The 57,671-nt window shown below is 65.1% G+C and carries 51 protein-coding genes, 2 tRNA genes and 1 pseudogene (2 of these 54 only partly in view); 31 read left to right on the forward strand and 23 right to left on the reverse strand.

The features are described 5' to 3' along the window. The 3 genes in view from RFA01S_RS20765 to RFA01S_RS20775 are tightly spaced (at most 42 nt apart) and all read left to right on the forward strand, a layout consistent with a single transcriptional unit that may run on beyond the window. Positions 1-1,799 carry the 3' portion of an NAD-glutamate dehydrogenase gene (locus tag RFA01S_RS20765; RefSeq protein WP_032370205.1) on the forward strand. It extends 3,034 nt beyond the left edge of the window, so 1,799 of the gene's 4,833 nt are visible here — the last part of the coding sequence; the start codon falls outside the window, past its left edge; the stop codon is at positions 1,797-1,799. Positions 1,800-1,841: 42 nt separating this feature from the next. Further along, positions 1,842-2,306 carry an acyl-CoA thioesterase gene (locus RFA01S_RS20770; RefSeq protein WP_045841282.1) on the forward strand — a complete coding sequence of 155 codons (465 nt, stop codon included), beginning with the start codon at positions 1,842-1,844 and terminating at the stop codon, positions 2,304-2,306. Beyond that, positions 2,299-2,988: a DUF8010 domain-containing protein gene (locus tag RFA01S_RS20775; RefSeq protein ID WP_027497593.1), complete on the forward strand. Its 690-nt coding sequence runs from the start codon at positions 2,299-2,301 to the stop codon at positions 2,986-2,988. Before RFA01S_RS20770 ends, RFA01S_RS20775 begins: the two co-directional genes overlap by 8 nt. 41 nt (positions 2,989-3,029) lie before the next feature. Here the strand turns inward: RFA01S_RS20775 and RFA01S_RS20780 are convergent, their stop codons facing one another. Beyond that, complete coding sequence (locus RFA01S_RS20780; RefSeq protein WP_371828003.1) at positions 3,030-4,637, reverse strand: glycoside hydrolase family 13 protein; 1,608 nt, start codon at positions 4,635-4,637, stop codon at positions 3,030-3,032. 189 nt (positions 4,638-4,826) lie between these two features. Here RFA01S_RS20780 and RFA01S_RS20785 point away from each other — a divergent pair, with 189 nt between their 5' ends. Further along, the gene (locus RFA01S_RS20785; protein WP_032370207.1) at positions 4,827-5,288 is read left to right on the forward strand and encodes a cupin domain-containing protein; all 462 of its coding nucleotides are present in this window, start codon (positions 4,827-4,829) and stop codon (positions 5,286-5,288) included. A gap of 48 nt (positions 5,289-5,336) precedes the next feature. Here the strand turns inward: RFA01S_RS20785 and RFA01S_RS20790 are convergent, their stop codons facing one another. Beyond that, positions 5,337-5,732 carry a globin gene (locus RFA01S_RS20790; RefSeq protein WP_027497590.1) on the reverse strand — a complete coding sequence of 132 codons (396 nt, stop codon included), beginning with the start codon at positions 5,730-5,732 and terminating at the stop codon, positions 5,337-5,339. Positions 5,733-5,782: 50 nt separating this feature from the next. Next, a complete protein-coding gene (locus RFA01S_RS20795; RefSeq protein WP_027497589.1) occupies positions 5,783-6,712 on the reverse strand; it encodes a mechanosensitive ion channel family protein in 930 nt (309 codons plus the stop codon). Positions 6,713-6,973: 261 nt separating this feature from the next. Here RFA01S_RS20795 and RFA01S_RS20800 point away from each other — a divergent pair, with 261 nt between their 5' ends. From RFA01S_RS20800 to RFA01S_RS20810, 3 genes are all read left to right on the forward strand, one after another. After that, positions 6,974-7,636 carry an HNH endonuclease gene (locus tag RFA01S_RS20800; RefSeq protein ID WP_174557300.1) on the forward strand — a complete coding sequence of 221 codons (663 nt, stop codon included), beginning with the start codon at positions 6,974-6,976 and terminating at the stop codon, positions 7,634-7,636. An 81-nt stretch (positions 7,637-7,717) separates the two neighbouring features. Next, positions 7,718-7,969 (forward strand): aa3-type cytochrome oxidase subunit CtaJ, encoded by a 252-nt coding sequence (ctaJ, locus tag RFA01S_RS20805; protein WP_027497587.1) that lies wholly within the window; start codon positions 7,718-7,720, stop codon positions 7,967-7,969. Continuing rightward, entirely contained in the window at positions 7,956-8,435 is a 480-nt protein-coding gene (locus RFA01S_RS20810) for a DUF5130 family protein (protein WP_032368213.1), read from the forward strand. The genes ctaJ and RFA01S_RS20810 overlap by 14 nt, the downstream gene beginning before the upstream one ends. A gap of 117 nt (positions 8,436-8,552) precedes the next feature. Here the strand turns inward: RFA01S_RS20810 and pepN are convergent, their stop codons facing one another. Further along, the gene (pepN, locus tag RFA01S_RS20815; protein WP_032406771.1) at positions 8,553-11,126 is read right to left on the reverse strand and encodes an aminopeptidase N; all 2,574 of its coding nucleotides are present in this window, start codon (positions 11,124-11,126) and stop codon (positions 8,553-8,555) included. Between the two features lie 157 nt (positions 11,127-11,283). Between pepN and RFA01S_RS20820 the strand changes: the two genes are divergently transcribed. Next, positions 11,284-11,901 (forward strand): mycothiol-dependent nitroreductase Rv2466c family protein, encoded by a 618-nt coding sequence (locus RFA01S_RS20820; RefSeq protein ID WP_032406770.1) that lies wholly within the window; start codon positions 11,284-11,286, stop codon positions 11,899-11,901. 78 nt (positions 11,902-11,979) lie between these two features. On the opposite strand, the gene RFA01S_RS20825 is transcribed toward RFA01S_RS20820, so the two are convergent. Next, on the reverse strand, positions 11,980-12,639 hold the full coding sequence (locus tag RFA01S_RS20825; RefSeq protein WP_052060600.1) for a DUF429 domain-containing protein: 660 nt from the start codon (positions 12,637-12,639) through the stop codon (positions 11,980-11,982). Positions 12,640-12,658: 19 nt separating this feature from the next. On the opposite strand from RFA01S_RS20825, the gene RFA01S_RS20830 reads away from it, so the two are divergent. After that, positions 12,659-13,138 (forward strand): ribose-5-phosphate isomerase, encoded by a 480-nt coding sequence (locus RFA01S_RS20830; RefSeq protein ID WP_032374451.1) that lies wholly within the window; start codon positions 12,659-12,661, stop codon positions 13,136-13,138. After that, positions 13,139-13,933, forward strand: coding sequence for an Fpg/Nei family DNA glycosylase (locus RFA01S_RS20835; RefSeq protein WP_032406769.1), 795 nt, complete (start codon positions 13,139-13,141; stop codon positions 13,931-13,933). Between the two features lie 10 nt (positions 13,934-13,943). Here the strand turns inward: RFA01S_RS20835 and RFA01S_RS20840 are convergent, their stop codons facing one another. Beyond that, a complete protein-coding gene (locus tag RFA01S_RS20840; protein ID WP_032406851.1) occupies positions 13,944-14,735 on the reverse strand; it encodes a hypothetical protein in 792 nt (263 codons plus the stop codon). Between the two features lie 111 nt (positions 14,736-14,846). Then, positions 14,847-14,920: transfer RNA gene (locus RFA01S_RS20845), tRNA-Gly, on the reverse strand. A gap of 170 nt (positions 14,921-15,090) precedes the next feature. Between RFA01S_RS20845 and RFA01S_RS20850 the strand changes: the two genes are divergently transcribed. The 5 genes from RFA01S_RS20850 (at position 15,091) to clpX (ending at position 19,645) form a co-directional block, all read left to right on the forward strand. Further along, a tRNA-Pro gene (locus RFA01S_RS20850) sits at positions 15,091-15,164 on the forward strand. Between the two features lie 101 nt (positions 15,165-15,265). Next, a complete protein-coding gene (tig, locus tag RFA01S_RS20855) occupies positions 15,266-16,645 on the forward strand; it encodes a trigger factor (protein WP_032406768.1) in 1,380 nt (459 codons plus the stop codon). An 83-nt stretch (positions 16,646-16,728) separates the two neighbouring features. After that, entirely contained in the window at positions 16,729-17,379 is a 651-nt protein-coding gene (locus RFA01S_RS20860) for an ATP-dependent Clp protease proteolytic subunit (RefSeq protein WP_072692168.1), read from the forward strand. A 47-nt stretch (positions 17,380-17,426) separates the two neighbouring features. After that, positions 17,427-18,068, forward strand: coding sequence for an ATP-dependent Clp protease proteolytic subunit (locus RFA01S_RS20865; RefSeq protein WP_008715342.1), 642 nt, complete (start codon positions 17,427-17,429; stop codon positions 18,066-18,068). 296 nt (positions 18,069-18,364) lie between these two features. Continuing rightward, positions 18,365-19,645 (forward strand): ATP-dependent Clp protease ATP-binding subunit ClpX, encoded by a 1,281-nt coding sequence (gene clpX, locus RFA01S_RS20870; protein ID WP_027497577.1) that lies wholly within the window; start codon positions 18,365-18,367, stop codon positions 19,643-19,645. 90 nt (positions 19,646-19,735) lie between these two features. Here the strand turns inward: clpX and RFA01S_RS20875 are convergent, their stop codons facing one another. The 3 genes from RFA01S_RS20875 to RFA01S_RS20885 all read right to left on the reverse strand — a co-directional run bounded on the left by RFA01S_RS20875 (position 19,736) and on the right by RFA01S_RS20885 (position 22,750). Beyond that, positions 19,736-20,539, reverse strand: coding sequence for an N-acyl homoserine lactonase family protein (locus RFA01S_RS20875; RefSeq protein WP_032406767.1), 804 nt, complete (start codon positions 20,537-20,539; stop codon positions 19,736-19,738). 6 nt (positions 20,540-20,545) lie between these two features. Beyond that, positions 20,546-21,907, reverse strand: a complete 1,362-nt coding sequence (locus RFA01S_RS20880) for an MFS transporter (RefSeq protein WP_032368463.1) — start codon at positions 21,905-21,907, stop codon at positions 20,546-20,548. A 168-nt stretch (positions 21,908-22,075) separates the two neighbouring features. Further along, positions 22,076-22,750, reverse strand: a complete 675-nt coding sequence (locus RFA01S_RS20885) for a TetR/AcrR family transcriptional regulator (RefSeq protein WP_027497575.1) — start codon at positions 22,748-22,750, stop codon at positions 22,076-22,078. A gap of 109 nt (positions 22,751-22,859) precedes the next feature. Between RFA01S_RS20885 and RFA01S_RS20890 the strand changes: the two genes are divergently transcribed. Together RFA01S_RS20890 and RFA01S_RS20895 are read left to right on the forward strand one after the other, a co-directional pair. Continuing rightward, a complete protein-coding gene (locus RFA01S_RS20890) occupies positions 22,860-23,750 on the forward strand; it encodes a shikimate dehydrogenase (RefSeq protein WP_032406766.1) in 891 nt (296 codons plus the stop codon). After that, positions 23,747-25,639 carry a sugar phosphate isomerase/epimerase and 4-hydroxyphenylpyruvate domain-containing protein gene (locus tag RFA01S_RS20895; RefSeq protein ID WP_032406765.1) on the forward strand — a complete coding sequence of 631 codons (1,893 nt, stop codon included), beginning with the start codon at positions 23,747-23,749 and terminating at the stop codon, positions 25,637-25,639. Before RFA01S_RS20890 ends, RFA01S_RS20895 begins: the two co-directional genes overlap by 4 nt. 7 nt (positions 25,640-25,646) lie before the next feature. Here the strand turns inward: RFA01S_RS20895 and RFA01S_RS20900 are convergent, their stop codons facing one another. From RFA01S_RS20900 to pcaH, 6 genes are read right to left on the reverse strand one after another with little or no spacing between them, the layout of a single operon-like run. Further along, positions 25,647-26,858 (reverse strand): acetyl-CoA C-acetyltransferase, encoded by a 1,212-nt coding sequence (locus tag RFA01S_RS20900; RefSeq protein ID WP_027497572.1) that lies wholly within the window; start codon positions 26,856-26,858, stop codon positions 25,647-25,649. Next, positions 26,851-27,669, reverse strand: a complete 819-nt coding sequence (locus RFA01S_RS20905) for an IclR family transcriptional regulator domain-containing protein (protein WP_027497571.1) — start codon at positions 27,667-27,669, stop codon at positions 26,851-26,853. The genes RFA01S_RS20900 and RFA01S_RS20905 overlap by 8 nt, the downstream gene beginning before the upstream one ends. Further along, on the reverse strand, positions 27,666-28,829 hold the full coding sequence (gene pcaDC, locus RFA01S_RS20910; RefSeq protein WP_032406764.1) for a bifunctional 3-oxoadipate enol-lactonase/4-carboxymuconolactone decarboxylase PcaDC: 1,164 nt from the start codon (positions 28,827-28,829) through the stop codon (positions 27,666-27,668). Before pcaDC ends, RFA01S_RS20905 begins: the two co-directional genes overlap by 4 nt. Continuing rightward, the gene (gene pcaB, locus RFA01S_RS20915) at positions 28,829-30,175 is read right to left on the reverse strand and encodes a 3-carboxy-cis,cis-muconate cycloisomerase (protein WP_032406763.1); all 1,347 of its coding nucleotides are present in this window, start codon (positions 30,173-30,175) and stop codon (positions 28,829-28,831) included. The genes pcaDC and pcaB overlap by 1 nt, the downstream gene beginning before the upstream one ends. A gap of 42 nt (positions 30,176-30,217) precedes the next feature. After that, entirely contained in the window at positions 30,218-30,856 is a 639-nt protein-coding gene (gene pcaG, locus RFA01S_RS20920; RefSeq protein ID WP_032406762.1) for a protocatechuate 3,4-dioxygenase subunit alpha, read from the reverse strand. Further along, positions 30,849-31,565 carry a protocatechuate 3,4-dioxygenase subunit beta gene (pcaH, locus tag RFA01S_RS20925; RefSeq protein ID WP_032406850.1) on the reverse strand — a complete coding sequence of 239 codons (717 nt, stop codon included), beginning with the start codon at positions 31,563-31,565 and terminating at the stop codon, positions 30,849-30,851. The genes pcaG and pcaH overlap by 8 nt, the downstream gene beginning before the upstream one ends. A 109-nt stretch (positions 31,566-31,674) precedes the next feature. Here pcaH and RFA01S_RS20930 point away from each other — a divergent pair, with 109 nt between their 5' ends. Beyond that, positions 31,675-32,424: a CoA transferase subunit A gene (locus tag RFA01S_RS20930; protein WP_179271310.1), complete on the forward strand. Its 750-nt coding sequence runs from the start codon at positions 31,675-31,677 to the stop codon at positions 32,422-32,424. Continuing rightward, complete coding sequence (locus RFA01S_RS20935; RefSeq protein WP_052060565.1) at positions 32,421-33,104, forward strand: CoA transferase subunit B; 684 nt, start codon at positions 32,421-32,423, stop codon at positions 33,102-33,104. Before RFA01S_RS20930 ends, RFA01S_RS20935 begins: the two co-directional genes overlap by 4 nt. On the opposite strand, the gene fdhD is transcribed toward RFA01S_RS20935, so the two are convergent. Together fdhD and malQ are read right to left on the reverse strand one after the other, a co-directional pair. Then, positions 33,087-33,926: a formate dehydrogenase accessory sulfurtransferase FdhD gene (gene fdhD / locus RFA01S_RS20940; protein WP_032406761.1), complete on the reverse strand. Its 840-nt coding sequence runs from the start codon at positions 33,924-33,926 to the stop codon at positions 33,087-33,089. The genes RFA01S_RS20935 and fdhD overlap by 18 nt on opposite strands. 60 nt (positions 33,927-33,986) lie before the next feature. Then, complete coding sequence (gene malQ, locus RFA01S_RS20945; protein WP_032406849.1) at positions 33,987-36,146, reverse strand: 4-alpha-glucanotransferase; 2,160 nt, start codon at positions 36,144-36,146, stop codon at positions 33,987-33,989. Positions 36,147-36,330: 184 nt separating this feature from the next. On the opposite strand from malQ, the gene RFA01S_RS20950 reads away from it, so the two are divergent. From RFA01S_RS20950 to proB, 12 genes are all read left to right on the forward strand, one after another. Then, positions 36,331-36,762, forward strand: a complete 432-nt coding sequence (locus RFA01S_RS20950) for an ATP-binding protein (RefSeq protein ID WP_032406760.1) — start codon at positions 36,331-36,333, stop codon at positions 36,760-36,762. Next, entirely contained in the window at positions 36,762-37,547 is a 786-nt protein-coding gene (locus RFA01S_RS20955; protein ID WP_032368200.1) for a SigB/SigF/SigG family RNA polymerase sigma factor, read from the forward strand. Before RFA01S_RS20950 ends, RFA01S_RS20955 begins: the two co-directional genes overlap by 1 nt. A 49-nt stretch (positions 37,548-37,596) precedes the next feature. Then, positions 37,597-39,597, forward strand: coding sequence for a S9 family peptidase (locus tag RFA01S_RS20960; protein WP_032406759.1), 2,001 nt, complete (start codon positions 37,597-37,599; stop codon positions 39,595-39,597). Positions 39,598-39,606: 9 nt separating this feature from the next. After that, the gene (locus RFA01S_RS20965; RefSeq protein ID WP_032374441.1) at positions 39,607-42,276 is read left to right on the forward strand and encodes a valine--tRNA ligase; all 2,670 of its coding nucleotides are present in this window, start codon (positions 39,607-39,609) and stop codon (positions 42,274-42,276) included. Further along, positions 42,277-43,707, forward strand: a complete 1,431-nt coding sequence (gene folC, locus RFA01S_RS20970; protein ID WP_052053192.1) for a bifunctional tetrahydrofolate synthase/dihydrofolate synthase — start codon at positions 42,277-42,279, stop codon at positions 43,705-43,707. Then, the gene (locus tag RFA01S_RS20975; protein ID WP_027497558.1) at positions 43,704-44,093 is read left to right on the forward strand and encodes a DUF4233 domain-containing protein; all 390 of its coding nucleotides are present in this window, start codon (positions 43,704-43,706) and stop codon (positions 44,091-44,093) included. Before folC ends, RFA01S_RS20975 begins: the two co-directional genes overlap by 4 nt. A 67-nt stretch (positions 44,094-44,160) precedes the next feature. Beyond that, positions 44,161-44,580 (forward strand): nucleoside-diphosphate kinase, encoded by a 420-nt coding sequence (gene ndk, locus RFA01S_RS20980; RefSeq protein ID WP_027497557.1) that lies wholly within the window; start codon positions 44,161-44,163, stop codon positions 44,578-44,580. A 487-nt stretch (positions 44,581-45,067) separates the two neighbouring features. Further along, positions 45,068-48,682 (forward strand): translation initiation factor IF-2 N-terminal domain-containing protein, encoded by a 3,615-nt coding sequence (locus RFA01S_RS20985; RefSeq protein WP_032406758.1) that lies wholly within the window; start codon positions 45,068-45,070, stop codon positions 48,680-48,682. Between the two features lie 233 nt (positions 48,683-48,915). Beyond that, entirely contained in the window at positions 48,916-49,227 is a 312-nt protein-coding gene (gene rplU / locus RFA01S_RS20990) for a 50S ribosomal protein L21 (protein ID WP_027497555.1), read from the forward strand. A 58-nt stretch (positions 49,228-49,285) separates the two neighbouring features. Continuing rightward, on the forward strand, positions 49,286-49,549 hold the full coding sequence (rpmA, locus tag RFA01S_RS20995; RefSeq protein ID WP_027497554.1) for a 50S ribosomal protein L27: 264 nt from the start codon (positions 49,286-49,288) through the stop codon (positions 49,547-49,549). A 171-nt stretch (positions 49,550-49,720) separates the two neighbouring features. Beyond that, positions 49,721-51,172 carry a GTPase ObgE gene (gene obgE, locus RFA01S_RS21000; protein ID WP_032368196.1) on the forward strand — a complete coding sequence of 484 codons (1,452 nt, stop codon included), beginning with the start codon at positions 49,721-49,723 and terminating at the stop codon, positions 51,170-51,172. A gap of 62 nt (positions 51,173-51,234) precedes the next feature. Next, a complete protein-coding gene (proB, locus tag RFA01S_RS21005; RefSeq protein WP_371829111.1) occupies positions 51,235-52,314 on the forward strand; it encodes a glutamate 5-kinase in 1,080 nt (359 codons plus the stop codon). On the opposite strand, the gene RFA01S_RS21010 is transcribed toward proB, so the two are convergent. From RFA01S_RS21010 to RFA01S_RS21025, 5 genes and pseudogenes are all read right to left on the reverse strand, one after another. Then, positions 52,287-53,105, reverse strand: a complete 819-nt coding sequence (locus RFA01S_RS21010) for a Sir2 family NAD-dependent protein deacetylase (RefSeq protein ID WP_032368456.1) — start codon at positions 53,103-53,105, stop codon at positions 52,287-52,289. The two genes, proB and RFA01S_RS21010, sit on opposite strands and share 28 nt — an antisense overlap. Before the next feature lie 154 nt (positions 53,106-53,259). Continuing rightward, positions 53,260-53,658 carry an ectoine synthase gene (locus tag RFA01S_RS21015; protein ID WP_027497550.1) on the reverse strand — a complete coding sequence of 133 codons (399 nt, stop codon included), beginning with the start codon at positions 53,656-53,658 and terminating at the stop codon, positions 53,260-53,262. 38 nt (positions 53,659-53,696) lie between these two features. After that, the gene (ectB, locus tag RFA01S_RS21020) at positions 53,697-54,974 is read right to left on the reverse strand and encodes a diaminobutyrate--2-oxoglutarate transaminase (RefSeq protein ID WP_045841368.1); all 1,278 of its coding nucleotides are present in this window, start codon (positions 54,972-54,974) and stop codon (positions 53,697-53,699) included. Positions 54,975-55,022: 48 nt separating this feature from the next. Then, positions 55,023-55,595 (reverse strand): annotated as a pseudogene (gene ectA, locus RFA01S_RS28225) (diaminobutyrate acetyltransferase); the annotation flags it as partial. A 126-nt stretch (positions 55,596-55,721) separates the two neighbouring features. Continuing rightward, positions 55,722-57,671, reverse strand: the 3' portion of a protein-coding gene (locus RFA01S_RS21025) for a RecQ family ATP-dependent DNA helicase (protein ID WP_032399928.1). The gene runs 168 nt beyond the window's last position; 1,950 of the gene's 2,118 nt are visible here — the last part of the coding sequence; the start codon falls outside the window, past its right edge; it ends in the stop codon at positions 55,722-55,724.

Below are 57,671 nucleotides of genomic sequence, written 5' to 3' on the forward strand. Positions count from 1 at the left end.
GGCACATCTTTCTCGACCCCGACCCCGATCGGGAGTCGTCGTTCGCCGAGCGGGAGCGCTTGTTCGCCCTGCCGCGGTCGTCGTGGGCGGACTACGACACCTCGCTCATCAGTGCCGGCGGAGGGGTGTGGGAGCGGACCCGCAAATCCGTACCCATCAGCGCCGCAGCACGTTCGGCCCTCGGGTTGGACGAATCGGTTGCTGCACTGTCACCACCCGAGTTGGTGAACGCGATCCTCAAGGCTCCCGCCGATCTGCTGTGGAACGGCGGAATCGGCACCTACATCAAGGCTTCCGGTGAGAGCAACGCCGAAGTCGGCGACAAGGCCAACGATGCTGTGCGGGTCGACGGCGTGGATGTGCGGGCGGCCGTGGTGGGGGAGGGCGGAAACCTCGGTGCCACCGCACTGGGCAGGATCGAGTACGCCGCAGCCGGCGGCAAGATCAATACCGACGCCGTCGACAACTCGGCGGGCGTCGACTGTTCCGATCACGAAGTCAACATCAAGATCCTGCTCGAGACTGCCATCACCAACGGAAACCTGGCGCGCGAAGACCGCGATGAGCTGCTTGCGTCCATGACCGACGAGGTCGGGCGATTGGTGTTGTGGGACAACATCATGCAGAACGAGTTGCTCGGTACGTCCAGATTCGACGCACCACATCTGGTGACAGTGCACAGCCGGGTCATCGAGGATCTGGAGACGCGTCGAGGGCTCGACCGGGAGCTCGAGGCTCTGCCCACCGAGGCCGATCTCCGTCGTCGCAAGCAAGACGGGCGTGGACTGACGTCGCCGGAACTCGCGACGTTGATGGCGCACGTGAAATTGGCACTGGAAGCGGATTTGCTCGACAGCGAGCTTCCCGACAGCGACGTCTTCGCCCCCCGGCTACCCAAGTATTTCCCCGAGCCACTGCGGGATCCGTACGCAGATGCCATCAAGGCGCATCCGCTCCGGCGTCAACTGGTGGCGACGACGCTCGCCAACGAGGCCATCGACTGTGGTGGAATCACCTACCCGTATCGGTTGACCGAGGACTCCGGTGCCGCAGGCACCGACGCCATTCGCGCGTTCGCCGCGGCCACCGAAATCTTCGGCCTCGACGAGGTGTGGGATTCGATTCGCGCGGCAGACGTACCCACCGCAGTGTCGGCCGAGCTGCTGCTCGAATCGCGTCGCATGCTCGATCGAGTATCCCGGTGGCTGTTGGCCAATCGGCCGCAGCCGTTGGCGGTCGGGGCCGAGATCAGTCGCTATGCCGGGCAGGTTCGCGCTCTGCAGCCGCGGGTCGCGTCGTGGATCTCCGGTCACCAGGCGGTTGATCTGGACCGGCGTTCGGGGGCCGCGATGGAACGAGGTGCTCCGGCCGAGCTTGCACGTCGGATCTACGGCTTGCTCGACGTGTACTGCCTGCTCGACATCATCGATATCGCCGACATCGTCGACCGGGACGGGGCGGAGGTGGCCGAGCTCTACTTCGCGCTCGACGCGCACATCGGCATCGACTGGTTGCTCACCGCGGTCTCGAAGCTTGCCCGCGGCGATCGATGGCATTCGTTGGCGCGCTTGGCTCTTCGTGACGATCTGTACGCCTCCCTTCGCGGAATCACCAAGGCCGTGTTGGCCGCGGGCGAACCGGACGAGTCGGTCACGGAGAAGATCGCCGAATGGGAATCGACCAATTCGTCGCGGTTGGCCCGCTCGCGTGCAGCGCTCACCGAGATCGCCGAGACGGGGACGCTGGACCTGGCGACACTCTCGGTTGCCGCCCGACAGGTGAGAAACATGGTTCCCTGACAGCATGGAACTTTCGTTCGATCGAGAAGAGGTAGTAACCGCGTGAGTGTGCCCGACGACCATCTGTCCGACAAGCGACCCGCCACCGAGCGGGTGGGCTTTCACGCCGCTGTGGATGTGCGGTGGTCGGATATGGATGTGTATCAACACATCAACCACGCGCGAATGGTGACGTTGCTCGAAGAGGCGCGGATCCCGTGGCTGCTGGTGGACGGCAGGCCGACTGCGAATCTGCGTCACGGTGCCGTCATTGCCGATCTGCACGTGAAGTATCGCGGGCAGCTGCGACACGAGGACGGACCCCTCGACGTCTTCATGTGGATCGATGCGGTCCGCGCGGTGGACTTCGTCGTGGGGTACGAGGTGCGGGCACGCGGGGCGTCGCTGGATACTCCGGCAGCGGTGGTGGCGTCGACGCAGATCGCGGCGTTCGACATCGACGCGCAGCGACTGCGTCGGCTCACTCCCGCCGAGCGCGAGTTCCTGGTGAGTTGGCAGCGTGTATGAGCGCGTTCTGACCGTTCCCGATGCGGTCGAGCGGGAGAACCTCCAGACGTTCTGCAGCAGGGCATTGCGCTTGGACGAGGCTGCTGTCGTTCGGTTGCGCACTCGGGCCGGCGGGGGCGTGTCGTGTTGGGCGGCAACCGGTTTCGATGCGCTCGCCGCGCGCGTGATAGCGGGAACCATCGTGCCCGACGACACCAGTGCGGGTGCCGATGTGTTGGTGTCCGCACTGCAGAACGCGGACGACGGCGTGATCGACCCGGGTTTCTCGATGGACTCCGCCTGGCGTGGCACCCTTCCTCCCGACAGCGGATTCGAGCATCTCGACGACGTCCCCGCGCGGGTGCTCATCGGACTCGCACAGCGCGGTGCCGCACTGGCGAAGGAACACGGCAGCAGTCACGGGCCGCCGAGCTCGTTGCTCGAACAGCAGGTGTTGCACGTGACCGGTGACGGCGACGACGTCTCGGTCACCATGCGCACCGTATTCGCTTTGACCGCAATGGGTTTCGTGCCACACGACGGTAACGATCCGTTGACGATCGACGTCGACCCGGAGAGGATCGCCGCCGCAGAGGTGGTACGAGTACGCGCCACCAAGGTGTGGTTGCGCCTCGATGCCAGGTTCGGGTCGGTGTTCGTTCGCCGCCCGGGCCAACAGTTGTCGCTCACCGTCGAACGCTGAGCGTGGCCGGTCGGCCGGTTCGGACGAGCCAGGCGGCCGGCTCAGACGAGCCAGGCGGCCGCGTTCGCGGGAAGCATCCCGTCGACCAGCGGAGTGCTGGTCAGCAACACTTCGCCGGGTGGGAGTGGGATCGACTCGTCGGAGGCGTTGAGGGCGCAGATCAAGCCCCCGCGGCGCCGGAAGGCCAGGCACCCGGGAGGGGCACCGTACCAATCGATTCCGCCGCCGGTGAACTCCGGCCGCAGGGTGCGCAATTCGAACGCCGTGCGGTACAGGCTGAGCATCGAATCGACCTCTTCGAGCTGCGCCTCGGCGGTCAGCCCCTTCCACTCCGGCGGCATCGGCAACCAGGTGCGATCGGTGGTGGAGAACCCGAACGGAGGGGCATCACCCTCCCACGGCATGGGGACTCGGCAGCCGTCGCGTCCGCGCTCGGTGTGCCCGGACCGCTCCCACACCGGGTCCTGCAGGGCGCTGTCGGGCAGCTGCACGTTCGGTAGCCCGAGCTCGGCACCGTTGTATACGAAAATTGTTCCAGGAAGGGCCAATTCGACGAGAATCATGGCCCGGGCCCGGTGGTAGCCCAGGTCTCCGTCGCCGTATCTGGTGACCTCGCGTTCGACGTCGTGGTTCGACAGTGTCCACGTCGGGGTGCCGCCGACCAGTTCGACGGCCGCGAGCGAGTTGGAGATCGCATCGCGGATGGTCTCGGCGTCGAAATCGACACTGGCCAAGCGGAAGTTGAAGGCCAGGTGCAGCTCGTCAGGGCGGATGTATTCGGAGAACCGGACGTTGTCCTGGACCCAGATCTCGCCGACCGTCACCGCGTGGGGGTATTCGTTCATGACGGCTCTGATGCGGCGGTGCAGTTCGTGGACTCGGGGGTTGTTGAACCGGGGATCGTCGTCGTCGTTCTTCATCAGTGCGTTGAACTCGAGGCTCATGTCGGCCAACTCGGCAGGTTTTGCCATGCCGTGGGCGACGTCAAGTCGAAATCCGTCGACGCCTCGGTCCAGCCAGAATCGAAGGGTGCGCGCGAAGTCGTCGAAGACCTCGGGGTTGTCCCAGTTCAGGTCCGGTTGTTCGGGCGCGAAGATGTGCAGGTACCACTGACCGGGGGAGCCATCCTTCTCGTCGACTCGCGTCCAGGCGGGACCCCCGAAGATGCTCGGCCAGTTGTTCGGCGGCTGCGAACCGTCGTCGCCGAGCCCGTCGCGAAAGATGTAGCGCGCTCGCTCGGCGCTGCCACGAGGGGCGTTCAGAGCCGCCTGGAACCACCGGTGTTGGTCACTGGTGTGATTGGGCACCAGATCCATCGTGACCTTGATGTCGCGGGCGTGCGCCTCGTCGAGCAACGCGTCGAAGATCTCGAGACTGCCGAACATGGGGTCGATGTCGCGGGGGTCGGAAACGTCATAGCCGTGATCGGCCATGGGCGACCGCGTGATCGGTCCGATCCAGATGGCGTCGATACCGAGCAATTCGAGGTAGCCGAGTTTGTCTCTGATGCCGTCGAGATCACCGATTCCGTCACCGTTCGCATCTGCGAACGACCGGGGATAGATCTGGTAGAAGACGGCGTCCTGCCACCACGACAACTCGGTGCTTTCGATCGGATCGGTCACAACTGGCAATAGTGCCAAACGAATGGGCTGCGAACGATTCGAGGGCGCTGGGGTGGACCCGGCACCCTGCAATGGCGGTCGATCCGAAGGTAAAGGATTGTGCTCATTCACATGACCGACACGTATCCGCACGTTTGGAAAGTGTTGTATGTTCTGCAACGTAAAACGTGCAGCGGCCGGCGCCGCGCCCGACGGTGAGGACGCGACGACACCATGAGAACCTCGACCATAGAAGCCGTGCGGCTGGAAGATGTTTCCCTCTCCGACAGTCCCATCGAACCCACGTGGATCCTCGAGGGAAACCCGCGGGCTCGAGTCGCGGAGTGGTCCAGGAGTACCGACGGCACCACGACCACCAATGTGTGGGATTGCACGGCCGGACGCTTTCGGTGGTACTTCGCGGTCGACGAGATCGTCCACATCATGGACGGGTCGGTCGTGGTGTCCAGCGAAGATCACGCGCCCCGGACTCTGGTCGCCGGCGACGCGGCGTTGTTCCGCGCCGGCACCTGGTCGGAATGGCGCGTCGACAACTACGTGCGTAAGCACGCCATCTTGCGGCAGCACCTGCCCGCGCCGCTGAGCTTCGTGCTCGGGGTAGCCGGCTCGCTCCGCCGCAGGCTCGGCCGCCTCAGAGGTGGCGCAGCGGGCCCGCGGCGAGGCGCATCGCTGTAGTTCGTGACGCTGTAGTTGGTAACGCTGTAGTACGTGACGCCGTAGCTCTCAGATTGCCGAGTTCATCATCGAATTGGCGGCCATTTCCATGTAGTCGACGAGTTGCGTTCGGTGCGCAGAATCCAGGACGGCCGGGTCGATCGAGGCGATCGCGATGTGCATGCATCGAAGCCAGGCGTCACGTTCGAGCGGCCCGATCCGGAACGGGTTGTGCCGCATCCGCAGTCGCGGATGACCACGTTCGTCGGAGTACGTACGAGGCCCGCCCCAGTACTGCTCGAGGAACATTCGCATCCGCCGTTCGGCCGGTGCCAGGTCCTCCTCGGGATACAGGGGCCGCACGATCTCGTCCTTGGCCACTTCCTCGTAGAACTTCGCCGTGAGCAACCGGAACGTCTCCGCACCGCCGACCGCGTCGTAGAACGTCTGTTGCGGTTCGGTCATCACACTCTCTCTGTTCGTTCCTCGTCGGCGTCGGTCACGCTCATTGTCCCTCAGCTGCTGCTCTCGACTGCAACCCCACCCGGACGGCCCAGCGCATACGGGGCTTTGATACCGGCATCGTCGAACGACTGCAGGATGTCGCGGTGGAGGCGACGCTGCACTGCCCATTGGCGGCCGGGTCGGGTCTTGATCGTGATCCGGATGGTCACGGTATCGGCGCTGACGGCATTGACGCCGAGCATCTCCGGGGGTTCGAGGATGTCACTGTCGAAGTCGCCGGAGTCCACGACCTCGTTGGTGGTTCTCTCGGCCACCGCGCAGGCCTCGTCGATGTTGGCCGTGTGGGAGACGGGGAGGTCGAGGACAGCGACCGCGAACCCTTGGCTCATGTTGCCCACCCGCAGAACTTCACCGTTTCGGCAGTACCACACGGTGCCGTTGACATCTCTGATCGTGGTGACGCGCAATCCCACGCTTTCGACCGTGCCGATCGCCTCGCCGAGATCGACGACGTCGCCGACCCCGTACTGATCCTCGAGAAGCATGAAGATTCCGGACAGGAAGTCGCGGACGAGGTTCTGCGCACCGAAACCGAGGGCGACACCGACGATCCCCGCCGACGCGATGAACGGGGCGACGTTCACACCCACGACGTCGAGCACCGACAGCACGAACCAGGTCAGGATCATGACCGACACCGCAGATCGGAGCACCGAACCGATCGTGTTGGCCCGCTGTCTGCGCCGTTCGTTGAGTATCTCGCCCTTCACCGTTCCCGAGGACCGGTCGCGTAACGGCCGGAGAAGTGCAGGTGATCGGCCGGCGTCGTGTCGAGTGAAGCGGTCGATCATTCGGTGCAACACGAGCCTGAGCACGATCGCCAGAACCAGATAGCCGAGGATCTGCAACGGACGGTCGACCAGCCAGTCGCGTCCGGTGTCGGTCAGTTCGAATGCTCGGGTGTCGAGCTCTCGCAGCAGCGAAGGTTCGGGTAACGGCGATACGGACAGAAGGGTTGATACAGCCACCCGAAAAGTCTACGGAGACACAGAAATCTTGCCAGTCACGCAGCGCATAGCGGTATCGATCCTCGAACTCGCCGATCGGAAACCGGAATGTTCACCGATCGGCAACAGAAAATGCGCAGAAAAAGGCTGTGCGCGGGCGGTGTATTCGTGTTCCACTGTGAACCGTGTTCCACGCAAGCCATGCGCGGGCGCCGACACTCCCTGGAGTAATGCATGAAGAACTCTCAACACCGCCACCGACAACTCCCGCCCACTGAGGGCCGCACCACGCACGACCAGCGTGAGACGGCCTCGGGGGCTTCTCCGCTGCGCGTGGTGCCGACGGCACACAACGCCACGGGCGACGACGCCGTGCCGGCGTGGGTCAAGCGCCGTGTGCTGCTCCTCAACGCAACTTTCGAACCACTGACCGCGCTTCCGATGCGCCGGGCGGTGGTTCTTCTCGTTTGCGGCAAGGCCGACGTGATCCACGACGATCCGGAGGGGCCGTTCATCCGGTCGGCCGATTACTCCGTCCAGGTGCCGTCGGTGATTCGGTTGCGGACGTTCGTCCGCGTTCCCTATCGAGCGCGGGTGCCGATGACGCGCGCGGCACTGATGCATCGCGACAGATTCCGCTGCGCCTATTGCGGCAGCAAGGCCGAGACCGTCGATCACGTCGTGCCTCGCAGCCGCGGCGGCGGCCACTCGTGGGAGAACTGCGTGGCGTGCTGCGCCTCCTGCAATCACCGCAAGGCGGACAAGCTGCTCAGTGAGATCGGGTGGACGTTGCGAGCCCAGCTCGTACCGCCGAAGGGCCCGCATTGGCGTCTGCTGGCGACTACGAAGGAGTTGGACCCGAGCTGGTTGGCATACCTCGGTGAAGGTGCTGCCTGACTGTCGGCCGTTGGCTCTTTTCGGTCACAACACCGGCCCCGACGTGGTCCGACGGGCAATTGTCGACTAACGTCACACCCCGTGAGCATTTTGGAGACCACGCTGATATTCGGGGTGATTCCGGTTGCGGTGATCGGAATCGTCGGCGCGCTGTCCTACTTGACCGACAAGCAGCCGGGGATGGACGTCGCTCCGTACCGGCTGACGGACGAGTGGACGCGCGAGCCATTGCTGTGGAGCGCTACGGACGAGGTGACTCCGTTCGGGGGCCACGGATCGCACGACGCGGACACAGCCGATTCGATCGGAGGTGCTGCAAGTGGCAAGTGGTGAACTGGTACGTGGCGGTGACATCCGAGAAGAGGACCTGCCGTTCGGGGCTGCGCTGACGGCGAGTGGTCGCGTATCGGTGGCACACGAGTTCGGCACGCCGAGCCCGGAGCACCTGCCTTTCGCGACGCAGGATCTGGTCGCGCTCGACGACGCACTGAGCGAGGCGACCCGGAAGACGAAGATTCGGTTCAACATCTACGTCGGTGACCTGGGAGTCGATCCGGCTGCGGGAGCGGATTCGGTCTTCCCCGGCACCCCCGATGCGATTCGTTCGGTTCTGATCGCTGTCGACCCCAACCGGCACGCGCTCGAGATCCGCACCGGAAAGCGGGTCTCGAACCGTGCTACCGATCGGGTTGCTCAGCTCGGCGTCACCGCTGCGCTCGGCCCGTTCCGCGACGGCAACCTCATCGACGGTCTCGTGACCTCGGTCCGCGTGATGGCAGCATCCATTCTCGCGCCGTAGCTCGTCGCGCTCCATCCCCGTAGTTCTCGGCCGGCGGTCCCGGCGACGACGAGGGCCGGTTGCATCTCACCTTCGCGGGTGAGACGCAACCGGCCCTCGTCGTATGTGTACCTGCGATCAGCCGGCGTCGTATGCCCGGGCCGCGAGTGCCCGAACGACTCCGGCGCGGCCTTCGATCACCAGTCGGCGCAGAGCGGGTGGAAGATCGCCATCGAGGAACCTGTCGGCTGCGGCCAACGACTGCTCGCTGATCGACCACGATGGGTAGAGGCCCACCACGACGGTCTGTGCGACTTCACTCGATCGACGAGCCCACACGCCGTCGATCGCCTCGAAGTAGCGGTCGACGTACGGCTCGAGCAGTTCGCCCTGGCCGGGGCCCGCGAAACCACCGATGATCGACCGCGCCGTGATGTTCGGAACCGCGTCGTCGTCGACGACGGTCGTCCATGCCCGCTCCTTCACCTCGGCACTGGGACGCGCAGCTCGTGCAGCGGCAGCCGACCGCGCTCCGGCGGCGGTGTTGTCCTTCTCGGCTTCGGCGTCGATGACCGGCGAATCGAGCCCGTCGGCATCGATGGCTCCGGCCGCCGCAAGGGCGGTGACGATGCGCCACCGCAGATCCGTATCGATGTCGAGTCCGGCCAGGGACTGCCCCTGGGCGTCACCGTCCAGGAGAGCGCGCAATACCTCGACATGGCGCTCGCTGAGTTCGGTACCGGTCAGAGCATTGACGAACGCCAACTGGTGATCCGAGCCCGACTCGGCACCGCGGGCCAGCTCGAGCACTGCGTCGGCGAACTCGGGGACTCCGTGTTCGGCCGCCCACGCCGGATCGGCGTAGCTGGTGACAGCCGTCTGCGCCTGGAGCAGAAGACGTTGCACCACACCCACTTCGGTCTCGCTACCGATTCCGCGCTGGACCAGAGCCACGAAGTCGCGTGCCTTCATCTCGGCGGACCGAGTCATTTCCCATGCGGCCGACCAGGCGAGAGTGCGGGGGAGCGACTCGGCGATGTCGCCGATCCGATCGACGAGAACACCGAGCGAATCCGGATCGAGCCGCACTGCGCAATACGTCAGGTCGTCGTCGTTGACCAGCACGAGCTTGCCGCGCGATACACCTACGAGCGCTTCGACATTCGTCGATTCGGCAGCCTCGAGGTCCAGCTCGACGCGGTCGGTACGCACCAACTTGCCGTCGACGTCGTCGTAGATGCCGATCGCGATGCGGTGTACGCGATGCTCGCCCGCGCCCGGTGCTGCGCCGGTCTGCGACACTGCGAACCGGGTGAACTTGCCCTCCGAGTCGACGTCGAAATCGGGGCTCAGAGTGTTCAGGCCGGTGGTCCGCAGCCACTGCGCACCCCAATCGGAGAGATCGCGGCCCGATGACTTCTCCAGTGCCGCAAGCAGATCCGAGAACGTTGCGTTGGCGAAGGCGTGATCGACGAAGTAGGCCCGCAACCCGGCCAGGAAGTCTTCCTTACCGACGTACGCAACCAGCTGCTTGAGCACGCTGGCACCCTTGGCGTACGTGATGCCGTCGAAGTTGACCTCCACGGCGGCCAGATCGGGGATGTCCGCGGCGATGGGGTGCGTCGAGGGCAGCTGGTCCTGTCGGTATGCCCAGGCCTTCTCGACGTTGGCGAACGTCGTCCACGCGTTGGTGTATTCGGTCGCCTCGGACTGGCACAACACGGAGGCGAACGTCGCGAACGACTCGTTGAGCCACAGGTCGTCCCACCATGTCATCGTCACCAGATCGCCGAACCACATGTGCGCCATCTCGTGCAGCACGGTCTCGGCGCGTCGCTCGTAGGAGTACCGCGTCACCTTGGACCGGAAGACGTAATCCTCGAGGAACGTGACGGCCCCGGCGTTCTCCATGGCTCCGGCGTTGAATTCGGGCACGAACAGCTGGTCGTACTTGCCGAACGCATACGGGGTGCCGAAGTTCTCGTGGTAGAAACCGAAACCCTGCTTCGTCTCGGTGAACAGTCTCTCGGCATCCATGTGTTCGGCAAGGGATGCGCGGCAGTAGATTCCGAGAGGGATGGTGCCGTGATCGTCGGTGTACGAATCGGTCCACTCGGCGTAGGGACCGGCGATCAGAGCAACCAGGTATGTGCTCATCAGCGGCGTCGTGTCGAACACGTGCTCACCTGCGGCCGGCTCGGCACCGTGCGCTGCGTTGGAGATGACGGTCCAGCTCTCGGGAGCGGTGACCTTCAGGTCGAACGTGGCCTTGAGATCGGGTTGATCGAAGCACGCGAACATGCGCTTGGCGTCCGCAGTCTCGAACTGCGAGTACAGGTACACCGAACCGTCCGACGGATCGACGAAACGGTGCAGGCCTTCGCCGGTGTGCGAGTAGACGCAGTCGGCATCGACCACGAGCTCGTTGTGTTCGGCGAGATCGACCAGAGCCAGCCCCGTCGACTCGTCGTAGTTCGTCGTGTCGAGCGCTGTGCCGTTGAGCGTCGCCGACCGGATGGTGCCTGCGACGATGTCCACGAAAGTCGACGCTCCGGCGGTCGCGGCGAACGTGATGGTGGTGAGCGAGCGGAACGTCTTCTCGCCGGGATTGCCCTCGCCGTCGGTGAGATCGAGAACGATCGCGTACTTCGTTTCCCCGATGATCGCCGAGCGCTCGGAGGCTTGGTCACGCGTCAGGTTGGGAGCAACCACTTCAGTCGACACCTCTTCGTGTAGTTATGGGTAGTGCCGTCCATCCCATCACGTCCGCCGTGTCGCGCGCTGGCTGACGGGTCGCGTGGAATGTCCGCGCGGTGGCCGGGTGTTACGACATGAAGAGACAGCGACATCGACTTTCGAGGAGCAGACAGTGACCGGTTCAGGACAGAAAGACACCGCTGATTTTTGGTTCGACCCGCTGTGCCCATGGTGCTGGATCACTTCACGTTGGATTCTCGAGGTCCAGCAGGTGCGCGACATCGACGTCAACTTCCACGTCATGAGCTTGGCCGTCCTCAACGAGGGCCGCGACCTGCCCGAGGAGTACGCCGCGATGATGAAGAAGGCGTGGGGTCCGGTGCGGGTGGCGATCGCCGCGGCGAAGAGCAACGGCGACGAGATCCTCGCGCCGCTGTACGCGGCCATGGGCACGCGAATTCACAACGAGGGCAACAAGGATTTCGACGTGGTCATCCGGGAGTCCTTGGCCGAACTCGACTTGCCCGCCGATCTCGCCTCGGCAGCCGAGAGCACCGATTACGACGAGGACCTGCGCACCAGCCACCACGCAGGAATGGACAAGGTCGGCCCCGATGTGGGCACTCCCACCATTCACGTCAACGGCGTGGCGTTCTTCGGCCCTGTGCTCTCGCGGATTCCACGCGGTGAAGAGGCAGGCAAGTTGTGGGACGCGTCGGTGATCTTCGCGGCGTACCCGCACTTCTTCGAGCTCAAGCGCACCCGCAACGAGGACCCGCAGTTCGACTGATCGCGTGACCCTCGTGCGTGGAAACTCGTAGCAGGAGCCGAACTTTCACGCACGAGGGGCCAGTTCGCGCACGGGGGATCAGGCGACGATTCGATCCGAGCCGCTGTCGGTGCCGAACGTCAGATGCTCGCCCAGATGGAAGCGCCTGGCCGACCACGCCGCTGCGGCGGCATCGAGAAAGTCGTCGGCGAGCGGCCCGTTCGGCAGGTCGTCCAGATGGAGATCCCCGGTCCACCGGGTCAGTGCGGCCAACCGTTGCCCGACGCCGCGGCCGGTCTTCTTCGATGCGTAGATCGTGGTCGGTGACATCGCCCTGAACGAGCATTCGGGATGCACTTCGACGTATTGTTCCGGATCGAAGTCCGAATCTCGCCACGCCCGGACCGCGGGCAAGATGTGCCACGTTTGTTTACTGATCGCCTTGCCGGTCTTCGACCGCGAGATCGAGCACGCCTGTTCGTACGACACCGCGTCCAGAACATCCGCGACCGGGGTGTGAAAGATCGAACTGCGCGCCGTCCCCAAGAACTTCTTCGCCTCCAGTTCGCTGACGCGATAACCGTCCACGGGTAGCGACAGCGGCATGTCGACGCCCACTCGCGCGCAGTCTCGGGTGTGCTCCAACACGTCGGAGACGGAGGAGCAGGCCGTCCACGTCACTCTCGTGCCGTCGAACACTGCGACCACCCACGCACCCTTCGCGCCGTCGACACCGGCGAATTTCTCGGCTCGTGACATCACCTGTCAGACTCTAGGCATGCGCGTATACCTGGGTGCCGACCACGCCGGCCTCGAGTTCAAGAATCAGATCATCGAACACCTGACGGCAACCGGGCACGAGCCCGTCGACTGCGGTGCGTTCGACTACGACCCGGTCGACGACTACCCGGCCTTCTGCATCGACGCAGCACGTCGCGTCGTCGCCGATCCGGGCAGTCGCGGCCTCGTGCTCGGCGGATCCGGAAACGGCGAGCAGATCGCCGCGAACAAGGTGCCGGGCGCACGCTGTGCCCTCGCGTGGAGCGTCGAGACGGCAAAGTTGGCTCGCGAACACAACGATGCGCAGCTCATCGGCATCGGCGGCCGCATGCACACGTTGCCCGAAGCACTTGCCATCGTCGACGCGTTCCTCGGCACCCCGTTCTCGGGCGAGGAGCGCCACCAGCGTCGCATCGACATCCTGTCCGAGTACGAGCGCAGCGGCGAAGCACCCGAGGTTCCGGGAAAGCCCGAGTAAGTGCCCGAAGGGCATACCCTGCACCGACTCGCTCGGTTGCATCAACGTCGGTTCGGCGGGGCACCGGTGGAGGCGAGCAGTCCCCAGGGACGGTTCGTTTCCGGTGCCGCGCTGATCGACGGCCTCGTCCTCGAGAAGGCCGAGGCATGGGGCAAGCATCTGCTGCACCGCTACGAATCCGACCTGATCGTGCACATTCACCTCGGCCTGTACGGAAAGTTCACCGAACACGCTGTGCCACTAAACGATCCGGTGGGTGCGGTGCGTCTGCGCATCGTGGGGGAGAAGTACGGTGCCGACCTCCGCGGCCCCACGGCCTGCGAGATCTACACCGAGCAGCAGGTCGACGCCCTCCTGGCGCGTCTGGGGCCGGACCCGCTCCGCAAAGATGCCGACCCGGATGCGGCCTGGGCACGAATATCCAAGTCACGCACGGCCATCGGCACGTTGCTGATGGATCAGAAGGTGCTCGCCGGCGTCGGCAACGTCTACCGCGCCGAGATCCTCTTCCGGCACGAGATCAACCCGATGCGGCCCGGAAAGGACCTCGATCGAGCCGAGTGGGACGCCATCTGGCTGGATCTCGTGGACCTCATGGCCATCGGTGTCCGGCGCGGTCGCATCATCACCATCCGGCCCGAGGACGATCACGGTGACACCTACGGTGCCCGCCGGCCGCGTTCGTACGTCTACCGCAGGGAAGGCCTCCCGTGCCGCGTGTGCGGAGCCGAGATCCTGCACTCGACGATGCAGGCGCGAAACCTGTTCTGGTGCCCCGTCTGTCAGGCGACCTAGGGCCGGCGAGCTAGAACCCGCCGAAATCCCCTCCGCCTCCGCCGTCGAAAAAGCCACCGCCGTCTCCGCTGTCGAAGAAGCCGCCGCCGTCACCGCCGTCGTTACCTGCTCCGGCGTCGCCACCGTCGTAATTGTCACCAGCACCCCCGTCGGAACCGTCGGCACCCAGGTCGCCACCCGCTGCGGTCTCGTCCGGAACCCCGGCCATGCCGGAGAACATCGCCGAGAACAGGAACATCGAGCCCATTCCCCATGCGCCGGCGACCAAGGCCGGACGCCACCACGGTTCGGAGTACCAGCCTGCGGGGACGGGTCGGCCCGCCACTCGTCCGCCGGGGTAGTAGTTCGGGGTCCGGTCCGACGGGTCCGGTGAGGCCGCGATCTCTCGTCCCTCGAAGTCGACCTTGCGTTCCTCGGTGACACGGCCTGCCTGCTGTTGGCCGTCGATGCCCTGTACCTCGGGGCCCGGGTCCATGCCCATCGCCAGGCGCGCGGCGCGAATGTAATAGAGCCCCTCGAGCGCGGTCTGCTTGGCCAGCCTCGCCTGCTCGACGGTTGTCGCCTGGTCGATCTGCGAGCCTGCTGCGATATTGCGCTCGGATGCGTCGGCGAGGGCCTGCTTGGATGCGGTGTCGGAGCCCACGAGGTTGTAGACCTGGCCGCCGAGCCGTTCGATCGACTGGCGGGCGTCGGCCTTCGCATCGGCCAGTGCGGTGGCCGCGGCTGCGGCGGAGTTCTTCTTGCTGCGAAGCACCAGCAGTGCCACTACGGCCACGACGATGACGATCAGGACGATTTCCACTTCTGAGCCTTCCATCGGCGATACATGTCCAGTTCGTCCGATTCACTCGAACACTGTCGACGATACGCGGACACGAAAAAGCCCCGCACTCGTGAAGTGCGGGGCTTTCGATGGAGCCGATGACGAGAATCGAACTCGCGTAGCCTGTTTGGAAGACAGGGGCTCTACCATTGAGCTACATCGGCGTGCAAACAACAGTCGTGGGATCGCCAGTTCCGTCGCCTGCGTTTCAAGACTGTACCCAAAGCGGTTGCCGGATTCCAAACCGGCCCGTCGAGCCCGGTCTCACGGAACGTCATGGGTGGGGCGCCCATGAGGGGCTACTATCGGTTGCTGTTCAATGGTGTCCGTACGACGGGGTGTGGCGCAGCTTGGTAGCGCATCCGCTTTGGGAGCGGAGGGTCGCAGGTTCAATTCCTGTCACCCCGACAAATGAGAGCCGCGGGCACGGCTCACCGTGCTCGTGGCGAGCGGAAGACAGCAAGCCAGAACTGCCAGCAAGCAAGAATCACCACAAAGGAGCATGTCCCGTGAAGAGCACCGTCGAGCAGCTGAGCCCGACGCGAGTCCGTATCAACGTTGAGGTGCCCTTCGAGGAGCTCAAGCCTGATTTCGACCGCGCGTACAAGGCTTTGGCTCAGCAGATCCGCCTCCCCGGATTCCGTCCCGGCAAGGCTCCGGCCAAGTTGCTCGAGGCGCGAGTCGGCCGTGGTGCAGTACTCGAGCAGGTCGTCAACGACGCTCTTCCCTCTCGCTACTCCGAGGCCGTGACCAACGAGAAGGTCAAGGTCATCGGCCAGCCCGAGATCGAGATCACCAAGATCGAAGACGGCACCGAGCTCACGTTCACCGCCGAGGTCGACGTGCGTCCCGAGATCGAGCTGCCGGATTACTCGACCATCAGCGTCGTCGTCGATCCGCTCGAGATCAAGGACGAAGCCGTCGACGAGCAGCTGCAGTCGCTCCGTCAGCGTTTCGGAACCCTCACCGGTGTCGATCGCCCGGTTCAGTCCGGCGACTTCGTGTCCATCGATCTCTCGGCCACGGTCGACGGCGAGAACGTCGAAGAGGCCACCGCCAGCGGGCTGTCCCACGAGGTCGGTTCCGGCCAGCTCATCGAGGGCCTCGACGACGCGATCATCGGCGTCTCGGCCGACGAGTCGAAGGAGTTCACCTCCACGCTCGTGGCCGGTGAGTACGCGGGCAAGGAAGCCGTCGTCACGGTCAAGGTCGTCTCCGTCAAGGAGCGCGAGCTGCCCGAGGCCGACGACGAGTTCGCCCAGCTCGCCAGCGAGTTCGACACGTTCGACGAGCTGCTCGCAGACCTGAAGACGCGCGTCGAGCGAGTCGCGAAGGTCGAGCAGGCCGGTCAGATCCGCGACAAGGTGCTCAAGACGCTGCTCGAGACCCTCGAGATTCCGGCTCCCGAGGCCGTCGTCAAGGCCGAGGTCGATTCCCAGGTGCACGAGGCCATCCACGGCCTCGATCACAACGAGGAAGCGCTCGCCGAGTTGCTCGAGTCGCAGGGTTCGAGCCGCGAGGAGTTCGACAAGGACGTCAAGGAGGGTGCCGAGAAGTCGGTGCGCACCCAGCTCCTCCTCGACGCCATCGCCGAGGCCGAGAACACTCAGGTGGGCCAGGACGAGCTGACCGAGCGGATCATCTTCCAGGCCCAGCGCTACGGCATGCCGCCCGAGCAGTTCATCCAGCAGGTCCAGCAGGCCAACCAGCTCGGTGCCGTGTTCGCCGACGTCAAGCGCGGCAAGGCGCTTGCCTCGGTCGTCGAGCGCGTCACCGTGACCGACACCAACGGAGCCAGCGTCGACACCGCCGAGCTGTTCGGCAGCCCTGCCGATGCTCCCGACGAGGTCGAAGCAGCTGATTCTTCCGAGGGCGAACAAGAGAAGTAACGCTCACAGCGAACGACGGCGGTTCCGGGACTCCGGAGCCGCCGTCTTTCGTTAGTGTCTGTGTCAGGAACCAACGATTTGTTATGGAAAAGGCAGGTACCGTGACTGTTCAGAATCCGGCGGCTTCGCACGAGCAGAGTCCCGTCATGACTTCGGCCGCAGCAGGGCTGAATCTCAGCGACTCCGTGTACGAGCGTCTGCTTCAAAACCGCATCATTTTCCTCGGTACCCAGGTCGACGACGACATCGCCAACAAGTTGTGCGCGCAGATCCTGCTCCTGTCGGCTGAGGACCCCACCCGCGACATCTCGCTGTACATCAACTCGCCCGGTGGCTCGGTCACCGCAGGTATGGCGATCTTCGACACCATGGAATTCGCCGAGTGCGATATCGCCACCTACGGGATGGGCCTGGCTGCCTCGATGGGCCAGTTCCTGCTCTCGGCCGGTGCGAAGGGCAAGCGGTACGCCCTTCCGCACGCGCGCATCATGATGCATCAGCCTTCGGCCGGTATCGGCGGCAGCGCTTCGGACATCGCGATCATGGCCGAGCAGTTCGCGCACACCAAGCGTGAGATGGCCGAGCTCATCGCTCAGCACACCGGCCAGACCGTTGAGCAGATCACCGAGGATTCCGACCGTGACCGGTGGTTCACGGCACAGGCGGCCAAGGAATACGGGTTCGTGGATCACGTCGTCAGCCGCGCGCGGCAGGCCGGCGGAGTCGGCGAGTAATTCGGCCGCTACCGGCGACCCTCGATCACTCACATCTTGGAGAAACGATGACAAACCTGTTCGATCCCAACCAGTTGCCGTCCTCGCGGTACATCCTTCCGTCCTTCGTCGAGCACTCGAGCTACGGCGTCAAGGAGTCGAACCCGTACAACAAGCTGTTCGAGGAGCGCATCATCTTCCTCGGCGTTCAGGTCGACGATGCGTCTGCCAACGACGTCATGGCACAGCTGCTGGTGCTCGAGGGCCTCGACCCCGACCGTGACATTACGATGTACATCAACTCGCCCGGTGGCTCGTTCACCTCGTTGATGGCCATCTACGACACGATGCAGTACGTCCGCGCCGACGTGGCGACAGTGTGCCTCGGCCAGGCGGCTTCGGCTGCCGCGGTACTGCTCGCAGCCGGTACCCCCGGCAAGCGCGCGGCTCTGCCGAACGCACGAGTGCTGATTCACCAGCCCTCGAGCGGCGGAATCCAGGGCCAGGTCTCGGACCTCGAGATCCAGGCCGCCGAGATCGAACGTATGCGTCGACTCATGGAGACCACCCTCGGCCGCCACACCGGCAAGGATCCCGACGTGATCCGCAAGGACACCGATCGCGACAAGATCCTCACCGCCGAGCAGGCCAAGGACTACGGCATCATCGACACCGTGTTCGAGTACCGCAAGCTCTCGGCTCAGAAGTAGCACGCAAGTACCACCGGTCGGATCGCCTCGCGGTCCGGCAGACGATCGGACGCCGGGCACGAGTGGACAACTCGGCCCGGCTGTCTCGATTCACGCCCCGAATGCCGTGATTGGTGAAAACGGGCGGCGAATCACCGGAAACAACCCGCCCATGTTCGGCGAACACGGGTAGCGTCGCATCCAAGAACTCGGTCGGAGCATCTCGAACTCGGCATGCCATCGATCGAGAAGTAGCCCGTCCTTCCGCGTATGCGGTCGGCCGGGTCGTACGCGGACAAGGAAGTAGGAACCTCCGAATGGCACGCATCGGTGACGGTGGCGATCTGCTGAAGTGCTCGTTCTGCGGCAAGAGCCAAAAGCAGGTCAAGAAGCTCATTGCAGGACCAGGGGTGTACATCTGCGACGAGTGCATCGACCTGTGCAACGAGATCATCGAGGAGGAGTTGGCCGAATCGAGCGAAGTCAAGCTCGACGACCTGCCCAAGCCTTCCGAGATCAAGGACTTTCTCGAGAACTACGTGATCGGCCAGGACGCTGCGAAGCGCACGTTGGCCGTCGCTGTCTACAACCACTACAAGCGCATTCAGGCCGGCGACAAGGCGCGCGATGTGCGCGGCGAATCCGTCGAGCTGGCCAAATCGAACATCTTGATGCTCGGTCCCACCGGGTGCGGCAAGACGTATCTGGCCCAGACCCTCGCCAAGATGCTCAACGTGCCGTTCGCGATCGCCGACGCCACCGCACTGACCGAAGCCGGGTACGTGGGTGAGGATGTCGAGAACATCCTGCTCAAGCTCATCCAGGCCGCGGACTACGACGTCAAGCGGGCCGAGACCGGCATCATCTACATCGACGAGGTCGACAAGATCGCTCGTAAGAGCGAGAACCCGTCGATCACCCGCGATGTCTCCGGTGAAGGCGTACAGCAGGCACTGCTGAAGATCCTGGAAGGTACCCAGGCCAGCGTCCCGCCGCAGGGCGGACGTAAGCATCCGCATCAGGAGTTCATCCAGATCGACACCACCAACGTGCTATTCATCGTCGCCGGTGCTTTCGCAGGTCTCGAGAAGATCGTGTCCGATCGCGTCGGCAAGCGCGGTCTCGGGTTCGGAGCCGAGGTGCGTTCCAAGGCCGAGATCGACACGCAGGATCACTTCGCCGAGGTGATGCCCGAGGATCTGATCAAGTTCGGTTTGATCCCCGAGTTCATCGGTCGTCTCCCGATGATCGCGTCGGTGACCAACCTGGACAAGGAATCACTGGTCACCATCCTGTCCGAACCGAAGAACGCGTTGGTCAAGCAGTACCGTCGACTCTTCGACATGGACGGCGTCGAGCTCGAGTTCACGTCCGAGGCACTCGAGGCAATTGCCGATCAGGCGATCCTGCGTGGCACCGGTGCTCGTGGGTTGCGCGCCATCATGGAAGAAGTGCTGCTTCCGGTGATGTACGACATCCCGAGCCGGGACGACGTGGAGAAGGTCGTGGTCACGGCAGAGACGGTCAACGACAACGTCTTGCCGACCATCGTTCCGCGCAAGCCCGAACGCCCGGAGCGACGCGACAAGTCGGCCTGACCAGCTCCGGCACGACACAGAACGAGCCCCGATCATCGAACGCGATGATCGGGGCTCGTTCTGTGTTGTGGAGGTTCTCGATCGAGGTTGTCAGCCGAGGACCGAGATGTGCGGGTGCAGGTCCGGGTCGACCGCGGCACACCGCTGCGCCACCAACGGGTCGTGGCCCGGCACGACATGCTCGGGGCTGTCGGCGAGTTCCTTGATCCGGTCGAACGCGCCGAACATGTCCGGCAGGCAGTGCAGAATCGCGAAGGGACTGTCGGATTCGATGTTCTCGTAGAAGTGACTCGCATCCGACGCCAGCACCAGGGTCCCGCGCTCGGTGTGCACGCTGACTACCTGCATGCCCGCGGTATGTCCGCCCACCGCATGCACCGAGAGTCCCGGTGCCAGTTCGCGGTCGCCGTCGACGATGTCGAGACGCGGACTTCCCGTGACGTGGTCGATGTCGGACCGCGAGTGCAACCAGCGTTCCTGCCCGACGCGGGTCGCCCACGGGCCGTTCCAGTAGTCGAGCTCTTTCTGCTGGACGACGTAGCGGGCCGACGGCAGATCTGCGACGACTCCGGTGTGGTCGTAGTGCAGATGGGTCAGCACACATACGTCGATGTCACCGGGGGAGATTCCCAGCTCTCCGATGAGGTCCACGGGGGAGCCGACGTAGTCCAGTCCCTTCATCCGTGACGCCGTCGCCGGTGCGAGACCGGCGTCGACGAGGACGGTCTCGGTGTCCGACAGCGCGAGCCACACGTAGTACGCGGTGGGGTGCGGCTCGTGACCGCGCTCGTCCGCATAGTGGAAGTGCGTGCTGCGCAGGGAAGTTCGGCTCGCATAGCGCACGGCGTACACACGCCATTCACCGCTGCGATCCGGTCGCAGTCCGTCGATCATCGCGGGTCAGTTCGACGTCGTACGAGCGACCGACTCGCGCCGAGTCGTTCGAGTGGATCGTCCGAGCTCGTCGGTGGGCGTGCGATAGGTCTCCTTGGACGTGGACACGATCGCAACGTTGACGGCGCAGAACACGGCGGTGACGATGGCGACCGGCAACCACGCACCGATCTCGGCCCCGGCGATGGCGCCGGCAATGGTGGGCGCGAATCCTGCTATGGCGAAACCGATCTGGGTACCCAGCGCAGTTCCGGTCAGACGGACCCGAGCCGGGAACATCTCGCCGTAGAACGAGGGCCACACACCGCCCGTCGCGCTGTGGACGAAACCGAACATGACGATGCCGAAGACGAAGATGAGCGCGTAGTTTCCGACCGAGATGGACCAGAGGTATCCGAACATGAGGATTGCGCAACCGATCGATCCGAACAGGAACACCGGCTTGCGACCGACACGATCGGACAGCGACCCGAAGAACGGGAGTGCAAACAGCGCGACGACGTTGGCGAGTACGCCGACCCACAGCATCGGAGTTCGTTCCAGACCGACTGTGTTGACTGCGTACGACAGCGCATAGACGGTGAATATCGTACTGACCGAGGCGATCACGGCGGCAAACATGACTCGAAGAACGGCGGGCCAGTGCTCGGACAGCAGTTCGGTCAGCGGGAGACGCTGCGGCTCGGCGGACGCCACCTCTTCCTCGAAGACTGGGGTCTCGTCGAGCGAGCGCCGGATCAGGAATGCGGCTACAACGACGAATGCGCTGAGGAAGAACGGGATTCGCCAGCCCCAGCTGAGCAACTGGTCCTCGGGGAGCATGGCGACCGGGAGAAAGACTGCGGTGGCAAGGATCTGACCGCCCTGGGTGCCGCTGAGGGTGAAGCTGGTGAAGAATGCCCGTCGGTGGTCGGGTGCGTGCTCGAGGGTCATGGAGTTGGCACCCGCCTGCTCACCGCCCGCAGAGAAGCCCTGGGCCAGGCGCAGCAGGACCAGGATTATCGGGGCCGCGAGGCCGATGGATTCGTACGAGGGAAGGACGCCGACTCCGAGGGTGGCGACTCCCATCAGCAGGACGGTGGCAACCATGACCTTCTTGCGGCCGTAACGGTCACCGATGTGACCGAGCACCAATGCGCCCAGTGGGCGGGCCAGGTATCCGACCCCGAAAGTCGCCAGGGCCAACAACGTTCCGGTGGCGGGGTTGGAACCGGGAAAGAACACGCGGCCGAAGACCAGCGCAGCGGCGGTGCCGTAGATGAAGAAGTCGTAGTACTCGAGGGCGCTGCCCACCCAGGCCGCGGTTGCGGCTTTACGCGGGTTGGCTCCGGGGCGCAGGGGCGGGTGACCGGACGTGAGGGGATCCATCGGTGTCGTCTCTTTTCGTGTGACGGGAAGCCGGGCGCACAGTTCGACATCCACGACCCGATCGGCCGCTAATGTACGAAATAGTTAACTCCGGGCGCTCTTAGATATTGAACGTGATCCATGCCACGTGTCAACCCCCGATGCGATGCGGGTCGCTCGATCTCGGTGTCAGGCGTCGGTGGAGGTGAGGAACGCGATGATCATGTCGCCGAGCATGGCCCGCAGTCGTGTGCGGTGCGCCGGGTCGGTGAGGTCGCGCCCGAACAGTGCCTCGAACGTGTATCGGTTGGACAGCCGGAACACGCAGAAGCTGCTGATCGCCATATGGATGTCCAACGCGTCGACATCGGTTCGAAAGAGCCCGTCGGCCTGCCCGCGCGCAAGAATGTCGGCCAACAGCTCGGCGGCCGGATTGCCGAGATTGCTCAGCGCCTCGGAAGTGCCGATATGTTCGCCGCGCAGAATGTTCTCGGTCGATACCAGCCGGATGAAGTCCGGGTTCTGCTCGTGATGGTCGAACGTGACCGATGCGATGGCGCGGATCGCCTCGACCGGACCGAGTCCTTCGACGTCCACGGCTCGTTCGCGCTCGCGGATGCGGAGGTAGGACCGCTCCAGAACGGCCTTGTACAGGCCTTCCTTGTCGGTGAAGTAGTAGTACAGCATCCGCTTGGTCGTGTGTGTTCGTTCGGCGATCTCGTCGATGCGTGCGCCCGCGAAGCCCTTGTCCGCAAACTCCTCCGTGGCTACCTCGAGGATGTTGTGTCGGGTCAGATCGCTGTTGCGCCGACGTTTGACGGCCGGTCCGCTGTCGTCGGAGGTGTCGGTTGTACGCGGAGCCATGGGTCGACTCTATCGCCGCGAATTGCGGAGAAAGGGTGTGTGCGTGCCGTCACCGTAGTACCGTCGAGCTAACTCACCAATTAGTACATTAAAGCTCGAGGAGATCGACATGCCGGAATCCCTGCTCTGCGGGCTGATCGGGACGGGTATCGGCAAATCGCTCACGCCCGCGATGCACGAGCGAGAGGGTGCCGAGCACGGTCTGACCTACCTCTATCGGATCATCGATCTCGATCGGCGCGGGCTGACCGTGGACGACCTACCGCGGCTGGTGGCCACGGCAGCCGACCTCGGATTTCGCGGCCTCAACATCACCCACCCGTGCAAGCAACGGGTTCTTCACTGCCTCGACGATCTCTCGGAGGATGCCGCGCGTCTGGGTGCCGTCAACACCGTTGTGTTCTCCGACGGGCGCGCGATCGGTCACAACACCGACTGGTCCGGGTTCGACCGAAACTTCGGCCGTGGCCTACCGGGAGCCGACCTCGGTGATGTCGTGCAACTCGGAGCCGGGGGAGCGGGTGCCGCTGTTGCGTACGCGATGGCACGCCGGGGAGCTGCAAAGCTGACACTCGTCGATGCCGATCCTCTTCGGGCGCAGCAGCTCCGAGACTCGCTGGCCTCGATGTTCCCCGACTCCGAGATCTGCTCGACCGGCGTCGATCGACTCGCAGATGTGCTGAGCACGGCGTCAGGGTTGGTGCACGCAACGCCGATCGGAATGCTCGCCCACCCGGGATCTGCTGTGCCGCAGAAACTTCTGCGTCCGCAGATGTGGGTTTCGGAAGTCGTGTACAGGCCGGCCGAGACCGAATTGCTCATGCAGGCAGCGCGAGCGGGGTGCCGAACCCTGAGTGGCACCGGCATGGCCGTGTTCCAGGCAGCGGACGCCTTCGAGATATTCACCGGCCGAATCGCGAACGCAGATCGGATGATCGCGCACATGGGCACCCTCATCGACAGTGAAGATCGCGTCGCTGCCGCCGGGGCCTCCGCATGACGGCCATTGCCACGTCGGTGGCCACTGTCTCGCTCAGTGGGTCTCTCGACGAGAAGATGCGCGCCATCGCCGAATCCGGGTTCGACGGGTTCGAGGTGTTCGAGCCGGATCTGATCAGCTCACCGGACCTGCCTGCAGACATTGCGAAGAAGGCTGCAGATCTGGGACTGACCGTCGATCTCTACCAACCCTTCCGTGACGCCGACTCCGACGACCCGGACCAGTTCGCGCGCAACCTCGTTCGCGCCGAACGCAAATTCGACGTGATGGAACAGCTGGGATGCGACCTGCTGCTGGTCTGCTCGTCACCGTTGGCCGGTGCAGTGCGCGAGGACGACAAGCTGATCGAACAGATGGCAACTCTCGCCGAGCGTGCACATCGCCGCGGACTGCGGCTGGCCTACGAAGCGCTCGCCTGGGGTAGCCACGTCGACACCTACCGTCACGCCTGGGACATCGTCCGGCAGGTGGACCACCCGGCGTTGGGAACCTGTCTCGACAGCTTCCACATCCTCTCCCGCGGCGACGACCCGTCCGGCATCCGCGAGATACCCGGCGAGAAGATCTACTTCCTACAACTGGCCGACGCCCCGCACCTGGTGATGGACGTCCTGCAGTGGAGTCGCCATCACCGATGCTTCCCCGGTCAGGGAAACTTCGATCTGGCAACGTTCGGAGCCGACGTCGTGGCCTCGGGCTATACGGGCCCGTGGTCGCTCGAAATCTTCAACGACGTCTTCCGGCATTCCGACACCGGCCGAACGGCGTCGGACGCACACCGTTCGTTGCTCCACCTGCAGGAGCAGGTCCGCAGCGTCGACACCGTCGTGCCGAATCCCGATCTGTTTTCCCCGCCTCCGCCCGGCCCGATCGAAAACATCGTGTCCCTACGTATCGCCGCGGGCCCTGCCAAGGCCGCCCAGTTGGGTACCACCTTGCGTCACCTCGGCTTCGACCTCACCGCCGCGCACAGCGAACACGGACTGTCGCTGTTCACCCAGGGCCCACTCGCAGTCGCGGTCGACACGACCGTCGATACCCTGTGGACCGCACCGGGCGTCCCCGCCCACCTGCCCGCTCTGGCCCAGATCGGGGTCCGCAGCGAACGGCCCGATCTGTGGTTGACCAGAGCCCGCGCTCTGGGTGTCCCCGCCGCGACGGTCACCATGCCGGGCGTGGCCGACGCGAACGACGCGGTGGTGCGGCTTGCCGTCACCGGTGCAACCTCGCTCGACCTACGCACCCGAGACAGCGCCGGTGCCTGGCAGTCCGCATTCGACCTCGCTCCCAGAGTGCCTGTGCCGCAGGACAAGCCCCTGGTCTCGCACGTGGACCACATCGCCCTCGCGGTCCCGGCGGAAAGCTGGGACGGCGTGATGCTGTTGCTCCGCTCGGTGTTCGGCATGGTGCCCCGGGACGGTCAGGACGTCGTGGACGCGATCGGACTGGTGCGAAGCCAGGCCCTCACCCTGACGACCACGAACGGCACCATTCGCCTGTCGCTCAACATGGTTCCCGGTCGCCCGTCCGATGCCGACCCCCTGCCCGCCGCCCGCCGCGGAGGCGTCGGACATGTGGCGTTCGGATGCGAGGACATCTACGCCGCGGCCGAGGCGATGACCGAACGCGGTCTCACGCCGTTGCGTATCTCGCCCAACTACTATCGCGACCTGAACGCACGGTTCGGGCTCGGTCCGGACACCCTCGACGCGATGCAGCGGCTCGGCATCCTGTACGACGCCGACTCCTCAGGCGGCGAGTTCTTCCACTTCTTCACCGGCACCGTGGGCGACGACCTCTTCTTCGAGGTGGTGCAGCGGGTAGGCGGGTACGAAGGCTACGGGGAGACCAACTCGGCTGTGCGCCTGGCTGCGCAACTACAGCAGTGAGTAGCGATCAGGACAGTCGCTCGAACACCGCGGCCAGGCCCTGTCCGCCGCCGATGCACATCGTCTCGAGTCCGTAGCGGACCTCTCGGCGGTCCATTTCACGGAGCAGGGTGGCAAGGATTCGGGCACCGGTGGCCCCGACCGGGTGGCCGAGCGAGATGCCGGAACCGTGAGGATTCAACCGCGGGTCGTCCGACTCGATACCCCAGGACCGAGTCACGGCGAGCGCCTGGGCGGCGAAGGCTTCGTTGAGTTCGATGACGCCCATGTCGTCGAGAGTGAGCCCGAGGCGTCCGAGCGCTTTCTCGCTGGCGGGCACCGGGCCGATTCCCATGGTGCGCGGAGCGACTCCGGCAACGCCCCAGCTCGCGAGTCGCGCCAGTGGTCGGAGTCCCAGCGCCGCAGCCTTTTCGGGGGTGGTGACGATGGCGATCGCGGCGCCGTCGTTCTGCCCGCTGGCATTGCCCGCGGTGACCGTCGATTCGGGATCGATCGATGCACGGATTGCCTTCAGCTTCGCCAACGACTCCACGGTGGTGTCGGCCCGTGGATGCTCGTCGGTCGAGACCAGAACCGGTTCCGACTTACGCTGGGGGACAGCCACACCCACGATCTCCTCGGCGAACACGCCGCTGTTCTGCGCGGCGACCGCCCGCCGATGCGACTGCACGGCCAGCGCGTCCTGATCGGCGCGGCTGATGGAGAACTCCTGGCGAAGATTCTCGGCGGTCTCGATCATGCCGCCGGGCACCGGAAAGTTCTTGCCACCCGCCGTCACTCGGGCCCGCGCAAGTCGGTCGGAGAGGGCGACCGCCTCGGCCTTGACGCCCCACCGCATGCCGGTGGCGTAGAACTCGGTCTGGCTCATACTTTCGACGCCGCCTGCCAGAACCAGGTCGTTGCCGCCGGACTGCACCTGCATGCACGCCTGCAGTACTGCTTGTAGGCCGGAGCCGCAGCGTCGGTCGATCTGCATGCCGGGCACGTCGATGCCGAGATCGGCGTCGAGGGCGGCGATTCGACCGATGGCCGGTGCATCACCGTTCGGTGACGCCTGACCCAGGATCACGTCGTCGATGTCCGCTCCGGAGATGCCCGTTCGCGCAACGAGTTCGGTGATGACCGTGGCCGCGAGGGCCTGGGCGGAAATGTCGCGGAACTGGCCACCGAAACGGCCGACGGGGGTACGCAGGGGCTCGCAGATCACGGCTTCAGGCATGGGTGTTTCCTCGCTTGTCGTTGGCTCCGGTACTCACCCGGAGCAGATCGGTCTCGATGGCGCGGGTGGCGTCGAGCAAGGCCGGGAGTAGTTCGGCGCGCACGGCGTCCGCAGAATGACGTGCAGCTTGGGTCGAGACGTTGGCTGCGGCGACAACCACGCCGGCGCTGTCGCGGATGGGTGCGGCGATCGAACGCAGGCCCTCTTCGAGTTCTTGGTCCACCAGGCAGAAGCCGTCGACCCGCACTCGTTCGAGTTCCCGCGCGAGCGAGGCCGCGGTGGTGATCGTCTTGCCCGTCAACGGCGTCAACCGCACTCGCTCCAGGTACGCATCCAGCTCGTCCTCGGGAAGACCGGCCAACAGCACCCGGCCCATCGAGGTCGCGAACGCCGGAAATCTGGTGCCGATGTTGATGCCGACGGTCATGATGCGGCTCACCGGAACCCGGGCGACGTACACCACATCGTCACCGTCGAGTATCGACACCGAGGACGATTCACGCACTCGTTCGGCGAGCGCCTCGAGATGGGGACCCGAGACCTCGGGGAGCGAAAGACTCGACAAGTAGCTGTACCCCAATTCGAGTACTCGCGGGGTGAGCCAGAACATCGAGCCGTCGGTACGCACGTATCCGAGTTCGACGAGTGTGAGCAGAAACCGCCGGGCGGTCGCGCGAGTCAGGTCGGTCGCTCGGGCCACGTCGGCCAGCGTTCGACGCGGATGCTCGCCGTCGAAGGCTCTGATCACTGCCAAGCCGCGTCCGAGAGACTGGACGTAATCCGAGGACGGCGGTGTGTCCGCGGCACTCACGAGGTTTCGCTCTCGGTGATGGCGGCCTGAGCCAATGCGAAAGCGTTGTTGCTGTTCGGTACTCCCGCGTAGACGGCGGTGTGCAAGAACACCTCGGCGAGTTCGTCGGGTGCGATACCGGCACGCAACGCCGCTCGGATGTGCATGTCGAGTTCGTGGTGGTTACCCAGGGCCGTCAGAACGGCCAGAGTCAGCAGTCGGCGGGTGTGGTGGTCGAGTCCGGGACGAGCCCAGACGTCGCCCCATGCGGTTCGGGTGATGAAATCCTGGAACGTGGACGTGAATTCGGTTCTCGATGCGATGCTGCGGTCGACGTGGGCGTCACCGAGCACACTGCGCCGTACGGCCATTCCGGTGTCGTGCGCCGCGGACCGTCCGGCGGAGTACGCATTCGCTCCGACGTGAGCGGCAATGGCCGCCGTGACGCGGCCTGCCTGTTCGACATTGGCCAGATGTGCGGCCGGGTCGAGTGTCAGGAACGTCGATCCTGCAATGCCATCGGCGATGATGCGCAGATCGTCCGGAGTGGTCGACGGATCCTGTCGGCCCGCGATCACGAGGGTGGGAGCGGCGATCCTGGCAAGGTCCGCGCGAGAATCCCACTCGGACAACGCCTCACAGCATGCCGCGTAGCCCTCGTCGGAGGTCTCGGCAATCATGCGTCGACACCGTGCGACGAGATCGGTGTCGCGGGCGGCGAGTTCGGGCGTGAACCACCGTGCCAGTACAGCGTCCGCGAGTGCTGCTGTCCCCGAGGCGCGGACGGTCGCGGCTCGGTCGATCCACTGAGCGGGTTCACCGAACTTGGCGGACGTGCACAGCAGAGTCAGAGTGCGCACCCGCTCGGGGCGATGAATCGCAATCCATTGAGCGACGGCACCGCCGAGGGAGAGTCCGACCACGTGGACGCGTTCCAGAGCGAGTGAATCCAGCAGTGCAAGAACGTCACCGGCGAGATCGGCCACGGAATAGGGGCCGGGGGGTACCGGTGATCGACCGTGTCCCCGTAGATCGACCGTCAACACGTGGACGGAAGCCGACAGTGCGCCCACCTGCGGGTCCCACATCGATCGGTCCGAGCCGAGCGAGCCGATCAGCACGACGGTATCCGCACCGGGGTGCGGCCCCTCGGTGCGGTGGTGAGCCAGAGTGACTGTCATCAGATGTCCTTCGAATCCGTGGGGCGTTCGGTGTCCGGTGCACACGCAGCGAGGATGTCGTCGACCAAGTCGGGTGCGTGACCCACATAGCCTGCTGGATCCAACATCTCGCGGACCGCCGCCGGCGTCAAGAAGGCGGTGATGGCGGGATCCGTGTCCAGTGGCGCACCTGCTGCGCATCGGTCGGTGACGATGTCGCGGGCGCGCTCGGTGTGCGGTGCCAGCGCCGCCGTGACCCGTTCGGCGAGAAGTGCACCACCCGTCGCTTCGAGGTTGCGCGCCATGGCATCTGGATGCACATGCAGACCGGTCAGGCTCGTCGCTATGCGATGCGCACCGCCGCCGGTGAGGCGTAGCAGATCGGTGACGGTCTCCCATTCGGCGTGCCACGAGCCGGCGGCGCGCTGCTGCTCGTGGTCCATGTTCGCCAGCACTGTCGCAACGGCTCCCGGCACCCGTCGGGCCGCAGCCCGCGCGGTGACGGCGGCGATCGGGTTGCGCTTGTGTGGCATTGCCGACGAACCTCCCGGCGCGTTCTCGGACACCTCGGCCAGTTCGGTGGCGGACATCGACACGATGTCCCCGGCGATCTTCGCAATGGAGCCCGCGGCAATACCCAACGCGCACGCCAGATCTGCGACGGTGACGCGGTCGGTGTGCCAGGGCGCAGTCTGTGGTGCCAGACCGAGGGCGTCCGCGAGCGCGGCGGCAATGGCCGGACCGTGCGGATGTACGGCGGCCATCGTTCCGGCGGCACCACCGTATTGCACACAGCACGACCGCCGAACCGCAGCGAGACGGTGACTCGAACGATGCAGCGCCCCAGCCCAATTGGCGGCCACCAGCCCGAAAGTAGTGGGTAACGCCTGCTGGCCGAGGGTGCGCGCGACCATAGGAGTGGTTCGGTGCGCCAGCGCCAGGCCTCGCGCCGCGGTATGTGCATCACCGAGCGACGCCTCGACGACCGTGAGTGCGTCACGTGCGACGAGCATGGACGCGGTGTCCATGATGTCCTGGCTGGTCGCCCCGGGGTGCACTGCAGCAGCAGGAACTCCGCGCTCGGACACCGCGTTTCGCAGTACTTTCACCAGTGGTATCACCGGATTCCCACCGGCCGCTGCAGCCGCTCCGAGTGCTGTGATGTCCAGAGATTCACCCAGCTCTGCCGCGACCGCGGTGATGATGTCCGCATGCTTCGCGTCGACCACGCCGACCGAGGCAGCCGCCCGGGAGAGGGCTGCCTCGACGTCGAACATCGCCCGAACCCAGCCTCGGTCGCCGACGATCGGTGCGATGATCTCGCTGCCGAATGTCGGATCGAACAGTGCCCCTCTATCGGAAGCCATGGTCCTCTTTCACCGCATCGTCGATCAGTTCGGGAGCGTGCATCACAGCGCGAAGAACGGGGTCTCGTCTCCGTCCGGATCGGTGTTCTGTAACACGATATCGAGGTGGTAGCCGCCGTCCACTGTGGTGGCGACGAGTCGGGCTCGCTTGTCGGCGGGCAAGGCGGACAGCACCGGATCGATTTCGTTGGCCTCGGCCTCGTCCGGGAAGTACATCCGCGTGACGACCCGCTCGAGCATTCCGCGGGCAAAGATTCCGACGTCGATGTGGGGTGCTTCGACGAGGTCGTTCTCGGCGGGCAACGGCCCCGGTTTGATGGTCGTGATCGTCATCGTTCCCCGTGCATCGGCAAATGCTCGACCGAAGCCGCGGAAACCTGCGACACGTGGTGCCACGGCACCCCGTGGATCGTCCGGATGGTCGAAGCGACCGTCGGAGTCGGCCTGCCAGGTCTCGATCATGGCGTCGGACACCGGTTGACGAGCCCCGTCCACGAGGGTGAACGTCAGGGTGATCGCCTCGGCGGTGCCGGGAGGTACCACGTCCTGTCCGGCCGGCCACAGCAGACCGATGTGGACGTAGGGCCCGACCGTCTGAGAGGGCGTCTGACCGAACGGTGCGGTGGTGAAATCGGCACCGGTCACCACCGGGTACCGGGGAGCGAACTCGGGGTCAGTCATCGTGGTCGTCCTCCTCGAACGGGGTGGCGTTGCGTCCGCGCAGAACGATGTCGAACCTGAACCCGAGAGCCCAGTTCGGTTGTGTTGCTTCGTAATCGAAGGTGCTGATCATGCGAGCACGCGCGTCTTCGGGGGCTGCGTTGTAGATGGGATCCTGGAAGAACATGGGGTCGTCGGGGAAGTACATCTGCGTCACCAACCGCTGGGTGAATGCGTGACCGAACAGGGAAAAGTGAATGTGGGCAGGCCGCCATGCGTTGTGGTGGTTGCCCCAGGGGTACGCGCCCGGTTTGATCGTGGTGAAACGGTATCGGCCGTCGGCATCGGTGAGTACTCGGCCCACGCCGTCGAAATGCGGGTCGAGAGGTGCAGGCCAGCGATCACCCGAGTGTCGGTAACGCCCGCCCGCGTTGGCCTGCCAGACCTCGACGAGGGTGTTCGGGATCGCTCTGCCGTCGCTGTCGAGCACTCGTCCGTGCACGGTGATGCGTTGCCCCTGAGCTTCACCACCTCGCGCGAGTGTCAGGTCGGCGTCGGAGTCGGTGACCCGTCCCTCGCCCAGAACCGGACCGGTGATCTCGGTCAATCGTTGGGGGAGAAGCGTCAACGGCTGCGCCGGATGCCGCAGGGCAGTGGTCCGGTACTCGGCGAAGTCGCGTGGTGCATGGACACCCGTCTGGTCCCGGTACTCGGGCGGGAGATGAAGCATCGACAGCTCCTGACGATCGTGGTGATCAAGCGCACTCGCCACCGTATACATGTGTTCGCATGGTGGCAACCTGTTCACATAACGCACATTGTCGGGTACCGTCGCTGCCATGTTGGACAAAGTCGTGGCCAGTGCCACAGAAGCGGTAGCGGACATCCCCGACGGGTCGTCGATCGCCGTGGGCGGGTTCGGGTTGGTGGGAGTGCCGGAGATCCTGATCGCCGCGGTGCTCGAGCAGGGAGCTACCGACCTCGAAACCATCAGCAACAACTGCGGGACCGACGGCTTCGGTCTGGGAGTGCTGCTGGCGCAGCACCGCATTCGGCGCACGATCAGCTCGTACGTGGGATCCAACAAGGAATTCGCACGGCAGTACCTCGGCGGCGAACTGGAGGTGGAGCTGACCCCGCAGGGCACCCTCGCCGAGCGGCTGCGAGCCGGTGGTGCCGGTATTCCGGCGTTCTTCACCCCCGCGGGTGTCGGGACGCAGGTGGCCGACGGCGGTTTGCCGCTGCGCTACGACGGCAGCGGCGGCATCGCCGTGGCGAGTCCGCCGAAGGAGACCCGGGAATTCGACGGGGTCACCTATGTGATGGAGCGCGGCATCGTCGCGGACTACGCCTTGGTCCACGCCTGGAAGGGCGACAGGCACGGAAACCTGGTGTTCCATGCCAGCGCACGGAACTTCAATCCACCGGCCGCCGCGTCGGGTCGGATCACCGTGGCGCAGGTCGAGCACCTGGTCGAGCCGGGGGAGATCGGTCCGGACGAGGTGCACACCCCGGGCATCCATGTGCAGCGGGTCGTGCATGTCGGCCCGGTCGAGGTCGGCATCGAGCAGAGGACGGTACGAGCATGAGCGAGAAGATGTCCCGCGAACAGATGGCCGCCCGGGTGGCGCAGGAGCTCGGCGACGGGCAGTACGTCAACCTCGGAATCGGCATGCCGACCCTGGTGCCCAACTACATTCCGACCGACGTCTCGGTGATTCTGCATTCCGAGAACGGCGTGCTCGGCGTCGGCCCCTATCCCACCGAGGACGAACTCGATCCCGAGATCATCAACGCGGGCAAGGAAACCATCACGGTGCTTCCCGGCTCGTCCTACTTCGACTCGTCGCAGTCGTTCGGAATGATCCGCGGCGGCCAGGTCGACGTCGCCGTGCTGGGTGCTATGCAGGTCAGCGCCACCGGCGACCTCGCGAACTGGATGATCCCCGGGCACATGGTCAAGGGGATGGGTGGTGCCATGGATCTGGTGCACGGTGCCCGTCGCGTGATCGTCATGATGGAGCACGTCTCCCGGAAGGGTGAACCGAAGATTCTGCAGTCCTGCACTCTGCCGCTGACCGGGAAGGGCTGCGTGCACAGGATCATCTCGGACATGGCGGTTCTGGACGTCACCGACGACGGGTTGCGCCTCGTCGAGACCGCGCCGGGGATCTCGGTGGACGAGGTCCGGAACGCCACCGCAGCCGAGCTACTCGTCGATGTCGCTGGGGAGTGGAGCCTGCGGAACGACTCAGGAGATACCGTCTGACACCAGGACGCGGTCGGCGCGGGAGTAGATGTTCATCGACCGGCCGCGGAGAAAGCCGATCACCGTCAGTCCTGATTCGGTCGCGAGATCGACCGCGAGAGACGACGGTGCGGACACCGCAGCAAGTATGGGGATCCCGGCCATCACCGCTTTCTGCGCCAGCTCGAACGAGGCGCGGCCACTGACCATCAATATCATGCCGCGCAGCGGAACTCGATCGTGCTCGGTGGCCCAGCCGACGACCTTGTCCACCGCGTTGTGGCGTCCGACGTCCTCGCGGAGGACGAGCATGTCGCCGTCCGCAGTGAACAGCGCCGCAGCGTGCAAGCCGCCCGTGGTGTCGAAGACCTTCTGCGCTGCGCGCAGGGTGTCCGGTAGCCCGGCAAGGGTATCGGACGTCACAACGACGCCGTCGTCAGCAGGAGAATGCTTGGTGCGCAACCGAATTGCGTCGAGTGACCCCTTGCCGCAGACCCCGCACGACGAGGTCGTGTAGAAATTGCGTTCCACCCCGGTCTCGGGGGCTGCCACGCCCGGTGCCAGCGTGACGTCCAGGACGTTGTAGGTGTTCGCGCCCTCGTCGTCGACGCCGTCGCAGTACCGTGCCGCAGCGATATCGGCACGCGATGCAATGACGCCCTCGGTCAGCAGAAAACCGTGGGCCAGTTCGACGTCGTGTCCCGGCGTACGCATCGTGACGGCAAGGGCTCTGCCGTCGACGCGCAGTTCCATCGGTTCCTCCACCACCAAGGTGTCGGGACGGTCGACTCGGTGTTCGCCGCGTATTCGGACGACGGGTCTGCGAGCGGTGATCCGGCCCATCAGTGCCGACTCGATACGCGGCGACGTCGAAAGCTCATACCTCGATTGTGGACCCTCGTGTCATCGGTCCGACGACTCGGTTGCCATTGCCCGCACGAGCGACACCAATCGCGGGTGTTCGGCGAGGTCGTCGACCAGCACTGCCGAGCCGTCGGAGTCGGCGAGCGGGACCTTCCAGTTGCCGTACTGGGTCTCGTCCGTACCCGGTTGGTTCTGAATGCGATGTTCACCGACCGCGTCGACGAGAGCGACGCCGATCAGCAGTGACGGGCTGCGCTGGACCAGCCGGTGCAACGCCTCGACGGTCTCGTGGTTGTCGGCATCGGCAGCGAGTAATCCACGGGTGCGGGCCAGGTTCAGAACCGCCTCTCGCGCAAGGGAATCCACTTCCTTTTCCGCATCGATGTCGCGCTCGAGCAGGCCGAGTCGGGACCGCAGTTCGATGTGCTCGCCTTCGAGGTATCCAGCGGTGGGAGGCAGGTCGTGCGTCGTCACCGACGTCAGGCACAGAGTCCGGTAGTCCTCGGGCGGGATAGGTCCGGAATCATCGGCCTCGAACCAGAGGATGGAGGTGCCGAAGATTCCGCGCTCGGTGAGGTATTCCTGCACCATCGGCTCGAACACCCCGAGGTCCTCGCCGACCACTACCGCACCCGCGCGCTCGGCTTCGAGGGCGAGGATGCCGATCAGCGCCTCGTGGTCGTATTCGACATACGTTCCGCCGCCGGCGTTCTCGGCCTCCTGCGGAATCCACCACAACCGGAACAGGCCCAGGATGTGGTCGACGCGGATGCCCCCGGCGTGACGCAGAATCGTGCGCAGCATGTCTCGGTACGGGACGTAGGCCATCTCGCGCAGTCGATCCGGATCCCATGGCGGTTGATTCCAGTTCTGGCCCTGTTGGTTGAAGTTGTCCGGCGGCGCTCCCACGGTGACTCCGGACACCAGTACGTCGCCGAGCGTCCACGCATCGGCGCCGCCGCGGGCGACTCCCACCGCGAGGTCGTGCATGACGCCGATATCCATCCCGGCGTCGAGCGCGGCCCGCTGGGCAGCGGCCAGTTGCTCGTCACAGATCCACTGCAGCCACATGTGAAAGTCGATGCGCCCGGCCAGCTTTGCGCGTTGTTCGAGGACGAAATCGGTGCGGGGGTGCGCTGCGCGATCGGTCCATGCGGGATCGTTCGGGCCGAACTTCTCCGCCAGCGCGCTCCACACCGCAAAATCCCGGAGCCCGGTGTCCTCGCGTTCGACGAACGCCCGGAACGCGGACTCGCGGGCCGGACTGCGCTCGACCTTGTGGACGCGTTCGAGGGCGCGGAGCTTGGCCTTGAACGTCGCGTCCCGGTTCAGCTTCTTGGTGCGAACGTTCGCCTTGTCGAATCGAGCCGCGGCATCCTGGATCTTGCCGAACTGCTTGGGCGAGAGCAGCGCCGTCTCCCGAATGTTCTCGACACGGATGTACAGCGGATTGAAGAAGCGTCGCGTGGTCGGTAGATACGGAGAGGCCTCCACGGGCGTCGTCGGCCGGTCGGCGTGCAGCGGATTGACCAGCAGATAGTCGAATCCATGCACGCGGCCGGCGATGTCGACCATGTCCTCCAGGTCGGCGAGATCACCGATGCCCCACGAACGCGTCGAGCGCACCGAATACAGCTGTGCCAGCAGACCGGTACGTTGCCTGTCGGCAAGTTCGGCATTGGGCGACAACGACTTCGGTGTGACCACGACGACCGTGTCCGAGGTTCGGACGGTGTTGTCCTCACCGATCGTCGTCGCAGTGAGGCTGTGCCATCCCAGCGGGGCATCGCCGGGCACCACGAACGTGGCACGTCCGATCAGCCGTCCGTCCACCTCGCGCGGATCGACCCAGACGTCGGCCTGCGGTACCTCGATGGCGTCGCCGTCCTCGGACACCATCGACACTTCCACCGGATTGCCGTGTGGCACATGCACCCACACCGTCGCGTCGGTGCCCTGGGTCGTGACGACCACGGGCGGAAGCAGGCGACGCCACGGTGCGTTCTCGATGTCCTCCAGTGCGCGATCGACATCCTCGGTGGTTTCGGTCGTGTAACCGCGTGCAGCCAAGACCTGCCGCAGGGTCGCGTCGCTCACGTCGTGCTCGGTGTCGTCCCAGCCTCGGTACGACGTCGACGTACCGAGCCGCTGGGCGAGAGTCCGTAGGGCCTGCGAGTAATCCTCATCCGAATGTGCCACGGTGTCGATCGTGCCAGTTCGACGGGCGCACGTCACCCGCACCGGTCGGCCGTTCACCGCAGGTTCGTTCCGCGGTGTGTTCGGGGGGCGACACTCGTGTACTGCGAGGGTTGAAAGCTTCCCCGCTGGGTAGTCTTGCTCGGCACACGAGAAACGAACTGCTTGGCGACGATGGGAAGTGCGGATGGCTGGGGTCAGCAAGATCGAAGAACTGGAGCGAGATTCCGGTGCACCGGTCGAGCTGAGGGTGCGCGCCGAAGCCGACCAATTGCCGGTTGTGCGGGCCGTCGCGGAGACTCTCGTGTTGCTCAGTGACTTCACTCTCGACGACATCGCCGACGTGAAACTCGTCGTAGACGAGGTGTGCTCCCAGCTCATCAAAGGTTCGGTCGCCGACGCGGAACTCTCGTGCAGGTTCTCCGTCAACGATGCCGGGATCCGAATCGTCGTGACGTCCACGCTGACTCCGACGTCGGTCCCGAAGCAGGACAGCTTCGGTTGGCACGTATTGCAAACTCTCGCAGACTCCATCGAACTCCGCGCCGACGACGCGATCGACGACGTTGCCGGCCGCACCGTCGCGATCGACGTGGTCAAGCGGAGGAGCAAGGTCTAGTGCCGGTGCCGCAGGAACGAAGCACACGGCGAGAGTCCGACGATTACAGCGACGTGGTCGCGCTGATCCAGCAGATGCAGGCGCTGGACGAGAATTCACCGCAGCGTTCCGTGCTGCGTGACCGCATCATCACGCGCTGCCTTCCTCTCGCCGAACACATCGCGCGCCGATTCGGTGGGCGCGGTGAAGCGCACGAGGACCTCTTGCAGGTGTCCAGGCTGGGTCTGGTCAATGCAGTCGACCGGTTCGACATCGAGCGTGGGTCGGATTTCGTCTCGTTCGCCGTCCCCACCATCATGGGCGAAGCACGTCGCTACTTCCGCGACGCCGGCTGGTCGGTACGGGTACCGCGACGCATGAAAGAGCTGAACTCGATGATCTCGCAGGCGGTGGGATCGTTGTCGCAGAAGCTCGGTCGCGCCCCGACCGCGAGCGAGATCGCCGCCGAACTCGGGATCGACGTCAAGGAAGCATCGCAGGCACTGCTTGCCCGCAGCGCGTATCAGACAGTGTCGGTCGATTCGGTGGTGAGCGAGGATCGCCTCCCGCTGATGGACACGCTCGGTGCCGACGACCCGGAACTCGAGAAGATGGAAAGCTACCTCGCTGTGCGGCCCGCGCTGGAGAAGCTGCCCGAGCGCGAACGTCGCATCGTGGTGCTCCGGTTCTTCGGGTCCATGACTCAGACGCAGATCGCCGAAAAGGTCGGAATTTCGCAGATGCACGTGTCGCGCATTCTGGCGCGCACGCTCGCTCAGTTGCGTGAGGATCTCGGCGAGGACTGAACCGGACACAGCCGACGCGGAACGATCTGTTGCCACTACTGTCGTTCGCATGAGTGTCTACGACAACATCGACGAGTACATCGCGGCCCGACGTGTCACGGGGTTGGCGGTGGATCGCAGTGGTTCTCGTGCGGTCGTTGTCGTTGCTGCTCTGAGTGATTCGCGCACCGAGTACCGAACGTCGCTGTGGGAGATCGACGTGGACGGACGTTCTCCGGCGCGGCGAATCACCCACGGCGAGCTGGGCGAGAGCGCGCCGGTGTTCACCGCGTCCGGGGATCTGATGTTCTCGCGCCGCTCCAGCGAGGATGATCCGGCACAGTTGTGGATACTGCCCGCCGCCGGCGGGGAGGCCCACGTGGTCGAGACCCGGTCGGCGGGAATCGGTGACGTGCGAGCGGCTCGGTCCGTCGATCGGTTCGCCGGCTTCTCGCCGGTGTTCGGCTCGTCCACGACAGACGAGGACGACGACGGCCTGCGTACCGAGCGCAAGACGAACAAGGTGGATGCAATTCTGCACACCGGTGTGCCGGTGCGTTTCTGGGATCACGATCTCGGTCCCGCAACCCCGCATCTGTTCGCAGGCGAGACGGAAACCGACCTCGAGTCGGCACCACTGCGTGATCTGACGCGTGACGCGGCAGGCGCTCTGCAGGAAGCGGCCTTCGACATCAGCGCCGACGGCACTTTCGTCGTCTCCACGTGGTCGGTGCCCGGCCCGCTGGCAACCGTCCGCACGATACTGGTGCGCATCGACACCGGGACCGGAGAACGGACCATGATCGTCGACGACGCGGATGCCGATCTGGGTGCACCGGCCATCTCGCCCGACGGCCGTGCCGTCGCGTTCGTCCGTGAATCGATCTCGACTCCCGAACAAGCGCCACGAATGACGTTGCAGCAGTACGAGTTCGGTACGGACTCCGTCACCGATCTCGCTCCGGGCTGGGATCGATGGCCGATCGGTCCGGTCTGGCTGCCGGACGGGTCCGGCGTGTTGGTCACCGCGGACGACGACGGCCGGTCGCCGATCTTCGTGATCGAGGCGGGTGCGGAGCCGCGTCGTCTGACGCATACCGACGACGCGTACACCCACATCCATGTGTCGTCGGACGGAAAGCGCGTAGTCGCTGTGGCCGCCTCGTATCTGGCCGCCCCGCACCCGGTCTCGATCGACCTGTCCGACGGCACCGTGGTCGACCTCGACGCCGGAATCGACAACGGCCCGCTGCCCGGCACGTTGACCGAGATCGAGACCGCCGTCGAGGACGGCAGTCGAGTCCGAGGATGGCTGGCGTTGCCGCACGGTGTGTCGGACGATTCGCCCGCGCCGCTGCTGCTGTGGGTGCACGGCGGCCCACTGGGTTCGTGGAACACGTGGTCCTGGCGGTGGAATCCATGGCTGATGGTGGCGCGAGGGTACGCGGTGCTGCTCCCGGATCCGGCGTTGTCCACGGGCTACGGCCAGAACTTCGTGCAGCGTGGTTGGGGCGCGTGGGGCAGTGCCCCGTTCACCGATCTGATGGCGTTGACCGATGTGGCGGTTGCCCGAACCGATATCGACGACACGCGCACCGCCGCAATGGGTGGCTCGTTCGGCGGGTACATGGCCAACTGGATCGCCGGGCACACCGACCGATTCGACGCCATCGTCACCCACGCCAGTCTGTGGGCACTCGATCAGTTCGGACCGACGACCGACGCACCGTGGTACTGGGCGCGGGAGATGTCCCCCGAGATGGCGGTGGAGAACTCTCCACACCTGTTCGTCGCGGACATCTCGACGCCGATGCTGGTCATCCACGGTGACAAGGACTATCGCGTGCCGATCGGCGAGGGCCTGCGGTTGTGGTACGAACTGCTCAGCGAATCGGGATTGCCCGCCGACGACGACGGTGAGACCGAGCACCGGTTCCTGTACTTCCCCGGCGAGAACCACTGGATTCTGACGCCTCAGCACGCCAAGGTCTGGTACGAGGTGGTACTGGCATTTCTGGCGGGGCATGTCCTGGGCGAGAGCGCGTCGATGCCGCGAATACTGGGCCACTAGAATCGACCGGTGACCAGTTCAGCGCCAGAGACCCCAGACAACCCAGCCGACCGTTTGCCCAAGAGCTGGGACCCCAGCGAGGTAGAGGCCGAGCTGTACCGGGGTTGGGTGGATGCCGGTTATTTCGAGGCCGATGCCACCAGCGACAAGCCGCCGTACTCCATCGTGCTGCCGCCGCCCAACGTCACGGGCAGCCTGCACATGGGCCACGCCCTCGACCACACGTTGATGGACGCGCTGAGTCGGCGCAAGCGCATGCTCGGGTACGAGGTGCTGTGGCTCCCGGGAATGGACCACGCGGGCATCGCCACGCAGTCGGTGGTGGAGAAGCAGCTCGCCGCCGACGGAAAGACCAAGGAAGAGTTCGGTCGCGAACTGTTCATCGACAAGGTGTGGGACTGGAAGCGCGAGTCGGGCGGCACGATCGGCGGCCAGATGCGTCGTATCGGCGACGGTGTCGACTGGAGCCGTGAGCGATTCACCATGGACGACGGCCTGTCCGAGGCCGTGCAGACCATGTTCAAGCGCATGTTCGACGACGGTCTGATCTACCGCGCCGAGCGGCTGGTCAACTGGTCGCCGGTGCTGCAGACGGCCATCTCCGACATCGAGGTGAAGTTCGAGGACGTCGAGGGCGAACTCGTCTCGCTTCGATACGGGTCGCTGGACGACTCCGAACCGCACGTCATCGTGGCCACCACTCGAGTGGAGACGATGCTCGGCGACACTGCTGTGGCGGTGCACCCCGACGACGAGCGCTACCGGGCTCTGGTGGGCACCACCCTCGAGCACCCGTTCACCGGACGAAAAATTCCGATCATCGCCGACGACTACGTCGATCCCGAATTCGGTACCGGCGCAGTGAAAATCACTCCGGCGCACGACCCCAACGACTTCGAGATGGGCGTTCGACACTCACTGCCGATGCCGTCGATCATGGACAAGGCCGGCCGCATCGCCGATACCGGAACGCAGTTCGACGGTATGGACCGATTCGAGGCGCGTGTCAAGGTCCGTGAGGCCCTGGCCGAGCAAGGCCGAGTGGTCGCCGAGAAGCGCCCGTACCTGCACAGCGTCGGACACTCCGAGCGCAGCGGTGAGCCGATCGAGCCGCGTCTGTCGCTGCAGTGGTGGGTCAAGGTCGACACCCTGGCCAAGGCGGCCGGTGACGCAGTTCGCAACGGCGACACCGTCATTCATCCCAAGAGTCAAGAGCCGCGCTGGTTCGCCTGGGTCGACAACATGCACGATTGGTGCATCTCGCGTCAGCTGTGGTGGGGCCACCGAATTCCGATCTGGTATGGCCCCGACGGCGAGACGGTGTGCCTGGGACCGGGGGAGACCCCACCCGAGGGGTGGGAGCAGGACCCCGACGTCCTCGACACCTGGTTCTCTTCCGGCCTGTGGCCCTTCTCGACGATGGGCTGGCCGGAGGCCACTCCCGAACTGGAGAAGTTCTACCCGACCGGCGTACTCGTCACCGGCTACGACATTCTGTTCTTCTGGGTCGCCCGGATGATGATGTTCGGCACCTACGTCGGAGCCGACGACGCCATCACCGCAGGAAAGCAGGGCCCACAGGTTCCGTTCCGAGATGTCTTCCTGCACGGACTGATTCGCGATCAGTTCGGCAAGAAGATGTCCAAGTCTCGGGGCAACGGCATCGATCCGCTCGACTGGGTCGACCGCTTCGGCGCGGATGCACTGCGGTTCACGCTGGCCCGCGGTGCCAACCCGGGTGCCGACATGTCCGTCGGCGAGGACCATGCGCAATCCTCGCGCAACTTCGCCAACAAACTGTTCAACGCCACCAAGTTCGCCCTGATGAACGGCGCAGCGCCGGCCGAGCTGCCGTCGCGCGCCGCACTCACCGACGCCGACCGTTGGATCCTCGACCGACTCGATCAGGTTCGAGCAGAGGTGGATTCGGCGTTCGATCGCTACGAGTTCAGCAAGGCGTGCGAGGCGCTCTACCACTTCACGTGGGACGAGGTCTGCGACTGGTACCTCGAAATTGCGAAGGTGCAGTTCGCCGACGAGAGCATCGCCGAATCCACCCGTGGAGTCCTAGGCAACGTTCTCGACGCGGTGCTGCGCCTGCTGCACCCGGTCGTCCCGTTCGTGACCGAGACCCTGTGGAAGGTGCTGACCGGGGGAGAGTCCCTGGTGGTCGCCACGTGGCCGACCCCTGCCGCCGATCCGGTCGATCCTGTTGCTGCGCAACGCATCGAGGACATGCAGCGCCTCATCACCGAAATTCGTCGGTTCCGCAGCGATCAGGGGCTCAAGCCCTCGCAGAAGGTCGCCGCTCGCATCGTGGGAGTGGGCGACGCCGACCTGGAGGGCCAGATCTCGGCAGTGACCTCGCTGGCCCGGTTGACCGAGCCGGGTGCGGACTTCGCGGCGACGGCATCGGTGGAGGTGCGTACGAGCAAGGCCACCGTCGTCGTCGAGCTCGACACCTCGGGCACGGTCGATCTGGTCGCCGAACGCGCGCGACTGGTGAAGGATCTCGCCGCTGCGGAGAAGGAGTTGGCCCAGACGACCGGCAAACTGGGCAACGAGGCATTTCTGGCCAAAGCCCCGGATGCGGTGGTGGACAAGATCAGAACTCGTCAGACGATCGCTCGCGAAGAGATCGCGCGCATCGGCGCGCGCCTCGAATCGATGGGAAGCTAAGTGACCGAGCCGGACGACGCCCTGCCGTCACCACCACCGACCCCGGTCGACCTGGCCGAGCTCGCACTCGTCGAGGCCGAGCTCGACAAGCGTTGGCCCGAAACGAAGATCGAGCCGTCTACCGCCCGAATCTCGGCGCTGATGGACCTGCTCGGTTCTCCGCAGAAGGCGTATCCGTCGATCCACGTGGCCGGAACCAACGGCAAGACGTCCGTCACCCGCATGATCGATGCGTTGCTGACCGCTTTCCATCGGCGTACCGGCCGCACCACCAGCCCCCATCTGCAGATGGCTACCGAGCGGATCAGTATCGACGGCCGTCCGGTGTCCCCGCGCACCTACGTGGACACCTACAACGAGATCGCACCGTTCGTCGAGATGATCGATGCACAGTCCGAGGCCGCCGGTGGACCGCGGATGAGCAAGTTCGAGGTCGTCACCGCCATGGCATTCGCGGCCTTCGCCGAGGCACCCGTCGAGGTCGCCGTCATCGAAACCGGGCTGGGCGGCCGCTGGGATGCCACCAACGTGGTCGACGGTGAGATCGCCGTCATCACCCCGATCGGTCTCGACCACGTCGAATTCCTCGGGGACGATCTGTCCACGATCGCGGGGGAGAAGGCCGGCATCATCAAGAAGGCACCGGAACTACTCGTGCCACGGGACACGGTGGCCATCCTCGCCAAGCAGGAACCCGAGGTGTCCGAGGTCCTGCTTCGTGCGGCGGTGCAGGCAGACGCTGCCGTGGCACGGGCCGGATCGGAGTTCACCGTTCTCGGTCGGCAGATAGCCGTGGGCGGACAACAGCTGGAGTTGCAGGGGCTGGGCGGTGTCTACACCGACATCTTCCTGCCGTTGCACGGAGAGCACCAGGCGCACAACGCCTCTCTCGCTCTCGCAGCAGTCGAGGCATTCTTCGGGGCGGGCCCGGACCGTCAACTCGACCAGGACACCGTGCGCGAAGCCTTTGCGACCGTGGTCAATCCCGGTCGTCTCGAGCGAGTACGCAACGCGCCCACGGTGTTTCTCGATGCCGCGCACAACCCGCACGGGGCCGCTGCACTGGCGGCCGCCCTGACCGACGAATTCGACTTCCGCAAACTCGTCGGAGTCGTCAGTGTCATGGCGGACAAGGATGTCGGCGCGATCCTCGAAGCATTGGAACCGGTGTTCGACGACATCGTCGTCACCCACAACGGGTCCGGTCGAGCGATGGATGTCGACGCGTTGGCCGACATAGCCGTGGCCAAGTTCGGCGACGAGCGGGTCGTGGTGGCGTCGACGCTGCCCGATGCGCTCGAAACGGCGATCGGGTTGGCCGAAGAAGTGGCCGAGCCCGGCGAAGCCGTGTCCGGTGCCGGGGTCGTCGTCACCGGCTCGGTGGTGACCGTGGGCGCAGCGCGCACGTTGTTCGGAAAGGATCCCGCGTGAGCGAAGCAGAGTTTCGACCACCGACAACCGACCCGTGGAAGGGATTTCGCGGTGTGTCGGCGGGCACACTGGTACTGGAAGCGATCGTGACTCTGCTCGCTCTTCCGGTCGTGGCGACTCTCGGCGGCGGCGCAACGTGGTTCTCGACCACCTATATCGTGGCGCTCGCCGTGGTGATGATTCTGGCCGCGGGGAAACAGGGCGAACCCTGGGCGATGAAGCTCAACCTCGCGTTGCAGTTCTTCGTGATGGCCGGGGCCGTGTTCCATCTGTCCATCGGTGCCGTGGGTCTGATCTTCCTTGCCGTGTGGCTGTATCTGCTCTATCTGCGCCGGGACATCACCGAACGCATTCGACGCGGCATGCTGCCCGGGCAACGCGACTGACACCGGACCGGTCGGTTGGGGCCATGCGCCGCGCGACCGGGTGCCGGTGTCCATTACTGTCGTCGACGTGACCGATCGCACCCTAGTACTGATCAAGCCAGACGGAGTTGCCCGGCGTTACGTAGGAGAGATCCTCGGCCGCGTGGAGAAGAAGGGTCTGAGCATCGTCGCCCTCGAGCTCAAGACCGTCTCTCGCGACGTGGCCTCGGCTCACTACGCGGAGCACGAGAGCAAGCCGTTCTTCCCCGACCTTCTCGAGTTCATCACCTCCGGGCCCGTGGTGGCCGCGGTTCTCGAAGGCCCCCGTGCCATCGAAGCCTTCCGTCAGATCGCCGGCGGCACGGATCCGGTCGCCAAAGCAGTTCCCGGCACCATCCGAGGTGACCTGGCCCTCGACGGTCAGCAGAACCTGGTACACGGATCCGATTCGGTGGAATCCGCAGAGCGCGAGATCGCCCTGTGGTTCCCCGACTTGACCGCCTCCTAGAAGCCCGTCGCAGAGCCTTTCCGCAGTCACGCCGCACCCGCTCGAAGTCCGATCGGTGCGGCGTGGCTCGTACGGATCATCGCGTGTGGGATACTCGACGGAGATCGACCCCACAGCACTTGTACGTTCACACGCTCCACCTCTGTTCAGCTCCACCGAAGTTCGCTAGAGAAAAAGTGCTCGTGGGATCGATCGGATGACTGTCGTCGACCCGCTGCCCGTCATCGCAGAGTCGCGAACGAGAGACAGGCTCGTTCGCGTTCATGCTTGATGATCAGGCGCTCGGATCGCCGAGACACCACCATCCAGCCAGGCACTGCACACGCCGTCGTCGGCCACCGAGATTCACGAGGTGGCTCACACGATTTGTGGAGAGCGAGACCGAACAGCTGACGTCCAACCCGACGTGAGTACACAAGGATTGCCCTCGCGTGGCCGCGTCACACCCGATTTCGGATGAACGCGCCCGGGGGCCCGAGGAGACTACGTGGCCGATCAAAGCCCGCCCGAAGATGTACAGAGCACGAACGCAGGAAATCCGGAGGACACCGACGCGGTGTCGTCCGCGAAATCCGACGCGGTTTCCGTGCAACCCGACACCATCGAATTGCCGACCAGGCTGCGCGTGCATGCACTGGCGAAGATTCTGGGTGTGACCAGCAAGCAGTTGCTCGTCACTCTCGGTGAGCTCGGCATCGAAGCCCGCAGCGCGCAGTCGAGTCTGAGCCGAGACGTTGCCGAGTCGGTGCGCGATTCGGTGAACGGGCCGACCGCACCCGCCCCCGATGCCTCCGCAGCGGAGTCGCCGGCACCGGATGCGTCGACAGACCAGCAGCCCGAGCCCGCATCGGTAGAGGTGCCGGCCGAGACGGCTCCCTCGGTAGAGGTCCCCGCTGCCGAGGCAACGCTGTTCACCAGCGCGCCCACGGCCGAGCCCGAGGCCGCCCAACCCACGGCCACGACCTTTGCGACGCCGGTGTTCCTGCAGCCGGCAGCGGCAGAGCCCGCAGCAGAATCGGCGGATGCGCCGTCCGAGGCCCCCGCGCGGCGTCGACGTAGCCGCAAGGCCGCACCCAAGGACGAGGCACCGTCCGATAACAACGCTACGTCCGACAAGGCCGCGGACGAGCCCGCCACCGGCGAGTCACCCGTCGCCGAGAACGTCTCTACGGTCGCCTCCGACACCGCCACGCAGGACACCGCTGTGTCCGGTGCTCCCGTGTCCGAGTCCGGTGCTTCGGATGCGTCCTCCGACGAGTCCGGGGCTTCCTCGGCAGCGGACGGCTCGGGCGACGACGACGACCAGTCTCAGCCCCGTCGCCGTCGGCGCGGTCGCCGCGGTCGTGGGCGTGGACGCGGAGAGCAGTCGTCCGACGACAACTCGACCGACGACAACTCGACCGACGACAACTCGACCGACGAGGATTCGGACGACACCGACTCCGAGACGGACAGCAGCACGTCCGCCTCTTCGGCAGACGGCGAGTCCACCGGAGCGGACGAGTCCGACGATTCCGATGCCGACGAGACCTCCGGCGACGACCAGCCCTCGAGTTCGGGACGGCGTTCGCGTCGCTCGCGGTCACGCGGCCGCGGGTCCGATCGGCAGAACGCCACGACCGACGCCACCACCGACGGGTCGGACAAGCAGGGCGAGGACAGTGACGACGAGTCCGAGTCCGGCGCTCAGGACAACTTCGGCGACTCCGACAACGGTGATTCCGACAACGGCGATTCGGACGGAGACGGCTCGAGCCGTCGTCGTCGGCGCCGCCGCCGTCGTAAGACCGGAGCCGAGGCCGCGGCAGAAGCAGCTGCGTCGTCCGAGGACGACCCGCCCAACACCGTCGTGCACGAACGCGAGCCGCGCAACAAGAGCCGCGCAGCGCGCGACGAGGTGCAGGGCATCTCCGGTTCGACTCGGCTCGAGGCGAAGCGGCAGCGTCGCCGTGACGGCCGCGATGCCGGGCGACGCCGTCCGCCGATTCTGACCGAATCGGAATTCCTCGCTCGTCGTGAGTCCGTGGACCGCGTTATGGTCGTTCGCGAGAAGGCCACCCCGGACCATCCGTTGACCACGCAGGTCGCCGTGCTCGAAGACGGCGTTCTGGTGGAGCACTTCGTGACCAGTAGCGCCACCGCCTCGATGGTCGGCAACGTCTACCTGGGCCGCGTGCAGAACGTCCTGCCCAGTATGGAAGCAGCGTTCATCGACATCGGCCGTGGTCGTAACGGTGTGCTGTACGCAGGCGAGGTCAACTGGGACGCCGCCGGTCTCGGCGGAAGCGCGCGCAAGATCGAGCAGGCCCTCAAGCCGGGCGATCAGGTTCTGGTGCAGGTCAGCAAGGACCCGGTGGGCCACAAGGGCGCTCGCTTGACGACTCAGCTGTCGTTGGCCGGACGCTTCCTCGTCTACGTTCCCGGTGGCAGTTCCACCGGCATCAGCCGCAAGCTGCCCGACACCGAGCGCAAGCGACTCAAGGAAATTCTGCGCGACATCGTTCCCCCCGAGGCCGGCGTCATCATCAGGACCGCGGCCGAGGGCGTCAGCGAGGAAGAACTCGCGCGCGACGTGACGCGGCTGCAGGCCCAGTGGGCCAGCATCGAAGAGCGGTCCGCGAACGCCGAAACAGGCAAGGGCGTGCAGCCCCAGACGCTGTACGAAGAGCCCGACATGCTGGTGAAGGTCATCCGCGACCTCTTCAACGAGGACTTCTCGAAGCTCGTCATCGAGGGCGACAAGGCGTGGACGACCACGTCGAACTACGTGGAGACCGTGGCTCCGGACATGATGGAGCGCCTGCAGCGCTACGAGGCCAACGGCAGCTCCGTGGACGTGTTCGCAGCTCACCGCATCGACGAACAGCTGGCCAAGGCCCTCGATCGCAAGGTGTGGTTGCCCTCGGGCGGCACGCTGGTGATCGATCGCACCGAGGCGATGACGGTCGTCGACGTCAACACCGGAAAGTTCACCGGCTCCGGCGGCAACCTGGAAGAGACCGTCACCCGCAACAACATCGAGGCGGCCGAGGAAGTCGTCCGCCAGATGCGTCTGCGCGACATCGGCGGCATGATCGTCGTCGACTTCATCGACATGGTGCTGGAATCGAACCGTGATCTGGTGCTCCGCCGCCTGACCGAGGCGTTGGGCCGTGACCGGACCCGTCATCAGGTGTCGGAGGTGACCTCCCTCGGTCTGGTGCAGATGACGCGCAAGAAGCTCGGCACGGGATTGGTCGAGGCCTTCTCCACCACGTGCGAGCACTGCCAGGGTCGCGGAATCATCGTGCATCCGTTCCCCATTGACGCCAAGCCGGACTCCGACGGTGGACGCCCGAGCTCGTCACGTTCGGACTCGAACGGTTCGGGCAACGGCAGCAGGCGTCGACGCGGCAAGGACGCCAAGTCCGACGGAAACGATCGGTCCGACAACACCGAGCGGTCGACGCCCAACGGACAGTCGGGCACGACGGACGGGACCGACCACCCGGTGGTCGACCCGTCGATCAAGCGGGCACACCCCGTGGCTCTGGCGATGGCAGCGCATCACGACGACGTGGTGGCCGATGTCAGCCCCGCGGAGGTCTCGCAGGCATCGTCCGGCTCCGCCGGTGACAAGGACGAGTCGGTCACCGTGGTCTCAGCGGAGGACGTGGCTGTCGCGGCAGCGGCGAACGAGGACGCGGACGTCGCGCAGGCAACCGTGGACAGCGCGCAGTCTCACGAGCCGGTGCCGGCTGCAGAATCCGCCGGCGACGGCGGTTCCGCAGATACCGGGGCGACGCAGTCCTCCGACGCCACCCCCGCTCAGCCGGAGCCGGTGGTGGCCACTCCACGACGGGGTCGACGGGTGGCGCGGAAGGCCGCCGCGCCGACCAGTGCTGCGCCGGATGCCGGTGTGCTGATGGTGGTTTCGGCCACGGCAGACGCCGACGATGTTGCCGACGCAGGTTCGGTCGGCGGTGACACGGTGGCCGATTCAGCACCGCTGACAGCGGCGGCGGAGCAGCCTGTCGAGCAGGTGGACGTGCCGACCGCACAGCCGCGCAGGAGACGGGCAGCGGCACGTCCGGCAGGCCCGCCGGTGGACATCGATGTGTAGGGGTCGAGGCGGTTTGACCCTGGCCGTCTCTCTGCCGTAACCTTGATAAGTCGCTCCCGGTGACACTGTCTTGTTGTGCCTAGCGGTCCTGCAAGTGGAAACAGTTCTCGAGTGGTTCGGATGCAGTTCGGTCCGAATCGGCCGAATGGGAGCAAGCAAACACGTTTTACCAGACCAGTCGCGGTGCCATGCGCAACGCGAGCAAGTTCGAAGAAGCAAGGGGTAGCCCTCCGATGGCAACGTACGCGATCGTCAAGACCGGCGGAAAGCAGTACAAGGTCGCTGTTGGTGACCTCGTCAAGGTCGAGAAGATCGAGGGAGCGCCCGGCACTGCTGTCTCGCTTGCTCCGGTCCTCGTCGTAGACGGATCCGACCTGACCACAGATGCAGACAAGCTGGCAAAGATCTCGGTCGCCAGTGAGATCGTCGAGCACACCAAGGGCCCGAAGATCCGCATCCACAAGTTCAAGAACAAGACCGGATACCACAAGCGTCAGGGACACAGGCAGAAGCTGACTGTCCTCAAGGTCACCGGCATCAAGTAACCAGGTCTTACCGGACCCGAGTTCTTTCAGCTGATTCACCCCGAGGAGGGTATGCAACATGGCACATAAGAAGGGTGCATCAAGCTCCCGTAACGGTCGCGACTCGAACGCACAGCGCCTCGGCGTCAAGCGCTTCGGCGGCCAGACCGTCGGCGCAGGCGAGATCCTGGTCCGCCAGCGCGGCACGCACTTCCACCCCGGCGTCAACGTCGGCCGTGGCGGCGACGACACCCTGTTCGCACTCGCTCCCGGCGCAGTCGAATTCGGTGCCAAGCGCGGACGCAAGACCGTGAACATCGTTCCGGTCACTGTAGAGGCCTAGTCCTTCTGCAGCTCGCGCTCACGATGACCGGCACGGCAGGCAACTGCCCGGGTCGGACGTCCACCGCGCACGTTCACAGCTCCCGATAGGGGCGGACCAGGGTCACGAGACCGGTCCGCCCCTATCGCTTTTTTCACCCCGTTTTTCTTCCAGAAAGGATCGAAGACAGCTATGTCACGATTCATCGACCGCGTGGTGCTGCACGTCAGCGCCGGCAAAGGTGGCAACGGCTGCTCTTCGGTTCACCGCGAGAAGTTCAAGCCTCTCGGCGGCCCGGACGGCGGCAACGGCGGTCAGGGTGGCGGAGTCATCTTCGTCGTCGACAGCAACGTCCACACATTGCTCGACTTCCACTTCTCCAGTCATGCGAAGGCCGGCAACGGAACTCAGGGCATGGGCGGAAACCGTGAAGGGGCCAACGGAGAGGACCTGATTCTCAAGGTCCCCGACGGCACCGTCGTGCTCGACAAGAAGGGCAACGTCCTCGCCGACATGATCGGTGAGGGAACGCGTTTCGACGCCGCTCCCGGCGGGCGCGGCGGGCTCGGCAACGCAGCACTGGCGTCCAAGGCTCGTCGAGCGCCCGGTTTCGCTCTGCTCGGCGAAGAGGGCATCGAACGCGAACTCGTCCTCGAACTCAAGTCCGTCGCCGACGTCGGCCTCGTCGGATTCCCGTCGGCCGGTAAGTCCTCGTTGGTTTCGGTTCTTTCCGCAGCGAAGCCGAAGATCGCCGACTACCCGTTCACCACACTGGTGCCCAACCTCGGTGTCGTCTCCAGTGGAGACACCACGTTCACCGTCGCCGACGTCCCCGGACTGATCCCCGGCGCGAGTCAGGGCCGCGGTCTCGGACTGGACTTTCTGCGTCACCTCGAGCGATGCGCTGTGCTCGCACACGTAGTCGATTGCGCGACACTGGATCCGGGCCGTGACCCGATCTCCGACGTCGACGCTCTCGAAGCGGAGCTGGCGGCCTACAAGCCGGCCCTGTCCGGTGATGCCAGCCTCGGTGATCTCGCCGACCGGCCCCGCATCGTCGTACTGAACAAGGCAGACATTCCCGAGGGTGCCGAGCTCGCCGAAATGGTCACCGCGGAATTCGAGTCTCGCGGCTGGCCGGTGTTCACCATCTCCGCAGTGACGCGCGCCGGTCTCAAGCCTCTGACGTTCGCGTTGGCGAAGCTCGTCGAGGATTACCGCACAGCTCACCCGGCACCGGAGCCGCGGCGTCAGGTGCTGCGTCCCGTCGCACGAAACGACGACAGCTTCAAGGTCGTCAAGGATCCGGACATCCCGGACGGCTTCATCGTGCGCGGTACCCGTCCGGAACGGTGGGTGCGCCAGACGCAGTTCACCAATGACGAGGCTGTCGGCTACCTCGCGGACCGCCTCGCTCGGCTCGGCGTCGAGGATGCACTGATCAAGGCGGGCGCTCAGCCGGGCGCGTCGGTCACCATCGGCGACGTGTCCTTCGATTGGGAACCGCAGACCCCGGCCGGTGTCGAGATCACGATGACCGGTCGCGGCACCGATGCTCGACTCGATCAGGTCGAGCGCATCGGTGCCTCCGAGCGCAAGCACGCCCGTCAGGTTCGCCGCGGGCTCGATACCGAACAGGAGTAGACGAGGTGTCGGTGCGTGAATCCGATTCGCCCGCAGAGGCTCTCACCGATACCCGTCGTACGATCGCCGACGCCAAGCGCATCGTGGTCAAGATCGGATCCTCGGCGCTCACCAGCCTCGATGCCGGTCTCGATCTGGATCGACTGGACCTGTTGGCCGACGCCATCGAGTCGCGGATGCGTAGCGGCACCGACGTGGTCGTCGTCTCGTCGGGCGCGATCGGTGCAGGCATGGCACCACTCGGCCTCACCAGACGCCCACGTGACCTCGCAACGAAGCAGGCTGCGGCGAGCGTAGGGCAGCTTGCTCTGGTCAACGCCTGGAGTTCGTCGTTCCACCGGTACGGCCGCACGGTCGGGCAGGTGTTGCTGACCGCCGAGGACATCGCGCGGCGAACCAATCACCGTAATGCCCAGCGCACCTTGGATCGGCTACGGTCGCTCGGCGCAGTAGCGATCGTCAACGAGAACGACACCGTGGCCACCGCCGAGATTCGGTTCGGTGACAACGATCGGTTGGCGGCACTCGTGGCACACCTCGTCGGTGCCGACGCGCTGTTCCTGCTCTCGGATGTGGACGGGCTCTACGACGGTGACCCGCGTAAGGGTTCGGCCACGTTGATCCCCGAGGTGACCAGCCCGGAGGATCTGGACGGCGTCGTCGCCGGGTCCGGGGGAGCGCTCGGTACCGGCGGTATGGCCTCCAAACTCTCTGCTGCGCGCCTGGCGGCCGACGCCGGGGTTCCGGTGCTGCTGGCCGCGGCATCCGATGCTGCTCACGCTCTGACGACATCCGCAGTGGGCACCGCCTTCGCGGCGCGCCCGACGCGGTTGTCGGCACGAAAGTTCTGGGTGCGGCATGCGGCCGACGCGGCAGGTGAGCTACACCTCGATGCCGGTGCCGTGCGAGCAGTCGTCGAGCGGCGCAGGTCGTTGTTGTCTGCGGGGATCACGGCCGTGTCCGGTTCTTTTCACGGCGGAGACGTCGTCTCTCTCGTCGATACCGACGGTGTACTGGTGGCCCGTGGGGTCGTCGCCTACGACTCCGGGGAGTTGTCCGGAATGCTCGGGCGGTCCACGGGGGAGTTGGCCGCGGAGCTACAGCGTCCGGTGGTTCACGCGGACGATCTCGTCCGCGCCTGATCGGATGCGTCAGCCAGCGCTGTCGCTGTTTCCGAACAGCCGGTATGCAGTGTGAGAGAGGCGAATTCGTCGCCACGGGTAGAACCCCGATTGACGATGACAACGGGCGTGCCGGTCTTGAACGCGTGTCTGACGAATCGCAGGCCCGACATCACGGTCAGCGAGGACCCCAGCACCAGCAGCGCGTCGCTGCGATCGACGAGGTCGAAGGCCTCGGCGACGCGCGGTTTGGGGACACTCTCGCCGAAATAGACGATGTCGGGTTTGAGTATGCCGGAACAGGATTCGCAATCGACCATCCGAAAATGCGCGGTGGACGAGATGATCGCGTCGGCGTCGGGTGCGATCTCGACGCCCTCGGCCGGAGCAACGGATTCGACGAAGCCGGGGTTGGCTCGATCCAAGCGTCTGGCCAACTCGAACCTCGACACCAACCGCTCGCAGTTCAGGCAGCGCACGCGGGCGTAGACACCGTGGAGATCGATGACGTTGCGGCTGCCGGCCTTGGTGTGCAGCATATCGACGTTCTGGGTGATGATGCCGGTGACGACTCCTGCGCGTTCGAGACGGGTCAGGGCTCGGTGGCCGTCGTTGGGCACTGCCGCGTCCATGTGTCGCCAACCCACGTGATTACGCGCCCAGTAGTGCCTTCTGAACTCGGCATCACCGATGAACTGCTGAAAAGTCATCGGATTGCGCGGTGGTGACTTCGGACCCCGATAGTCCGGAATTCCGGAGTCGGTCGACATGCCGGCACCGGTGAGCACTGCAACAGTTCTTCCGTCCAGCATCGAGAGCAATTGCCGATACGTTTCCGCGGGCGCGGTCGGAGCATTCACCTCGTCCAGGATAGCGAAGAGTCGTGTCACGCATCGACCGACAACGACGACACCGGGCCCGCACCGACGATGCGTCGGTGCGGGCCCGGTGTTGTGACGAAATGCGTTACGCAGGTACCTCGACGAGGGGGTACACGCCGTTTTCGTCGTGCGTCTCGTTGCCGACGACCGGCGGGTTGAACACACACAGCATGCGCATTGTCGTGCGCGGCTCCACGGTGTGACGCTCGTGCCCGTTGAGCAGGTACATCGACCCCGGTCCGAGCTCGTACGTCTGTCCGGTCTCGCGATCGGTCAGCGTTCCTTCACCCTCGATGAGCCACACCGCTTCGACGTGGTTCGCGTAGTGGAAGTTGTTCACCGTTCCGGGCTGGATGGTGGTCTCGTGGAACGAGAAGCCGACCTTGTCACCGCCCAGAATGATTCTCTTGCTGCGCCAGTTGCCGTCCTCGCTCGAGATGTCGCGGTCGGTTCCGGTGATTTCTTCGGTGGTGCGAACGATCATGCGATGTCTCCTTCGATGTCGGTGTGTGCTGGACGCTGCTAGGACAGAACTTTCGCCACTGCACTTTCGATGATGTCCAGGCCGCGGTCGAGCTCGTCGATCGTCGTGGTCAACGGGGGAAGAAGCTTGACGACCTCGTCCTTGGGGCCCGCGGTCTCGACGAGCAGACGCTCGTCGTAGCACAGCTGAGACACCTTGCCGGCCAACTCCGCGTCGTCGAACACCAGAGCCTGGACCATGCCGCGACCGCGAGTCGAGATGCCGTCGAACTTGGCGCACAACTTCATGAACCGATCCTGGATGTGCTCGCCCTTGGCGAGGGTTTCCTTCTCGAACTTGTCGTCGGACCAGTAGTGGTCGATGGCTGCCTTTGCCGTGACGAACGACGGGTTGAAGCCGCGGAAGGTGCCGTTGTGCTCACCCGGTGCCCAGACGTCCAGCTCGGGCTTGAACAGTGTCAGCGCCAGCGGCATGCCGTAGCCGCCGATGGACTTCGACAGGGTGACGATGTCCGGGGTGATGCCGGCTTCCTCGAACGAGAAGAACTGGCCGGTGCGGCCGCAGCCCATCTGCACGTCGTCGACGATCAGCAGAATTTCGCGTCGCGAGCACAGTTCGGCCAACGCGCGCAACCACTCCGGTCGTGCGACGTTGATTCCGCCCTCGCCCTGAATGGTCTCTACGATCACCGCGGCCGGTCGGTTGAATCCACTGCCCGAGTCGTCGAGAACGCGCTCGAACCACTGGAAGTCCTCGGTGACGCCGCCGAAGTAGTTGTCGTACGGCATCGGAGTGGTGTGCACCAATGGAATTCCGGCGCCAGCTCGCTTCATCGAGTTGCCGGTGACCGACAACGCGCCGAGTGTCATGCCGTGGAATGCGTTGGTGAAGTTGATGATTGCCTCGCGCCCGGTGACCTTGCGAGCGAGCTTGAGCGCTGCCTCGACGGTGTTGGTGCCCGTCGGACCGGGGAACTGAACCTTGTAGTCCAAGCCGCGGGGGTCGAGGATGTTCTTCTTGAACGACTCTAGGAACTCACGCTTGGCGACGGTGGACATGTCGAGTCCGTGCGTGATGCCATCGCTGGTGATGTAGTCCACCAACGCGCTCTTGATCATGTCGTTGTTGTGGCCGTAATTGAGTGCGCCTGCGCCACCGAAGAAATCGAGGTAGTCGTTGCCGTTCTCGTCGGTGATGACCGAGTTCTTCGCTGTGGTGAATACGGCGGGCCACTGGCGACTGTAGCTACGCACGCCGGACTCGACGGTCTCGAATACGTCGGGCTTCTCTGTTGTCACTGTGTTCTTTTCGGTCATGTTCTGCTTGTTCCTTTCGTAATTCCGCGATGCGTCCGGGCCTACGGTGTAGAGCTCTTCTGCTTCGTGGCTATCAGGGAAATCGTTGGGCGCGAACAAATCCGACTTGACGATGTCGGTACCTCGCTTGCGTGCGAGGCTGGTGAAGGTTGCGATGGACGCTTCGTTGTCCGGGCTGATCGTGGTTTCGAGGTGCGTGATGCCCTGTGGCTCGAGGCGGTCGAGCAGCTCCATGAGCATGCGACCGGCAAGTCCCTTGCCGCGCTGGTCCGCATCCACGGCGACCTGCCACACGAACAGCGTTCGAGGGGCGTCCTGGCGGATGTATCCGGTGACGAAACCGACTGCGCGGCCGTCGATGTCGGATACGACGGTGGTGGCCGCGAAATCTCGGCACCACAACACGTACGAGTAGCTGGAGTTCAGATCCAGAACTCGTGAATCTCTTGCGATCTCCCAGAGCCGGACTCCGTCGGAGATCTGTGGCTTGCGAAACTTCACTGCGTCCGGCGCAGTGAGCGGGGTACCTCTCAGCAATGCAGGCTTCATAGGAAATACGACCGTAACAAGGAGGCGGGAGCATATCGAGTGCGTCGGAGAATCGACGCCCGAATCGGACATGCTTTGCCTGGTTAACCGCCAATTGTGATGGTGCTCACATATTTCGGGATCGGCTGGCGGTACCCATCTGGCGCGTTTTCAAACTCGCATTCCGAGAAGGCCCTGGTTCGGCGTTGCCGCTATGCCCTATTTGGGCGTTGCCAATGCGAAGGGGAGGATCGCATCCGCTCCCGCAGCCTGCAGTGCTGCGGTTGCACACGTGAACGTCCAGCCGGTGTCGGTGAGCAGATCGACGAGCAGAATCGGCCCGTCTACGGACGATACGTCCGGAACCTCCCACGAGTCCACCAGGCCGGCAACTCGGAAGGCCGAATTCGCGGCCGATACCGGGGGATGTCCCGGTCTGACCTGCATCACTCCCAGGTTCTCCAGCTTCCCGACGGTTGCCAGGCGCTCGGCTACCGAGCGCACCAGCAGCGGGTGGGTGGGGGAGTCGAGGGCCAGCACGGCGGTCGGGCGGTCGGCCCAGTCCCAGTTGGCCAGCACCGAGATGCAGGCCTTCTCCAGCGCCTCGGTGACGGGAGCGTCGGGTGCATCCAGCAGGGCTCGCAAGCGTCCACCCCACCCGAGGTCGGTGAGGCGGCCGAGAACGCGACCCGGTCGGTGCGGGTTGCCGATCTTGCCCGAGAGCGATACACCGAGCTTTTTCATCCCACTGGGCCACTGCTTTCGGGGCTGGAGATCGAGTCCGGGGCGATCGAGCCGGGCCCTCGCAGAGTCGACCGACGTGGCATCGACCGCGGACGAGAGATGCTCGCCCGTGCAGTTGTCGCATCGGCCGCAACGGTCGGACTCGGTGCCGGGTGCGCCGAGATCGGGGTCGTCGAGCTGCCGACGAAGAAATTCCATCCGGCACCCATCGGTGCTCTGGTAGTCGAGCATCGCCTGCTGCTCACGGTCCCTGGCTTGCTCGAGGCGTTCGTAGCGGCTCGCGTCGTACGTCCACGACTCACCGGTGGCCATCCAACCGCCACGGACGCGTCTGACGGCCCCGTCGACGTCCAGGACCTTGAGCACCATCTCGAGCCTGCTGCGATTGAGCTCGACCAGTGGCTCGAGAGCTTGGGTCGACTGAGCCTTGTCGGTATCGAGTGCCTCGATGACCTGTCGCACGAGATGTTCCCGCGGGAATGCGACGGAGGCGAAATAGCTCCAGATCTGCCGGTCCTCGTGGCCGGGGAGTAGTACGACGTCGGCGCGTTCGGTGGCGCGGCCGGCGCGACCGACCTGCTGGTAGTAGGAGATCGGCGAGGACGGTGCCCCCATGTGCACGACGAAGCCGAGGTCGGGTTTGTCGAACCCCATGCCGAGTGCGGAGGTCGCGACGAGCGCCTTGACCCGGTTTGCGAGTAGGTCGGCTTCGAGTGATTCGCGTTCGGTGGGGTCGGTCTGACCGGTGTACGACGCCACGACGTGGCCCTGGTCGGTGAGCAGCGCGGCGAGATCCTTGGCGGCCGAGACCGTCAGCGTGTAGATGATTCCGGAGCCCGGCAGGGTCTTCAGGTGATCGCCGAGCCACGCTGCGCGCTCGGTGGCGTTCTCGATCCGCACCACCGACATCCGTAGTGAGTCTCGTGCGAGTCCGCCGCGTAGGACCAGGGTGTCTCCGCCGCCGACCCCGAGTTGGGCGGCGACGTCGTCGACCACCCGGTCGTTCGCGGTCGCCGTGGTGGCCAGCACGGGTATGCCGTCGCGCAGTTCGGCGATGAGGGTTCGGATCCGCCGGTAGTCGGGCCGGAAATCATGTCCCCAATCGGAGACGCAGTGGGCCTCGTCGACCACGACCAGGCCGGCGTCACCGGCCAACGACGGCAGCACCTGGTCGCGGAAGTCGGGATTGTTCAGGCGCTCGGGGCTGACCAACAGCACGTCGAGCTCGCCCGAGTTCACCTGTTGATGGATCTCGTCCCACTCGGTCATGTTGCCCGAGTTGATGGTCGCCGCCCGCACCCCGGCGCGCTGCGCAGAGGCGACCTGGTTTCGCATCAACGCCAGCAGTGGCGACACGATGACCGTCGGTCCCAGACCCTGGGCGCGCAGTAGTTTCGCGGCGATGAAGTAGACAGCCGACTTACC

Origin of the sequence: Rhodococcoides fascians NBRC 12155 = LMG 3623, assembly GCF_001894785.1 — a bacterium.
GTDB lineage: Bacteria > Actinomycetota > Actinomycetes > Mycobacteriales > Mycobacteriaceae > Rhodococcoides > Rhodococcoides fascians.

Excerpts from the sequence above, each read along its gene's own strand:
- RFA01S_RS20785 (WP_032370207.1), top strand. The coding sequence starts at position 4,827 with ATGAGAACCTCGACCATAGAAGCCGTGCGGCTGGAAGATGTTTCCCTC.
- RFA01S_RS20790 (WP_027497590.1), bottom strand. The coding sequence starts at position 5,732 with ATGACCGAACCGCAACAGACGTTCTACGACGCGGTCGGCGGTGCGGAG.
- RFA01S_RS20800 (WP_174557300.1), top strand. The coding sequence starts at position 6,974 with ATGAAGAACTCTCAACACCGCCACCGACAACTCCCGCCCACTGAGGGC.
- RFA01S_RS20825 (WP_052060600.1), bottom strand. The coding sequence starts at position 12,639 with ATGTCACGAGCCGAGAAATTCGCCGGTGTCGACGGCGCGAAGGGTGCG.
- RFA01S_RS20830 (WP_032374451.1), top strand. The coding sequence starts at position 12,659 with ATGCGCGTATACCTGGGTGCCGACCACGCCGGCCTCGAGTTCAAGAAT.
- RFA01S_RS20860 (WP_072692168.1), top strand. The coding sequence starts at position 16,729 with ATGGAAAAGGCAGGTACCGTGACTGTTCAGAATCCGGCGGCTTCGCAC.
- RFA01S_RS20865 (WP_008715342.1), top strand. The coding sequence starts at position 17,427 with ATGACAAACCTGTTCGATCCCAACCAGTTGCCGTCCTCGCGGTACATC.
- clpX (WP_027497577.1), top strand. The coding sequence starts at position 18,365 with ATGGCACGCATCGGTGACGGTGGCGATCTGCTGAAGTGCTCGTTCTGC.
- RFA01S_RS20875 (WP_032406767.1), bottom strand. The coding sequence starts at position 20,539 with ATGATCGACGGACTGCGACCGGATCGCAGCGGTGAATGGCGTGTGTAC.
- RFA01S_RS20880 (WP_032368463.1), bottom strand. The coding sequence starts at position 21,907 with ATGGATCCCCTCACGTCCGGTCACCCGCCCCTGCGCCCCGGAGCCAAC.
- RFA01S_RS20885 (WP_027497575.1), bottom strand. The coding sequence starts at position 22,750 with ATGGCTCCGCGTACAACCGACACCTCCGACGACAGCGGACCGGCCGTC.
- RFA01S_RS20890 (WP_032406766.1), top strand. The coding sequence starts at position 22,860 with ATGCCGGAATCCCTGCTCTGCGGGCTGATCGGGACGGGTATCGGCAAA.
- RFA01S_RS20895 (WP_032406765.1), top strand. The coding sequence starts at position 23,747 with ATGACGGCCATTGCCACGTCGGTGGCCACTGTCTCGCTCAGTGGGTCT.
- RFA01S_RS20900 (WP_027497572.1), bottom strand. The coding sequence starts at position 26,858 with ATGCCTGAAGCCGTGATCTGCGAGCCCCTGCGTACCCCCGTCGGCCGT.
- pcaDC (WP_032406764.1), bottom strand. The coding sequence starts at position 28,829 with ATGACAGTCACTCTGGCTCACCACCGCACCGAGGGGCCGCACCCCGGT.
- pcaB (WP_032406763.1), bottom strand. The coding sequence starts at position 30,175 with ATGGCTTCCGATAGAGGGGCACTGTTCGATCCGACATTCGGCAGCGAG.
- pcaG (WP_032406762.1), bottom strand. The coding sequence starts at position 30,856 with ATGACTGACCCCGAGTTCGCTCCCCGGTACCCGGTGGTGACCGGTGCC.
- pcaH (WP_032406850.1), bottom strand. The coding sequence starts at position 31,565 with ATGCTTCATCTCCCGCCCGAGTACCGGGACCAGACGGGTGTCCATGCA.
- RFA01S_RS20930 (WP_179271310.1), top strand. The coding sequence starts at position 31,675 with ATGTTGGACAAAGTCGTGGCCAGTGCCACAGAAGCGGTAGCGGACATC.
- RFA01S_RS20935 (WP_052060565.1), top strand. The coding sequence starts at position 32,421 with ATGAGCGAGAAGATGTCCCGCGAACAGATGGCCGCCCGGGTGGCGCAG.
- fdhD (WP_032406761.1), bottom strand. The coding sequence starts at position 33,926 with ATGGGCCGGATCACCGCTCGCAGACCCGTCGTCCGAATACGCGGCGAA.
- RFA01S_RS20950 (WP_032406760.1), top strand. The coding sequence starts at position 36,331 with ATGGCTGGGGTCAGCAAGATCGAAGAACTGGAGCGAGATTCCGGTGCA.
- RFA01S_RS20960 (WP_032406759.1), top strand. The coding sequence starts at position 37,597 with ATGAGTGTCTACGACAACATCGACGAGTACATCGCGGCCCGACGTGTC.
- rplU (WP_027497555.1), top strand. The coding sequence starts at position 48,916 with ATGGCAACGTACGCGATCGTCAAGACCGGCGGAAAGCAGTACAAGGTC.
- rpmA (WP_027497554.1), top strand. The coding sequence starts at position 49,286 with ATGGCACATAAGAAGGGTGCATCAAGCTCCCGTAACGGTCGCGACTCG.
- obgE (WP_032368196.1), top strand. The coding sequence starts at position 49,721 with ATGTCACGATTCATCGACCGCGTGGTGCTGCACGTCAGCGCCGGCAAA.
- RFA01S_RS21010 (WP_032368456.1), bottom strand. The coding sequence starts at position 53,105 with ATGCTGGACGGAAGAACTGTTGCAGTGCTCACCGGTGCCGGCATGTCG.
- RFA01S_RS21015 (WP_027497550.1), bottom strand. The coding sequence starts at position 53,658 with ATGATCGTTCGCACCACCGAAGAAATCACCGGAACCGACCGCGACATC.
- ectB (WP_045841368.1), bottom strand. The coding sequence starts at position 54,974 with ATGACCGAAAAGAACACAGTGACAACAGAGAAGCCCGACGTATTCGAG.